General features: G+C 64.5%; 55 protein-coding genes and 1 tRNA gene (2 of these 56 running past the window's edge). 23 read left to right on the top strand and 33 right to left on the bottom strand.

Annotated features, from left to right (window positions below):
• Nucleotides 1–515: the 3' portion of an undecaprenyl-diphosphate phosphatase gene (locus LDZ21_RS10060; protein ID WP_035960639.1), read on the top strand. The gene continues 319 nt to the left of window position 1, outside the view; the window shows 515 of its 834 coding nt (coding positions 320–834); its start codon lies off the left edge, out of view; it ends in the stop codon at nucleotides 513–515.
• Nucleotides 516–581: 66 nt separating this feature from the next.
• Here LDZ21_RS10060 and trmB read toward each other — a convergent pair whose 3' ends face one another.
• The 3 genes from trmB to LDZ21_RS10045 all read right to left on the bottom strand — a co-directional run bounded on the left by trmB (nucleotide 582) and on the right by LDZ21_RS10045 (nucleotide 2,097).
• Nucleotides 582–1,316, bottom strand: coding sequence for a tRNA (guanosine(46)-N7)-methyltransferase TrmB (gene trmB, locus LDZ21_RS10055; RefSeq protein WP_244793148.1), 735 nt, complete (start codon nucleotides 1,314–1,316; stop codon nucleotides 582–584).
• 85 nt (nucleotides 1,317–1,401) lie between these two features.
• Nucleotides 1,402–1,476: transfer RNA gene (locus tag LDZ21_RS10050), tRNA-Gly, on the bottom strand.
• A 60-nt stretch (nucleotides 1,477–1,536) separates the two neighbouring features.
• Nucleotides 1,537–2,097 carry a YggT family protein gene (locus LDZ21_RS10045; protein ID WP_035960642.1) on the bottom strand — a complete coding sequence of 187 codons (561 nt, stop codon included), beginning with the start codon at nucleotides 2,095–2,097 and terminating at the stop codon, nucleotides 1,537–1,539.
• Between the two features lie 492 nt (nucleotides 2,098–2,589).
• Between LDZ21_RS10045 and LDZ21_RS10040 the strand changes: the two genes are divergently transcribed.
• From LDZ21_RS10040 to LDZ21_RS10030, 3 genes are all read left to right on the top strand, one after another.
• Nucleotides 2,590–2,916 carry a hypothetical protein gene (locus LDZ21_RS10040; RefSeq protein ID WP_244794865.1) on the top strand — a complete coding sequence of 109 codons (327 nt, stop codon included), beginning with the start codon at nucleotides 2,590–2,592 and terminating at the stop codon, nucleotides 2,914–2,916.
• A 346-nt stretch (nucleotides 2,917–3,262) separates the two neighbouring features.
• Nucleotides 3,263–3,598, top strand: coding sequence for a hypothetical protein (locus LDZ21_RS10035; protein WP_244793146.1), 336 nt, complete (start codon nucleotides 3,263–3,265; stop codon nucleotides 3,596–3,598).
• A 131-nt stretch (nucleotides 3,599–3,729) separates the two neighbouring features.
• Nucleotides 3,730–4,695 (top strand): threo-3-hydroxy-L-aspartate ammonia-lyase, encoded by a 966-nt coding sequence (locus tag LDZ21_RS10030; protein ID WP_244793144.1) that lies wholly within the window; start codon nucleotides 3,730–3,732, stop codon nucleotides 4,693–4,695.
• A 9-nt stretch (nucleotides 4,696–4,704) separates the two neighbouring features.
• On the opposite strand, the gene LDZ21_RS10025 is transcribed toward LDZ21_RS10030, so the two are convergent.
• From LDZ21_RS10025 to LDZ21_RS10010, 4 genes are all read right to left on the bottom strand, one after another.
• The gene (locus LDZ21_RS10025; RefSeq protein WP_035961135.1) at nucleotides 4,705–5,373 is read right to left on the bottom strand and encodes a LysE family translocator; all 669 of its coding nucleotides are present in this window, start codon (nucleotides 5,371–5,373) and stop codon (nucleotides 4,705–4,707) included.
• A complete protein-coding gene (locus LDZ21_RS10020; RefSeq protein ID WP_244793142.1) occupies nucleotides 5,373–6,368 on the bottom strand; it encodes an asparaginase in 996 nt (331 codons plus the stop codon). The genes LDZ21_RS10025 and LDZ21_RS10020 overlap by 1 nt, the downstream gene beginning before the upstream one ends.
• Nucleotides 6,365–7,975, bottom strand: a complete 1,611-nt coding sequence (locus LDZ21_RS10015) for a UbiD family decarboxylase (protein ID WP_244793140.1) — start codon at nucleotides 7,973–7,975, stop codon at nucleotides 6,365–6,367. The genes LDZ21_RS10020 and LDZ21_RS10015 overlap by 4 nt, the downstream gene beginning before the upstream one ends.
• A 282-nt stretch (nucleotides 7,976–8,257) precedes the next feature.
• The gene (locus LDZ21_RS10010) at nucleotides 8,258–8,443 is read right to left on the bottom strand and encodes a hypothetical protein (protein ID WP_152562524.1); all 186 of its coding nucleotides are present in this window, start codon (nucleotides 8,441–8,443) and stop codon (nucleotides 8,258–8,260) included.
• 116 nt (nucleotides 8,444–8,559) lie between these two features.
• Between LDZ21_RS10010 and LDZ21_RS10005 the strand changes: the two genes are divergently transcribed.
• On the top strand, nucleotides 8,560–9,717 hold the full coding sequence (locus LDZ21_RS10005) for a transglycosylase SLT domain-containing protein (RefSeq protein WP_244793139.1): 1,158 nt from the start codon (nucleotides 8,560–8,562) through the stop codon (nucleotides 9,715–9,717).
• 75 nt (nucleotides 9,718–9,792) lie between these two features.
• On the opposite strand, the gene LDZ21_RS10000 is transcribed toward LDZ21_RS10005, so the two are convergent.
• The 8 genes from LDZ21_RS10000 to LDZ21_RS09965 all read right to left on the bottom strand — a co-directional run bounded on the left by LDZ21_RS10000 (nucleotide 9,793) and on the right by LDZ21_RS09965 (nucleotide 17,738).
• Nucleotides 9,793–10,986 carry a pyridoxal phosphate-dependent aminotransferase gene (locus LDZ21_RS10000; protein WP_244793137.1) on the bottom strand — a complete coding sequence of 398 codons (1,194 nt, stop codon included), beginning with the start codon at nucleotides 10,984–10,986 and terminating at the stop codon, nucleotides 9,793–9,795.
• Entirely contained in the window at nucleotides 10,983–11,411 is a 429-nt protein-coding gene (nusB, locus tag LDZ21_RS09995) for a transcription antitermination factor NusB (RefSeq protein ID WP_035960659.1), read from the bottom strand. The genes LDZ21_RS10000 and nusB overlap by 4 nt, the downstream gene beginning before the upstream one ends.
• Nucleotides 11,408–11,923 carry a 6,7-dimethyl-8-ribityllumazine synthase gene (ribH, locus tag LDZ21_RS09990; protein ID WP_244793135.1) on the bottom strand — a complete coding sequence of 172 codons (516 nt, stop codon included), beginning with the start codon at nucleotides 11,921–11,923 and terminating at the stop codon, nucleotides 11,408–11,410. The genes nusB and ribH overlap by 4 nt, the downstream gene beginning before the upstream one ends.
• Before the next feature lie 34 nt (nucleotides 11,924–11,957).
• A complete protein-coding gene (ribBA, locus tag LDZ21_RS09985) occupies nucleotides 11,958–13,133 on the bottom strand; it encodes a bifunctional 3,4-dihydroxy-2-butanone-4-phosphate synthase/GTP cyclohydrolase II (RefSeq protein ID WP_035960663.1) in 1,176 nt (391 codons plus the stop codon).
• 901 nt (nucleotides 13,134–14,034) lie between these two features.
• A complete protein-coding gene (locus LDZ21_RS09980; protein ID WP_244793133.1) occupies nucleotides 14,035–14,649 on the bottom strand; it encodes a riboflavin synthase in 615 nt (204 codons plus the stop codon).
• A gap of 27 nt (nucleotides 14,650–14,676) precedes the next feature.
• Complete coding sequence (gene ribD, locus LDZ21_RS09975) at nucleotides 14,677–15,798, bottom strand: bifunctional diaminohydroxyphosphoribosylaminopyrimidine deaminase/5-amino-6-(5-phosphoribosylamino)uracil reductase RibD (protein ID WP_244793131.1); 1,122 nt, start codon at nucleotides 15,796–15,798, stop codon at nucleotides 14,677–14,679.
• A gap of 22 nt (nucleotides 15,799–15,820) precedes the next feature.
• Entirely contained in the window at nucleotides 15,821–17,104 is a 1,284-nt protein-coding gene (hemL, locus tag LDZ21_RS09970; RefSeq protein ID WP_035960671.1) for a glutamate-1-semialdehyde 2,1-aminomutase, read from the bottom strand.
• A 148-nt stretch (nucleotides 17,105–17,252) separates the two neighbouring features.
• Nucleotides 17,253–17,738, bottom strand: coding sequence for a hypothetical protein (locus tag LDZ21_RS09965; protein WP_244793130.1), 486 nt, complete (start codon nucleotides 17,736–17,738; stop codon nucleotides 17,253–17,255).
• A gap of 103 nt (nucleotides 17,739–17,841) precedes the next feature.
• On the opposite strand from LDZ21_RS09965, the gene LDZ21_RS09960 reads away from it, so the two are divergent.
• Nucleotides 17,842–19,053, top strand: a complete 1,212-nt coding sequence (locus LDZ21_RS09960; RefSeq protein ID WP_244793128.1) for a Bcr/CflA family multidrug efflux MFS transporter — start codon at nucleotides 17,842–17,844, stop codon at nucleotides 19,051–19,053.
• A 424-nt stretch (nucleotides 19,054–19,477) separates the two neighbouring features.
• Here LDZ21_RS09960 and LDZ21_RS09955 read toward each other — a convergent pair whose 3' ends face one another.
• The 6 genes from LDZ21_RS09955 to LDZ21_RS09930 form a co-directional block, all read right to left on the bottom strand.
• Nucleotides 19,478–21,610: a prolyl oligopeptidase family serine peptidase gene (locus tag LDZ21_RS09955; protein WP_244793126.1), complete on the bottom strand. Its 2,133-nt coding sequence runs from the start codon at nucleotides 21,608–21,610 to the stop codon at nucleotides 19,478–19,480.
• 134 nt (nucleotides 21,611–21,744) lie between these two features.
• A complete protein-coding gene (locus tag LDZ21_RS09950) occupies nucleotides 21,745–22,863 on the bottom strand; it encodes an ABC transporter ATP-binding protein (protein ID WP_035960678.1) in 1,119 nt (372 codons plus the stop codon).
• A gap of 52 nt (nucleotides 22,864–22,915) precedes the next feature.
• Nucleotides 22,916–23,773 carry a carbohydrate ABC transporter permease gene (locus tag LDZ21_RS09945; RefSeq protein ID WP_035960679.1) on the bottom strand — a complete coding sequence of 286 codons (858 nt, stop codon included), beginning with the start codon at nucleotides 23,771–23,773 and terminating at the stop codon, nucleotides 22,916–22,918.
• A complete protein-coding gene (locus LDZ21_RS09940) occupies nucleotides 23,763–24,704 on the bottom strand; it encodes a carbohydrate ABC transporter permease (RefSeq protein WP_035960680.1) in 942 nt (313 codons plus the stop codon). Before LDZ21_RS09940 ends, LDZ21_RS09945 begins: the two co-directional genes overlap by 11 nt.
• Before the next feature lie 202 nt (nucleotides 24,705–24,906).
• Nucleotides 24,907–26,160 carry an ABC transporter substrate-binding protein gene (locus LDZ21_RS09935; RefSeq protein ID WP_035960681.1) on the bottom strand — a complete coding sequence of 418 codons (1,254 nt, stop codon included), beginning with the start codon at nucleotides 26,158–26,160 and terminating at the stop codon, nucleotides 24,907–24,909.
• On the bottom strand, nucleotides 26,157–26,570 hold the full coding sequence (locus LDZ21_RS09930) for a hypothetical protein (protein ID WP_244793124.1): 414 nt from the start codon (nucleotides 26,568–26,570) through the stop codon (nucleotides 26,157–26,159). The genes LDZ21_RS09935 and LDZ21_RS09930 overlap by 4 nt, the downstream gene beginning before the upstream one ends.
• Before the next feature lie 186 nt (nucleotides 26,571–26,756).
• Between LDZ21_RS09930 and zwf the strand changes: the two genes are divergently transcribed.
• From zwf to LDZ21_RS09915, 3 genes are all read left to right on the top strand, one after another.
• A complete protein-coding gene (zwf, locus tag LDZ21_RS09925; RefSeq protein WP_244793122.1) occupies nucleotides 26,757–28,217 on the top strand; it encodes a glucose-6-phosphate dehydrogenase in 1,461 nt (486 codons plus the stop codon).
• Nucleotides 28,218–28,346: 129 nt separating this feature from the next.
• Nucleotides 28,347–29,069, top strand: coding sequence for a 6-phosphogluconolactonase (gene pgl / locus LDZ21_RS09920; protein WP_244793120.1), 723 nt, complete (start codon nucleotides 28,347–28,349; stop codon nucleotides 29,067–29,069).
• Nucleotides 29,050–30,966: a bifunctional transcriptional regulator/glucokinase gene (locus LDZ21_RS09915; protein WP_244793117.1), complete on the top strand. Its 1,917-nt coding sequence runs from the start codon at nucleotides 29,050–29,052 to the stop codon at nucleotides 30,964–30,966. Before pgl ends, LDZ21_RS09915 begins: the two co-directional genes overlap by 20 nt.
• A 131-nt stretch (nucleotides 30,967–31,097) precedes the next feature.
• Here the strand turns inward: LDZ21_RS09915 and LDZ21_RS09910 are convergent, their stop codons facing one another.
• The 5 genes from LDZ21_RS09910 to LDZ21_RS09890 all read right to left on the bottom strand — a co-directional run bounded on the left by LDZ21_RS09910 (nucleotide 31,098) and on the right by LDZ21_RS09890 (nucleotide 36,467).
• The gene (locus LDZ21_RS09910; protein ID WP_244793115.1) at nucleotides 31,098–32,219 is read right to left on the bottom strand and encodes a porin; all 1,122 of its coding nucleotides are present in this window, start codon (nucleotides 32,217–32,219) and stop codon (nucleotides 31,098–31,100) included.
• Nucleotides 32,220–32,535: 316 nt separating this feature from the next.
• Nucleotides 32,536–33,684: a porin gene (locus LDZ21_RS09905; protein WP_035961139.1), complete on the bottom strand. Its 1,149-nt coding sequence runs from the start codon at nucleotides 33,682–33,684 to the stop codon at nucleotides 32,536–32,538.
• Nucleotides 33,685–34,199: 515 nt separating this feature from the next.
• Entirely contained in the window at nucleotides 34,200–34,979 is a 780-nt protein-coding gene (locus tag LDZ21_RS09900) for an ABC transporter ATP-binding protein (protein WP_035960688.1), read from the bottom strand.
• Nucleotides 34,980–35,008: 29 nt separating this feature from the next.
• Nucleotides 35,009–35,722: an ABC transporter permease gene (locus LDZ21_RS09895; RefSeq protein WP_035960689.1), complete on the bottom strand. Its 714-nt coding sequence runs from the start codon at nucleotides 35,720–35,722 to the stop codon at nucleotides 35,009–35,011.
• A gap of 58 nt (nucleotides 35,723–35,780) precedes the next feature.
• Nucleotides 35,781–36,467: an ABC transporter permease gene (locus LDZ21_RS09890; RefSeq protein WP_035960691.1), complete on the bottom strand. Its 687-nt coding sequence runs from the start codon at nucleotides 36,465–36,467 to the stop codon at nucleotides 35,781–35,783.
• Nucleotides 36,468–36,880: 413 nt separating this feature from the next.
• On the opposite strand from LDZ21_RS09890, the gene LDZ21_RS09885 reads away from it, so the two are divergent.
• Complete coding sequence (locus LDZ21_RS09885; RefSeq protein ID WP_244793113.1) at nucleotides 36,881–37,579, top strand: pirin family protein; 699 nt, start codon at nucleotides 36,881–36,883, stop codon at nucleotides 37,577–37,579.
• Between the two features lie 139 nt (nucleotides 37,580–37,718).
• Here the strand turns inward: LDZ21_RS09885 and LDZ21_RS09880 are convergent, their stop codons facing one another.
• Complete coding sequence (locus tag LDZ21_RS09880) at nucleotides 37,719–38,303, bottom strand: Spy/CpxP family protein refolding chaperone (RefSeq protein WP_244793111.1); 585 nt, start codon at nucleotides 38,301–38,303, stop codon at nucleotides 37,719–37,721.
• 223 nt (nucleotides 38,304–38,526) lie between these two features.
• Here LDZ21_RS09880 and LDZ21_RS09875 point away from each other — a divergent pair, with 223 nt between their 5' ends.
• Nucleotides 38,527–39,249: a response regulator gene (locus tag LDZ21_RS09875; protein ID WP_035960694.1), complete on the top strand. Its 723-nt coding sequence runs from the start codon at nucleotides 38,527–38,529 to the stop codon at nucleotides 39,247–39,249.
• Nucleotides 39,233–40,582, top strand: coding sequence for an ATP-binding protein (locus LDZ21_RS09870; protein ID WP_244793109.1), 1,350 nt, complete (start codon nucleotides 39,233–39,235; stop codon nucleotides 40,580–40,582). The genes LDZ21_RS09875 and LDZ21_RS09870 overlap by 17 nt, the downstream gene beginning before the upstream one ends.
• A gap of 12 nt (nucleotides 40,583–40,594) precedes the next feature.
• On the opposite strand, the gene LDZ21_RS09865 is transcribed toward LDZ21_RS09870, so the two are convergent.
• From LDZ21_RS09865 to LDZ21_RS09855, 3 genes are all read right to left on the bottom strand, one after another.
• Nucleotides 40,595–40,858 carry a double-stranded DNA-specific endonuclease gene (locus tag LDZ21_RS09865; protein ID WP_035960696.1) on the bottom strand — a complete coding sequence of 88 codons (264 nt, stop codon included), beginning with the start codon at nucleotides 40,856–40,858 and terminating at the stop codon, nucleotides 40,595–40,597.
• 105 nt (nucleotides 40,859–40,963) lie between these two features.
• Nucleotides 40,964–42,649: a GGDEF domain-containing protein gene (locus tag LDZ21_RS09860; protein ID WP_035961141.1), complete on the bottom strand. Its 1,686-nt coding sequence runs from the start codon at nucleotides 42,647–42,649 to the stop codon at nucleotides 40,964–40,966.
• A 20-nt stretch (nucleotides 42,650–42,669) separates the two neighbouring features.
• Complete coding sequence (locus tag LDZ21_RS09855) at nucleotides 42,670–42,945, bottom strand: hypothetical protein (RefSeq protein WP_244793107.1); 276 nt, start codon at nucleotides 42,943–42,945, stop codon at nucleotides 42,670–42,672.
• 497 nt (nucleotides 42,946–43,442) lie between these two features.
• On the opposite strand from LDZ21_RS09855, the gene LDZ21_RS09850 reads away from it, so the two are divergent.
• The 4 genes from LDZ21_RS09850 to LDZ21_RS09835 all read left to right on the top strand — a co-directional run bounded on the left by LDZ21_RS09850 (nucleotide 43,443) and on the right by LDZ21_RS09835 (nucleotide 47,365).
• A complete protein-coding gene (locus LDZ21_RS09850) occupies nucleotides 43,443–45,194 on the top strand; it encodes an ABC transporter permease (protein WP_244793104.1) in 1,752 nt (583 codons plus the stop codon).
• Nucleotides 45,195–45,206: 12 nt separating this feature from the next.
• Complete coding sequence (locus tag LDZ21_RS09845) at nucleotides 45,207–46,577, top strand: ABC transporter ATP-binding protein (protein ID WP_035960701.1); 1,371 nt, start codon at nucleotides 45,207–45,209, stop codon at nucleotides 46,575–46,577.
• Nucleotides 46,578–46,748: 171 nt separating this feature from the next.
• A complete protein-coding gene (locus tag LDZ21_RS09840) occupies nucleotides 46,749–46,949 on the top strand; it encodes a type II toxin-antitoxin system HicA family toxin (RefSeq protein WP_244793102.1) in 201 nt (66 codons plus the stop codon).
• 14 nt (nucleotides 46,950–46,963) lie between these two features.
• Nucleotides 46,964–47,365 carry a type II toxin-antitoxin system HicB family antitoxin gene (locus tag LDZ21_RS09835; protein WP_244793100.1) on the top strand — a complete coding sequence of 134 codons (402 nt, stop codon included), beginning with the start codon at nucleotides 46,964–46,966 and terminating at the stop codon, nucleotides 47,363–47,365.
• 65 nt (nucleotides 47,366–47,430) lie between these two features.
• On the opposite strand, the gene LDZ21_RS09830 is transcribed toward LDZ21_RS09835, so the two are convergent.
• The 3 genes from LDZ21_RS09830 to LDZ21_RS09820 form a co-directional block, all read right to left on the bottom strand.
• Entirely contained in the window at nucleotides 47,431–47,955 is a 525-nt protein-coding gene (locus LDZ21_RS09830; protein WP_404980560.1) for a hypothetical protein, read from the bottom strand.
• The gene (locus LDZ21_RS09825; RefSeq protein WP_035960705.1) at nucleotides 47,952–48,506 is read right to left on the bottom strand and encodes a hypothetical protein; all 555 of its coding nucleotides are present in this window, start codon (nucleotides 48,504–48,506) and stop codon (nucleotides 47,952–47,954) included. Before LDZ21_RS09825 ends, LDZ21_RS09830 begins: the two co-directional genes overlap by 4 nt.
• A 265-nt stretch (nucleotides 48,507–48,771) precedes the next feature.
• Nucleotides 48,772–49,839 carry a sigma-54 interaction domain-containing protein gene (locus LDZ21_RS09820; protein WP_244793098.1) on the bottom strand — a complete coding sequence of 356 codons (1,068 nt, stop codon included), beginning with the start codon at nucleotides 49,837–49,839 and terminating at the stop codon, nucleotides 48,772–48,774.
• 618 nt (nucleotides 49,840–50,457) lie between these two features.
• On the opposite strand from LDZ21_RS09820, the gene LDZ21_RS09815 reads away from it, so the two are divergent.
• From LDZ21_RS09815 to otsA, 7 genes are all read left to right on the top strand, one after another.
• Nucleotides 50,458–50,829, top strand: a complete 372-nt coding sequence (locus LDZ21_RS09815) for a hypothetical protein (protein ID WP_244793096.1) — start codon at nucleotides 50,458–50,460, stop codon at nucleotides 50,827–50,829.
• A 56-nt stretch (nucleotides 50,830–50,885) separates the two neighbouring features.
• Nucleotides 50,886–51,203, top strand: a complete 318-nt coding sequence (locus tag LDZ21_RS09810) for an ElaB/YgaM/YqjD family protein (protein ID WP_035960707.1) — start codon at nucleotides 50,886–50,888, stop codon at nucleotides 51,201–51,203.
• A 40-nt stretch (nucleotides 51,204–51,243) separates the two neighbouring features.
• A complete protein-coding gene (locus tag LDZ21_RS09805) occupies nucleotides 51,244–51,453 on the top strand; it encodes a hypothetical protein (protein WP_035960708.1) in 210 nt (69 codons plus the stop codon).
• Nucleotides 51,454–51,786: 333 nt separating this feature from the next.
• Nucleotides 51,787–53,190: a sigma-54-dependent transcriptional regulator gene (locus LDZ21_RS09800; protein ID WP_035960709.1), complete on the top strand. Its 1,404-nt coding sequence runs from the start codon at nucleotides 51,787–51,789 to the stop codon at nucleotides 53,188–53,190.
• A gap of 201 nt (nucleotides 53,191–53,391) precedes the next feature.
• A complete protein-coding gene (locus tag LDZ21_RS09795) occupies nucleotides 53,392–53,592 on the top strand; it encodes a hypothetical protein (protein WP_244793094.1) in 201 nt (66 codons plus the stop codon).
• 233 nt (nucleotides 53,593–53,825) lie between these two features.
• Nucleotides 53,826–54,062, top strand: a complete 237-nt coding sequence (locus LDZ21_RS09790; protein ID WP_244793092.1) for a hypothetical protein — start codon at nucleotides 53,826–53,828, stop codon at nucleotides 54,060–54,062.
• A 192-nt stretch (nucleotides 54,063–54,254) separates the two neighbouring features.
• Nucleotides 54,255–54,870: the beginning of an alpha,alpha-trehalose-phosphate synthase (UDP-forming) gene (gene otsA / locus LDZ21_RS09785; RefSeq protein ID WP_035960714.1), read on the top strand. 833 nt of this gene lie beyond the right edge of the window; the window shows 616 of its 1,449 coding nt (coding positions 1–616); it begins with the start codon at nucleotides 54,255–54,257; the stop codon falls past the right edge of the window.

Genomic DNA, 54,870 nt, shown 5'->3' with positions numbered 1-54,870 from the left:
CGGTGTTGTTCTCGCCGGTGCCGGTGTCGGTGGCGCTGATCATCGGCGGTATCGTCATTCTGTGGGCGGAAGCGCGCCAGCGAGACCGCGCGGTGCCGCCGCGCGTGCATTCCGTCGACGACCTCACTTACGCCGACGCCTTCAAGGTCGGCCTGGCGCAATGCTTCGCGCTGATTCCGGGCACGTCGCGTTCCGGTGCGACGATCATCGGCGGGATGCTGTTCGGTCTCGACCGGCGCGCGGCGACGGAGTTTTCGTTCTTCCTCGCCATTCCGATCATCTTCGGCGCGACGCTCTATGAGATGGCGAAGTACTGGCGCACGCTGACCGTCGACGATCTCGGGCTGTTCGCAATCGGCCTCGTGTCGGCGTTCGTGAGCGCGTTCATCTGCGTGCGGTGGCTGCTGCGCTACGTCGCGTCGCACGATTTCACGGCGTTCGCGTGGTATCGGATCGGCTTCGGGCTGCTGATTCTGATCGTCGGATATAGCGGCGGGCTGAGCTGGGCGGACTGATTCGCCGCCAGGTTCGCGCATGTGAAAACGCCACGGCTTGCCGTGGCGTTTTCGTTGATGCAAGCGTTACTTGCGCCGGAACAGCAGGTCCCAGACGCCATGTCCGAGACGCAATCCGCGCTGCTCGAACTTCGTCACCGGGCGATAGTCGGGCCGCGGCGCATAACCGTCGGCGGTATTTTCGAGCGCCGGCTCGGCCGACAGCACTTCCAGCATCTGCTCGGCGTAGTTTTGCCAGTCCGTCGCGAGATGCAGATACCCGCCCGGCTTTATCCGCGAGACGAGCTGCGATACGAATTTCGGCTGAATCAGGCGGCGCTTGTGATGACGCGCCTTGTGCCACGGATCGGGAAAATAGATGTGCACGCCGTCGAGGCTCTCGGGCGCGATCATGTGTTCCAGCACCTCGACGGCATCGTGCTGAAGGATGCGGATGTTGCCGAGTTGCTGCTCGCCGATCAGCTTCAGCAGCGCGCCGACGCCCGGCTCATGCACTTCGACGCCGATGAAGTCGTCGCCCGGACGCGCGGCGGCGATTTCCGCCGTCGTCGCGCCCATCCCGAAGCCGATTTCCAGCACGCGCGGCGCGTGGCGGCCGAAGACGGCGTCCCAATCGGCGAGTTCGGGCGTGTACGGCACGACGAAGCGCGGACTGAGCTCGTCGATCGCCCGTTGCTGACCCGGCGACACGCGGCCCGCACGCGTGACGAAGCTGCGAATGCGGCGATGATGCAGCGTCGATTCAACGCTCTCTGCGGGTTGACCGGCGGCGTTGTCGTCGTCCTGGGAATCGTGATTCATGGCGAGATTGAATGCGGATGCGGGAATGCTGCGCGGGAAACTAAAAAGCCGCCTCGATGACGAAAGGCGGCTTTCACTGTGATGCTGGAGCGGGCGATGGGAATCGAACCCACGTCAGTAGCTTGGGAAGCTACGGTAATAGCCATTATACGACGCCCGCGTGAGTCGGCTATTGTAAGCGCAAGCACCGCCGCCGCGCAATTGCAGCGGCGCGGCGGACTCAGATGCCGAAGAGCGTCATCGAGACGGCGAGGCGCGTCACCACCATCAGCAACACCTGCACGATCACGAACAGCAGGATCGGCGACAGGTCAATGCCGCCGAGGCGCGGCAGGATGCGCCGCAGCGGATCCAGAAACGGCGCGGTGATCTGAAAGAGCAGGGGCATCGCCGGCGATTGCGGATTGAGCCACGAGAGCAGCGCCATCAGAATCGTCATCCAGATGATGAGGTTCAGCGCCCACTTGACGACGGTGAGCACCGCGACGAGCAAGAGCATGGGCGCCATGAGCGTCGGATCGACGCCCGCCAGCACGACCATCAGCGTCACATAGACCGCCGCTGCGATAAACGCCGCGACGATGCTCGCCCAGTCGATCTTCCCGCCCGGCAGAATCTTGCGCAGCGGCAGCACGATCCAGTTGGTCGCCTGCATCACGGCATTCGATACCGGGTTGTATGGCGGCATGCGCACGACTTGCATCCAGGCCCGCAGCAAAAGCGCCGCGCCGAAGAGGGTGAAAACGGTGTTGAGCAGAAAACGGGCGATATCGCCGAACATCTCGGGTCCTCTTGGAAACATGCGCGGCATACGCGCCGCGCCGGGGTCGGAAAAGCAAAAGAAAGCCAGAAAGAAGCGAAAGGGCGATGCCGCTAGCGGGGCGCGCGAAGCCGATGTGCTCGGGCGATGCGATGTGCGAGACCGTGCGAGTCGTGAAGGCTGACCTTGTTCATTGTTCGTTCTCTGAGCTGAATGTCATGCCGAAGTCCTCGCCGGCCGGCGGCTTGCGTTCCCCGCCCACCGTCAATGCCGGTGGGGCGCCGGACGTCACCTTAACATGGCTTGCGCGCCGCTTGGGGAGCGTTCGCGAACAGGCGGCAGCGATTGTGCCATGAGTCGGTGAAAGCTGACTGCAAGCACGCGCGTGGGGCGCTGGCATCATCGGAAAACCCTGATGTTGTCAAAGCGATACTGTCTCGAAAAGCGAAAAGTGCCACGATACGATGACAGCAAACGACACGAGACCCGCCCCGCAATTAGAAATCGATTTTAATGATCGGCATGGTTACTGCTGAAATGTGGTTCAGCACACGTCGATCGCGGGTTTTGGTTCCCTTGCGTACATTGATGGACGAACAGGACGCGAAATACTTAAGAGAAGACGGAATTCAACGGGAAACCATCGCAGGTCATAAATGGATGCGTTTCCTCAAGATTTTTATTCGCTACGTTCGGAGGTCGCATGAGCATTTTCGCTTATCGAAAGCATCTGCGGTTCTTGAGTCAGGCTCAACGCCGCCGCTGGTGGGATCAAAAGAAGCGCTTGACGCCGCGTGTCGTCATTGGCGGGGCTTACGTTCCGCCGAACGTATCGCGTGAATTCGCTTATGTGAAAGTCGGCTGAGACCGATAATCGAGTTAGCGTAAAACATTAAAAGCCCTGTCGAACCTCACGTTCGGCGGGGCTTTTCAATTACCGAACGCTGATTTGTAATGAGACGTTACCCGCTGCGGAAGCACACCGGATCGACAAAAGGGGCGAGCGCCCGGCCAGGGCGTGCGCATCGGCGAAGCGCGCTCGCATACCGGTTGGCGCTCAACCGGAGTGCGCGTAAGAACTTGCAATTTGCAACACATGGTTCAAGCACCGTCCCGGTTTTTTCGTAAAATTGATCCTGTGACGTCGCGCGCCGGATGGCCGGTGAAAGCGGCGAGGAGAAAGAAAGTGAAAAAGCTCAGTGGTCTTCTGGTCGTTGGTGCAATCGCGCTCGGCGCGGCAGGTGCGGCGCAAGCGGGCGGAGTATCGATTGGCGTCGGCATCGGGGTGCCGGCGTATCCGGTTTATCAGGCACCGCCTGCGCCGGTCTATGTCGCCCCGGCCGCGCCCGTTTATATGGCGCCCCCGCCGCCGGTCGTGTACGGGCCGCCGCCTGCCGTCGTCGTTGGCGGCTATCCGTATGGATACTACGGCCGCCCTTATGGCCGTCCCTATTGGCGTCAGCACGGCTATTACCGCCACGGCTATGGCGGCTATGGTGGTTATGGCGGCTATCACAGGTAATCGCCGCCGCGCGAACCGATAACGCAAGTCCGTCCGGAACTTGCGTTTTTTTATGGGCGGCGCGGCCAGCCTATTCCGGTTCGCACCGGAACTGCGGAGAATGGTGGATCCTTCACATCACGCTCCGTCCGATGCCCACTCTTTCTTCTCCGACTTTCGACGATGTCGCCGATGCCGCCCGCCGCATCGAGGGTTTCGCGCATCGCACGCCTGTCCTCACGTCCCGCACAGCGGACGAAATCGCGGGCGCGTCCTTGTTCTTCAAGTGCGAGAACTTCCAGCGCATGGGCGCGTTCAAGTTCCGCGGCGCATACAACTCCATCTCTCATTTCAACAACGCGCAGCGCGCGGCCGGCGTGATCACGTACTCGTCGGGCAATCATGCGCAGGCCATCGCGCTGTCGGCGAAGCTGGCGGGCATCCGGGCGACGATCGTCATGCCGGAAGACGCACCCGCCGCCAAGATGGAAGCAACGCGCGGCTACGGCGGCGAAGTCATCACGTACGACCGCTACACGCAGAATCGCGAGGAAATCGGCCGCGCGCTCGCCGAGGAGCGGGGCATGACGCTGATTCCGCCGTACGACCATCCGCACGTGATCGCTGGGCAGGGCACGGCCGCCAAGGAACTGATCGAGGAAACCGGGCCGCTCGATTACCTCTTCGTGTGTCTCGGCGGCGGCGGGCTGATCGCCGGTTGCGCGCTCGCGGCGGCGGCCTTGTCGCCGTCGTGCAAGGTGATCGGCGTGGAGCCCGAAGCGGGCAACGACGCACAGCAGTCGCTCGCGCGCGGCGAGATCGTGCATATCGACGTGCCGCGCACCATCGCCGATGGCGCGGCGTCGACGCATGTCGGCGAATACAACTTTCCGATCATCCAGAAGCATGTCGACCGCATCGTCACCGTGAGCGATGCGCAGCTCATCGACACACTGCGCTTCTTCGCGCAGCGCATGAAGATGGTCGTCGAGCCGACCGGCTGCCTTGCGGCGGCGGCGGTGCTGCAAAAGATCGTGCCGGTGGAGGGCAAGCGCGTCGGCGTGATCGTGAGCGGCGGCAACGTCGATCTGGCGCGGCTCGCGCAGTTCATCGCGTAAGCGCGATCGTCACGATGCCGCGTGGACGATGAGATCGCGATAGCCGTCGACGATCACGCTATACGAGAAGTAAGCGAAGAGCACCGCCGACAGCACGTGGCACGCGCGCAGCAGGCGCGTGCCGGCGCGCTTGCGGCCGTGGCTCGCGAGCGTGCAGATGAAGATGGTCCAGCCGAGCCCGCCGCAGAAGAAGCCGAGCAGGAAGACGGATGCACTTACCGTGCTCGTCGCGCCAGCCTTCGCGATCAGCGCGCCGCCGACCGCCGCAAACCAGAGAATCGCGCTCGGCGACGATACCGCGAGCAGGCATCCGCGCAGGAAGCTCTTCAGGTGGCTCTGACGCGGCGCGTGCGGGTCGGCTTCGCCGGCGACGGGGGGCGCGGTCTCCGGCTTCAGCGCCTCGCGCGCCATCTTCCAGGTGAGCATCAGCAGTACGATGCCGCCGCCGATCCACACGACCCATCGCACGGCTTCGAACTGCAGCAGCGCCGACATGCCGGCGAGCGCGAGCGCCGCATAGAGCAGATCGCCGAAGCAGGTGCCGAGTCCGAGCACGAGTCCCGGCTTGAAGCCGTGCGACAGCGCGAGCGAGATGATCGCAACGTTCGCGATACCGATATCCAGACACAGCGACAGCGACAGGAAGAACCCGTCCGACATCAACGACCAGGAATGCATCATCGCTGCCCGGTCAGTGTCAGGGTCACGTCGAGCCGTCCGGTTTCGACGCCCATCGTGTTGCGCATCGCCGGATGACGGAAGTCGTCGAGCGCCGCGCGTTGTTCCGGCGTGCCGATGCCGAGCAGATGCAGCACGTGCGCGACGATCGCGTGCATGACGGCGAGGTTGCCGTCCTCCACCTTCACCGCGATACCGAGCGCGCCTTCCGCACGCTTAACGCCGATCGCATAGCTCGCATCCGCGCCGGTCTTGCCGACGACCGCGCCGCCGAACGCGCGCATGAGCCGCTCGCAAAAGCGGCCCTCGCCGGAGACGAGTTCGGGATACGTCGTCATTGCACGATGGATGCGCCCGAGCGGCGAATCGTCGGGCGCAGCGGCGAGCTTCATGTACAGCCGCGCCAGCCGGTCGAGCGGGAAGGCGGGCGTCGGCAGGTTGCAGCCGTCGATGGCCCATTGCACTTCATCGGAGGGCAAATCGACCGCCTGCGCCACCGTCTGCTTTACGTGGGCTTGCAGCGGGTGCGCGCTCAAGTGGTAGCCGTCGAGCGGCGCGTTCATCGCGCGGGCGGCGGCGAGCATGCCGGCGTGCTTGCCCGAGCAGTTGCTGCACACGGGCGTCGGCGTGAAGTCGCGACGAATCCAGTCCTTATAGACGGCGTCGGAAATCGGCGGATGGCCGCCGCAGCGCAGATCGCTTTCGTGCGCGTCGGCCTTGGTGAGCATCGCGCGGGCGCGGTCGATGTGGCGCGGCTCGCTGCTGTGCGAGCCGCACATCAACGCGAGATCGGCGTCGTCGAAAGCGAAGCGCTCGAGCGCGCCCGTCTCCATGATCGCAAGCGCCTGCGCCGGTTTGGCGGCCGAGCGCGGCAGCGTCACGCGATGCGGATCGCCGAACGCGTGCAGCACGTCGCCATTTGCATCGACGACGGCGACGTGCGCCCGATGCGTGTTCTCGATGGCGCTTCCACGATGGAGCGTCGCCGCGATCATGCGTTGCTCCCCGCATCGTCGAGACCGATTTCGGTCCACAGCGCATCGACGCGCCGCTTGACGGCGGCATCCATCACGATCGGCCGCCCCCATTCGCGATGTGTTTCGCCGGGCCACTTGTTGGTGGCGTCGAGTCCCATCTTCGACCCGAGGCCCGCCACCGGCGATGCGAAGTCGAGATAGTCGATCGGCGTGTTGTCGACCATGACCGTGTCGCGCGTGGGATCGACGCGCGTGGTGATCGCCCAGATGACTTCCTTCCAGTCGCGCACGTTGACGTCTTCATCCACCACGACGATGAACTTCGTATACATGAACTGTCGCAGGAAGCTCCAGACGCCCAGCATCACGCGCTTCGCATGGCCGGCGTAGCTCTTCCTCATCTGCACGATGGCCATGCGATAGCTGCAGCCTTCGGGCGGCAAGTAGAAGTCGGTGATTTCGGGAAACTGCTTTTGCAGCAGCGGCACGAAGACTTCGTTCAGCGCGACGCCGAGCACGGCCGGTTCGTCGGGCGGCTTGCCGGTGTACGTCGAATGAAAGAGCGCGTCGCGCCGCATCGTGATCTTCTCGACCGTGAAGACCGGAAACCACTCCTGCTCGTTGTAGTAGCCGGTGTGATCGCCATACGGCCCTTCGAGCGCGTGCTCGTAGCGCGCGGCGGCGCCGGTCGCCGGACGCGGCGGTGCGCCTTCCGGCGCCGGAGGCAATGCGCCTTCCTGCGGATAGATGAAGCCTTCCAGCACGATTTCCGCGCGCGCCGGCACCTGCAAGGTGTCGACGCCCGGCGTCAGGCACTTCGCCAGTTCGGTGCGCGAGCCGCGCAGCAGACCGGCGAACTGGTATTCGGAGAGCGTATCGGGCACGGGCGTGACCGCGCCGAGGATCGTCGCGGGATCGGCGCCGAGCACGACCGCCACCGGGTACGGCTTGCCCGGATTGGCGAGCGCGAACTCGCGGAAGTCGAGCGCGCCGCCGCGATGTGCGAGCCATCGCATGATCAGCTTGTTGCGCCCGATTAGCTGCTGACGGTAGATGCCGAGATTCTGACGCGGCTTGTTCGGCCCGCGCGTCACCGTGAGGCCCCAGGTGAGCAGCGGTCCCGCGTCGCCAGGCCAGCAGGTCTGGATCGGCAGGCGCGCCAGATCGACGTCGTTGCCTTCCCACACGATTTCCTGGCAAGGCGGCGAACTCACGGATTTCGGCGCCATGTCCCACACGGCTTTCGCGAGCGACAGCAGCTTGCGGGCGTCCTTCAGGCCGCGCGGCGGCTCCGGCTCCTTGAGCGCGGACAGCAGACGGCCGACGTCGCGCAGGGAATCGAGCGCGGCGGTATCGCTGCCGAGTTCCGCGTTCGCGCCTGCCGTCGTCTGCGTTTCGATACCCATGCCGAGCGCCACGCGCCGCGTCGTGCCGAACAGATTGGCGAGCACCGGCATGGTGTGACCAGTCGGCGCTTCGAACAGCAAGGCCGGGCCGCCCGAGCGGAGAACGCGATCGGAAAGTTCGGTGATTTCGAGGATGGGGGAGACGGGCTGGCGGATGCGGCGCAGTTCACCGAGCGCTTCGAGGCGGGCGGTGAAGTCGCGCAGATCTTTATATTTCATCGATGGTCGATTGAAGACTCGAGGCCGCTACCAGAGAAGCCGGGGAGCGGGACGGCTGCGCGCTTGGCGATTGTCGATTTTACCTGCGCGTGCGTCCGTGCGCTGGGAGACATTCAGCGAATTCCCCTCGAAACCGCCCGGCAGATGTGCGTTGCCGCTCCTAAACAGTGTTCATCATAACTGTAAGTAATTGAAACGCAAAGCTATAGCATTGACGGATCATTAAACCCTGCTAGAATCGCTTCGCATCAGTTGCAGGTTTTGAAACTTTTTACCTCTGCCTCAGGTTTTCTTCAGACGCTGTGCGTCGCCTGCGCCGTACCTGCCCGGCGATTCGTGGCTGTTGGTTGTCACTGCCGGCGTTTTTGCGCCGGTTTTCGCGTGGAAAGCCACCTGCGCACCAAGGGCACGCTGTTCGTGCCGCGCAACCCGGCGTCGCTTGCCGGATCGGTTTTCCAGACGGCGCATGCCGTTTCCCCGATGCCGCTTATGCCTTGCCAAGAGCGAGCGGTGTCTGATTTACGCTTCGATTTCCTGGCTTGCCGGCAATCATCAGCGTAAATCATGCAACATTGGGAGCATCGATGAACGCTTGGTTGACATGGCGTCCCGACACTCGCGCCGCGCAGTTGATGCGCGCCGCGCTGCGTCGTGGCAGCCGAATGAGTCACTATCTTTTCAGTCTGGTCGGCTGCGCGGCCGTCGTCACGGCGCTCGCGCTCTGGCTGCTGCCATCGTGGCGCACGACCTTTGCCGCACGGATCATGCCTTTCGTGTCCGCAGCGGTCCAGGCGGGACCCGCGCGTCTGCTCGCCGGTCAGCCCTTGCCGCCGTTCGCGGCGGTGCATCGACCGCCGGGCGGTGATGGCTCGTCCATCCGGATCGCTGCGAATGCCGGCGCGCCCGCTGCACCGTCGCCGCTCACGCCGTCGCTCGGCGCGGCTGCGACCGACGACGAAAGCACGCGCCAGTTGACCGGCGGCATCAGCCTCGCCGTGTCCCCGAACGGACTCGATCCGCGCACGATGCCTTCGGTCGCCGTGCTGGCCAACGCCATCCCGGCGCAGCGCGTCGTCGCCGATGCGCGCGACGATCGGGCGCTCGTCTCGACGCGCGAGCAGAAGCTCGTCGCCACCTTCATCGCGCGCCGGTATCGCGTGGCGCAGGAGCCGGTGAGCGAACTCGTGCGCGCGGCGTTCGATACGGGCCGCGAAGTCGGTCTCGATCCGCTGCTGCTGCTGTCGGTGATGGCGATCGAATCGGGCTTCAATCCGTACGCCGAAAGCGGCGTCGGCGCTCAGGGCCTGATGCAGGTCATGTCGAAGGTGCATTCCGACAAGTTCCAGTACTTCGGCGGCTCGCACGCGGCGCTCGATCCGCTCGCGAACATCAAGGTCGGCGCGCTGGTGCTGAAGGATTGCATCGCGCGCGGCGGTTCGGTGGCGGGCGGCTTGCGTTACTACGTCGGTTCGACGTCGCAGGACGACGGCGGTTACGGCGCGAAGGTTCTGGCCGAGCGTTCGCGTCTGCGCGATGTCGCGCGTGGCCGCAACGTGCCGGTCAACGGGCCTCAGGCGCCCGTCCAGGCCGCGCCGAAGCAGGTGCTGGCGTCGGCATCGGCGACGGATGATGCGGCCAAGCGCGTCCACATGACGATGGATGCACCGAAGAAGGCGGACGCTCAGGACGGCGGCGACATCGGCGAAGCGAAGCACGTTCCGTCGGCGGAATACGGCGCCTGATCGGCAGATCGTATAGCCAGAACGAAGAAAGGGCGCCCGAGGGCGCCCTTTTTCATGGTCCCGCGACAGCCGCCATCAGCGTCTGAACAGGTCGCCGAGCCGCGCCACGGCTTCTTCGAGCTTCGCGTACGCCGTCGCATACGACAGCCGGATGTAGCGTTCCGGCGCATGAACGCCGAAATCCGCGCCCGGCACGAGCACGACGCCCGCGTCGTGCAGCATCGACCGGGTGAGGGCACCGCTGTCGCCGGCGGCGGGGTGATGCACGCCGTTGGTGTCGGCATAGACGTAGAACGCGCCGTCGGGCACCACCGGCACGCCGAAGCCGAGCGAGCGCAACGCCGGCACGATGTAGTCGCGCCGCCGCTTGAACTCGAGCCGCCGCGCCTCGTAGATCGCGATTGTCTCCGGCTCGAAGCACGCGAGCGCGGCATGCTGCGCCAACGCCGACGCGCAGATGAACAGGTTCTGCGATAGCTTCTCGACGGCGCCGATCATCGCGTGCGGCACGACGAGCCAGCCGAGCCGCCAGCCGGTCATGCTGAAATACTTGGAGAAGCTGTTGACGGTGACGACGTCATCGCCGAACGAGAGCGCCGACACCGGTTTCGCGTCGTAGCTCAGGCCTTGATAGATCTCGTCGACGATCGTGAAGCCGCCGCGTTCGCGCACCGTATCGACGATACGGCTCAGTTCGCCCGGCTCGATCGACGTCCCGGTCGGATTCGACGGCGACGCCAGCAGCACGCCGCGCGTCCTGTCGCTCCAGTTCGCGCGAACCTGCTCGGCCGTCAACTGGAAGCGCTCGGCCGGGCCGCTCGGGATCAGCACCGGCTTGCCATCCGCCGCCGACACGAAATGGCGGTTGCACGGATAGCAGGGATCGGGCATCAGCACTTCGTCGCCGTGATCGACGAGCGCCATGCACGCGAGCAGCAGCGCCGCCGACGCGCCCGCCGTCACCACGATGCGCGCGGGATCGACCGTCAGGCCGAACGCATCACGATAATGCGCGGCGATGGCTTCCCGCAGCGCCGTGACGCCGAGCGCGTTCGTGTACTGCGTGACGCCGCGGTGCAGCGCATCGGCGGCGGCGCGCGTGACGGGTTCGGGCGCCGTGAAATCCGGCTCGCCTATGCCCATATGGATGATGTCGCGCCCGGTGCGTTCCAGCGCCTGCGCGTCCTTCATCAGTTCCATCACGTAGAACGGCTCGATCGCGTCGACGCGCGACGCGAGCCGCACGAGCGGCTCGGACACGTTGTTCATCGGCGCGCCTGCGCTTCGGCCGGGCGCATCGCGACGGCGAGCTTGTCCAGCACGCCGTTCACGTACTTGTAGCCGTCCGAGCCGCCGAAGGTCTTCGTCAGTTCGACCGCCTCGTTGATCACCACGCGATACGGAATGTCGATGTGATGCTTGAACTCGAAAGCGGCGACGAGCAGCACCGCGCGCTCCACCGGCGACAACTGTTCGATAGGCCGGTCGAGACACGGCTGCAACTGCGCGGAGAGCGCGTCGGCTTCCTTGATCACGCCGTGCAGGATGGCGTCGAGGTGCGCGTGGTCAGCCTTGTCGAAGCCCTGCGCGTTGCGCAACTGCGCGTCGATTTCGCCGCCGGGCGCGCCCGACAGCAGCCACTGGTAAAGCCCTTGCGTCGCGAGTTCACGCGAGCGGCGTCGTGCGCTCTTCATGCGCGGTCCTCGTCTTCGTCTTCATCTTCGTCGTCTTCATCGTCGCCGCCGAGCTGTTCGAGCGCGACCGACAGATTCGCCATCTCGACCGCGACGCGCGCCGCATCGCGGCCCTTCTCGGTCATGCGGGCGACGGCTTGCTCGTCGTCTTCGGTCGTCAGCACGGCGTTCGCCACCGGAATGCCGAAGTCGAGCGCGATGCGCGAAATGCCCGAGCCGCTTTCATTCGATACGAGCTCGAAGTGATATGTCTCGCCGCGCACGACCGCGCCGAGCGCGATCAGCGCGTCGAACTGGCCGGATTCAGCGAGCTTTTGCAGCGCGAGCGGAATTTCGAGCGCGCCGGGAACGGTGACGAGCAGCACGTCCTGGCCGATCACGCCGAGGCGTTCGAGTTCTTCGATGCACGCATCGGCGAGGCCGTTGCACACCGGTTCGTTGAAGCGCGACTGGACGATGCCGATGCGCAGGCCGTCGCCGTCGAGATTCGGCTGATATTGTCCGATTTCCATATAGAGATCCGTTGGTTTGGAATGGGGTGGGCGTTCAGGCCGAGCGAAGATGCGGGACAGCCGCATCGGCTGCACCGGCGGCGTTCGCTGCCGTGGCGGGCGATCCGGGCATCGGAACGAAGCCCGTTACTTCGAGCCCGTAACCCGACATGCTGCCGAGCTTGCGCGGCGTTGCGAGCACCTGCATCTTGCCGACGCCTAGGTCGCGCAGAATCTGCGCGCCGATGCCGTAGGTCTTGAAGTCGATCGGGCGGCGCGCCTGCTTCGCGGCCTTGTCGCTCTCGTCGAGTGCGCGGAAGGCGTCGACGAGATGATCTTTCGTGTCGCCGCAATTCAGCATGACGATCGCGCCCAGATCGCGGGCGGCGATTTCGCGCATGGCGGCGTCGATGGTCCACGAGTGCGTGGACGCGTCGATTTCGAGCAGGTCGAGCACGGACAGCGGTTCGTGCACGCGCACGGGCGTTTCCGTATCGGGCGACGGCGTGCCGCGCACCAGCGCGATATGCGGCGAACCGCTCGGCTCGTCGCGATACAGCACCGCGCGAAATGGGCCGTGCGCGGTCTGCATGGTGCGCTCGCTGACTTTCTCGACGATCGATTCGGTGCGGCTGCGATAGTGGATCAGGTCCGCGATGGTGCCGATCTTGATGCCGTGCTGTTCGCCGAATTCGATCAGGTCGGGCAGGCGCGCCATTTCGCCGTCGTCGCGAATGACTTCGCAAATGACCGACGCCGGCGACAGCCCCGCGAGCGACGCGAGGTCGCAGCCCGCTTCCGTGTGTCCGGCGCGCACGAGCACGCCGCCCGGCTGCGCCATGATCGGGAACACGTGACCCGGCTGAACGATGTGATCGGCGCGGGCATCCGGCGCGCAGGCTGCTGCGATGGTGCGCGCCCGGTCGGCCGCCGAAATGCCGGTGGTCACGCCTTCGGCGGCTTCGATGCTGACCGTGAAAGCGGTGCCGTATTGGGTGCCGTTGCGCTGCGTCATCAGCGGCAGGTTCAGCTGCTTGCAGCGTTCCTGCGTGAGCGTCAGGCAGATGAGGCCGCGGCCGTAGCGGGCCATGAAATTGATGGCTTCGGGCGTGATGAAGTCTGCGGCCACGATCAGATCGCCTTCGTTCTCGCGGTCTTCTTCGTCGACGAGGATCACCATGCGCCCGGCTTTCAGCTCGGCGATGATTTCTGGAGTGGAGGCGATCGACATGGTGCGTCCCGATGGGTGCGTTTGGGAAAGGGCGTATTTTACGCCACGGCCGATGGACAGGCGGTGAAATCGCCGCGGGCGGGGTGGGGGAGTTGGCTTATGACGGTTGGCCGACTGTTGCGCTGGCGGGATGTTTGCGACGATCCGAATTCCTGCCGATTTCGAAGCCTGCGCACAGTACACACTGTTGAGCGGAAACGGCTTTCATGCAGAAGAAGTCATTTCCCCTATGCAGGCGCGAGAAACTGTCGGAACTCATCGATGAAGTGCGGAAGGGCGCGGACGAGGTGATCGCGAAGAACGCCGGGTGAGTCTCGCGCTGATCAGTACCGAAAGCTGGAAGACTGCCACCGCGGGGAGCGGGCGCGTGTTCATTCGCTATCGTCCGGGGAACGTCAAGGAGGCCGTGGGAGCGCGGAAAGCGCGTGACCACACACAAGACGCCGGTAAATTGCCCGGACGTCTGCGTGCACGACGCGAAGCGCGCGAGGAAAACCGGCCGCAGAAGAGACGCGCGGGCGACGAATGATGCACTCAAGCTCGCGACTGTCCGATTCTTGATGGCATTCAAGGCCGAACGTGAATCCCGAGCGTGGCTGGCGGCGGCAAAACCTGAGCGCACGGGCGACGCATTCCACACGAAACCCCGGCCTCTGCTCCAGCGATTTCCAGCGATTGTGGCCGCCTGTTCGTGAACATTGCTGGCACACGTAGGCCGCTTTGCGGGCCTGCGACGAACTGAGCGAAGGAACAGAACGCGCGACGCAGCGGGTCGAACGGCGCAAGCTCGTGTTCGTGACTACGTGCGCTCTATCGACTCCTGAGCGACACGCTGCTGCGCGCGTCGATCCGGCACACCAAAGAACTTCGCAACCCCAAACGCCGAGCCATATGGCCGCCGTCACGCCCCGCTCATCATCCGCTCGACATACCGCGCGATCAGATCGATCTCCAGATTGACCTTCGCTCCGGCGTGCAGCGCCTTGAGCGTCGTAACTTCCACGGTATGCGGGATCAGGTTGATCGAGAACTCGCAGCCGTCTGCCTGATCGCTGACCGAGTTGACCGTGAGACTGACGCCGTTCACCGTCACCGAGCCCTTATAGGCCAGATACTTGCCGATGTCCTTCGGCGCGACGACGCGCAACTCGTGCGATTCGCCCACACGCTCGAAGCGCGACACGACACCGAGCCCGTCGACGTGACCCGACACGAGATGGCCGCCGAGCCGGTCATGCGCGCGCAACGCCTTCTCCAGATTCACTTCCGCGCCGGCGTTCCCGAGCCCAACGGTCTTGTTCAGACTTTCACGCGACACATCGACGTCGAACGAATCCGGCGCTTTCTCGATCACCGTCATGCATGCGCCCTGAATGGCGATGCTGTCGCCCAGCTCGACGTCCGCGAGATCGAGCCCGCCTGCAGCGACCGTCAGGCGGACGCCCGCTTCCGGCTCCGTTCCGAGCGGCGTGACTTTCTCGATGCGGCCCACCGCCGAGACGATTCCTGTAAACATGAAGTGCGTTCCTTTGTTCGGTCAGATTCAGCGCGTTTCGCTCGCGGCATGCGCCCCGGCGAACCGCGCGAGAATGCGCAGATCATCGCCGAGCCGGTCGATGCGATGAAACTTCAGATGCGGCCGCGCATCGAGCGTGTCGGGCGGCGCAAAGTCGAACATGCCGGGCGCGCTGCCGAGCAGACTCGGCGCGAGATAGATCAGCAGTTCGTCGACGCAGCCCTCGCGCAGCAGCGAGCCGTTCAGCTTGTGCCCCGCTTCCACATGCAACTCGTTGATGCCGCGATCGGCGAGCGCGGTGAGCATGGCGGGAAGATCGACCTTGCCGTGCTCGTTCGACAATTCGGTGAGTTCCGCGCCTCGCTCGCGCAGCACATCGGCGCGGGCTGGATCGGCATCGGCGGCATGGAAAATCCACGGCGGCGCGCCTTCGAGGATGCGCGCCTCGAGCGGCACGTCGAGCCGGCTGTCGATCAGGACGCGCTGCGGCTGGCGCGGCGTGTCGACCGCGCGCACGGTGAGTTGCGGATCGTCCTCGCGCACCGTGCCGATGCCCGTCAGGATCGCGCAGGCGCGGGCACGCCAGGCGTGGCCATCGGCGCGCGCGTCCTCGCCCGTGATCCACTGGCTTTCGCCCGATGGCAGACCGGTGCGTCCGTCGAGCGTCGCCGCAGCCTTCATGCGCACCCACGGACGGCGCCGCGTCATCCGCGAGACGAAGCCGATGTTCATCTCGTAGGCCTCGTTGGCAAGCAGCCCGCAGCGCACGTCGATGCCCGCCTCGCGCAGCATCGTGAGACCGCGTCCGGAGACGGCCGGGTTCGGATCTTCCATCGCCGCGATCACTTTCTCGACGCGCGCGTCGATCAGCGCATGCGCGCACGGCGGCGTGCGGCCGAAATGGCTGCACGGTTCGAGCGTCACGTAGGCGGTTGCGCCGCGCGGGTCCTTGCCGCGCGAGCGGGCGTCTTTCAGCGCGCGCACTTCGGCGTGGTCCTGGCCGGCCGGCTGCGTGAAGCCCATGCCGATCACTTCGCCGTTCTTGACGAGCACGCAGCCGACGCGCGGATTCGGCGTCGTCGTGTACATGCCGCGCGACGCGAGCGCTAGCGCGCGTTCCATGTAGGTGAAGTCGGATTGCGAGAACATCGCGCCGGTCCGTGCGGCGGGGCTAGGCCGCGACCGACGCGAACGCGCCGCTCGCGGCGTCGATCGTCGCGGCGATCACGGCGTCGTCGTGGGCGCTCGACACGAAGCCCGCTTCGAACGCGGACGGCGCAAAGTACACGCCGGCATCGAGCATCGCGTGGAAGAACGCGTTGAAGCGCTTCGTGTCGCCGTGCGCGATCTCCGCGAAGCTGCCCGGCACCTTGTCCATGAAGTAAAGGCCGAACATGCCGCCGATCGAATCGGCGGAGAAGGGCACGTTCGCGTTGCGCGCGGCGGCGGCGAGGCCGTCGACGAGCTTGCGCGTCTGCTTTGCGAGGTCGTCGTAGAAGCCGGGGCGCTGGATCAGCTGCAGCGTCTTGAGGCCGGCCGCCACGGCGATCGGGTTGCCCGACAGCGTGCCCGCCTGATAGACGCCGCCCAGCGGCGCGAGATGGGCCATGATGTCGCGCCGCCCCCCGAAGGCCGCCGCCGGCATGCCGCCGCCGATGACCTTGCCGAGGCACGTGAGGTCCGGCTGGATGCCGTAGACCTGCTGCGCACCGCCGAGCGCGACGCGAAAGCCGCACATCACTTCGTCGAAGATCAGCACCGCGCCGTACTCATTGCAGCGCTCGCGCAGCGCGTTCAGGAACTCGGGCGTCGCGCGCACGAGGTTCATGTTCCCCGCGACCGGCTCGACGATGACCGACGCGATCTCCGCGCCGAACGCCGCGAACGCTTCGTTGAGCTGCTCGACGTTGTTGTATTCGAGCACCGTCGTGTGCTTCGCGATGTCGGCGGGCACGCCGGCCGAAGTCGGATTGCCGAACGTCAGCAGGCCCGAGCCGGCCTTCACGAGCAGGCTGTCCGCGTGGCCGTGATAGCAGCCCTCGAACTTGACGATGCGGCTGCGGTTCGTGAAACCGCGCGCAAGGCGCAGCGCGCTCATCGTCGCTTCGGTGCCGGAGGACACCATCCGCACCTGTTCGATCGACGGCACCAGCTTGCAGATTTCCTCCGCGATCTCGATTTCCGCCTCGGTCGGTGCGCCGAACGAGAAGCCGTCGGCAAGCACGCGCTGCACCGCTTCGAGCACTTCGGGATGAACGTGGCCGAGGATCATCGGGCCCCAGGAGCCGATGTAGTCGATATAGCGCTTGCCGTCCGCGTCCCAGAAATACGGGCCCTGCGCGCGCTCGATGAAGCGCGGCGTGCCGCCGACCGACCGGAACGCCCGCACCGGCGAATTAACGCCGCCGGGGATGGTTCGCTGGGCCCGTTCGAAGAGAGCTTGATTCTTGGACATGGATGAAGGCCTGCTGAAAGTGGATGCGAGCCGCGCGGAACCGGGCGTTCGCCCGTGGCCGATGCCCGGCGTCCGGCGCGACGATTGTTGCTGAAATTGTACCGGAGTCGTTGCAAGCGGGCGGGGTCGGGCGTGGCGGCGGCGTCCGTCATCGGCCCGCGTCGCCGGAGGGAAGCGGTGCCGCATGAGGATGCCCGCGCCGGCCCGTGCGCGCGGTCCAGAGCTTTTCGAGCGCGCCTTCGGCCATCGGCTTGATGAGGGTGCCCGAGCTTTGCGCATCCCACGTCTGCACGGAGAAGGGATGCGCGCGCAACTCGTCGCGCGTGACGACGACATGCTCGCGCGCATCGACGAGCCAGTCGTACACGAAGTCGATGCACAGCCGGTAGCCGCGCTTCGACTGCGCATCGGGGACTTCATAGGGCGCGCGCGTCACATAGCCGGACGCGAACACGCCCTTCGGCTCCTGCGCCACGCGATGCACGAACACGCGGTCGCCCGGCAGGAGGCCGCGTGCGGTGCCGCAGCCCCACACATCGGCGACCGCTTCGCCCGCTGCGACGCGGCGCGCGACATCGGGCAACTCGGGCCACGGCCATTTGCGCGGGCTCCAGATCAGAAGGAAGGCGGTCATGCGCCGAGCTTAGCGCAACGCCGAAAAAGAGGTCGCGTACAATGGGCCGCTCGCCTTCGAGGCTAGAAGCCGCGAAGCGCTCCGTCCTTTTCCAGCGCACCCGATGTCAGACACCACTCGTCGCCGGCCCGATCGCCGGCTGATTCTGTTGCTCGGCGCGCTTGCAGCGTGCGGCCCGCTGTCCATCGACATGTACCTGCCGAGCCTGCCGTCGCTCGCCGCCGCGTTCGGCACGAGCCCGGCCGCCGCGCAAAGCACGCTGACGAGCTTCATGTTCGGCTTCTCGTTCGGCATGCTGCTCTACGGTCCGCTGTCCGATGCCTATGGCCGGCGGCCCGTTCTGCTCGGCGGGATCGCGCTTTACGCGCTGGCAAGCGTCGGCTGTGCAGCGGCATTCTCCATCGACGCGCTCGTCTTCGTGCGCTTCCTGCAGGCGCTCGGTGCGGGCGCGGCGTCGGTGCTGGCGCGCGCCATCGCCCGTGACGCGCATCAGCCGACCGATGCAGCCCGCGTGCTGTCGATGCTCTCCATCGTCACGTCGATCGGACCGCTGCTTGCGCCGCTCATCGGCGGGCAATTGCTGCTGCTCGGCGGCTGGCGCGTCGTGTTCGTCGCGTTGACGCTGTTCGGCGCGGTCTGCGCCGTGACCGCGTTCCTGCGCGTGCCCGAAACCTGGCCGAAGGAAAAGCGCGCGAACGCGGCGCTCGGCAAGTCGTTCGCCGCCTACGGACATCTGCTGACCGATCCCGTCACCTGGGGCCATGTGCTGTGCGGCGGCATGGCGTTCGCGTCGATGTTCGCGTATATCACCGCGACGCCGTTCGTCTATATCGATTACTTTCACGTCAAGCCGCAGCATTACGGGCTGCTGTTCGGACTGAATATCGTCGGCATCATCGCCGGCAATGTGCTGAATACGAAGCTCGTCGGGCGCGTCGGTCCGATCCGGATGATTTCGGGCGCGGCGATCGTCAGCGTCGCGGCGGCGCTCGTGGTGGCGCTCGTCGCGCTGACGGGGTGGGGCGGGCTGTGGTCGATCGTCGCTAGCCTGTTTTTCGTGGTCGGCGTCGTGGGGTTGCTGTCGGCGAACTGCACGACCGAACTCATGCATCGCTATCCGCGCAACGCGGGCGCGGCGGCGGCCGTCTTCGGCGCGATGCAGCTCGCACTCGGCGCGCTGGCGAGTCTCGCGGTCGGCCTCTTTCACGATGTCTCGCCGCACGGCATGGGCATCGTCATCGGCGTGTGCGGGGTGCTGACGTTCGCGGGACGCACGCTCGTGATGCGTTCGCACGCTACGCCGGTACGCGTCTGACCATCGTTGCGACGTGCGCGGGCGAAAAAAAACCTCGCGCGATGGCGAGGTCTAAGAGGTCAGGTGTTGCATTCGGTCTATATTCAGTCATTCATCTGGGTCAGAGGTGAATTCTTGGTCGCTTCGGTGTGGGCAATAGGCGTCTGTTCCTGTATTGGATCGGTACTTGCTGGGTCAGAGGTGTTTCCGATCGGTTTGCTTCGGTCGAATAAGTCAGTACTTCGTATCACTCCCGGCTGGACGAACTGGTGCTGTGCACGTACCGGTTCCCTGGCTCGCCGCTTCTCTGTGGGAGGCGACTCGCCGATGCAGCAAGGAGTGTTTGAACTATAAGCCGCCTGCCCGGCCGCCTATATCGAACGATTTCGAATTGCAAGGATTCGACGCTATCCGTGAGCGATACCCTTGTTTTAGTTGGCGTAACTCAATTGCCAGACGGCAACGGCCCAATCGCCGACGCGAGGAAAGCGAACGCCGCCGCCTCGGCCTGCGCGACCGCTTCAGGCTCGACGCCCGCGCCGTGTCCGCCTTCACCCGTTTCCTGATACCAGACGCGCTCGTGTCCCTGCGCCTGCATCTTCGCCGCCATCTTGCGGGCGTGGCCGGGATGCACGCGGTCATCGCTTTTCGATGACGTGAAGAGCGCCGGCGGATACCCCGCATTCGCGCTGACGTTGTGATACGGCGAATACGCGACGAGATGACGGAGGTCGGCGGCATCGTCGGGATCGCCGTATTCGTCGATCCACGATGCGCCCTGAAGCAGCGTATGAAAGCGCGTCATGTCGAGCAGCGGCACTTCCGACAGCACCGCGCCGAAGCATTCCGGGCGCTGCACCATGCAGACGCCCGTCAACAGCCCGCCGTTGCTCGCGCCGCGTATGCCAAGCTGCTTCGCGCTCGTGAAGCCGCTCTCGACGAGCGCCTGCGCGACCGCGATGAAATCGTCGAACGACACCTGCCGGTTCTCGCGCAGCGCAGCCTGATGCCATTGCGGTCCGAACTCGCCGCCGCCGCGAATGTTCGCCACCGCGTACAGGCCGCCGCGTTCCAGCCACGCGATGCCGGTCGTCGCGTCGTAGCTCGGATCGAGCGCGACTTCGAAGCCGCCGTAACCGTAAAGCAAACAGGGGCGCGGCTGCGATGACCGCTCTCCGTCGACATCGCGGCCGATCAGCCAGTAAGGAATGCGCTCGCCGTCGGGCGCGATCGCGTGACGGCGCACGGCCGACAGCCCGGAGGCGTCGAATTGCGCGGGCAGGCGCGCGAGCAGCGTCCACGGCGCGTCGGTGGCGAGGTCGGCGTGATAGAGCGACGGCGGCGTCAGAAAATGCTCGACGTGGATCAGTACCGTGTCGTCCTGCTCGCTATCGATGGAATCGACATACGACTGGCTCGCCTCCGGCAACGCGAATTCGCGCGATGTCCATTCGGCGCCCGGCACGGCATCGGCGGGCGGGCGCCAGAGCGTGACGCGCGGAGCGCCGTCGTCCATCTGCGAGGCGATCAGCCAGTGCTTCGTGAAGTCGATGCCCGCCAGCACGCGCCGCGCGCCCGGCACGAAAAGCGCGGTGAAATCGCGCGCACCGTCGAGAAACGCATCGCGCCGGATGACGAGCAGCGAACCCGCCGCATGCCGCCGTCCGCCCGTCGTCCACATCTTGCGCGGCGTGACGAACAGCCAGCCTTCCCAATGCTCGATTTCCGCGTGCGCCGGGAGGTCGTACTGACGCCATTCGTTCGCGCTTTCGTCGAGCCAGTAATGCAGCGTGTCCCAGAACGTGACGGCGCGCGAGGCGAGATGCAGCTTTTCGAGCGGATCGTAGTCCGCGCCCGCCGATACGTCGCGCCGCTTGCCTTCGAACACGACCGGCGCATCGGCGAGCGGCGTGCCGCGCGCCCAGCGCCGCGCCTGACGCGGAAAGCCGGACGTGGTCAGCGCGGGGCGCGCGTTGGTCCGGCTGTCGTCCCAGCCGACGTAGACCGTATCGCGATCGATCCACGATACGTCGTGCTTGCCGACATCCGGCAGCACGAAGCCATCGTCGATGAAGCGGCGCGCGGCGATATCGAATTCCCGCACGATGCACGCGTCCGAGCCGCCCGGCGACAGGCTCACGAGCGCGCGATCGTAGGTCGGGTAGAGCATGTCGAAGTCGGCGAGCGCCCAGCGCGTGCCGTCGGCTTCGTTCGTGTTGAGATCGAGCGCGTCGACATCCAGCACGATGTCCCAGTCGGGCGTTCCGGCAAGCCACGCGCTCCACGGCGTGCGGCGCACGATGCCGAGCGGATGCGCGTCGTCCTGCCACGTGTTGTAGGCCCAGTCGCCGTAGCGCGAGCAAGTCACGATCCGGTCCTGCGACGTGTACGCCGCTTCGAGCCGCGCGGCCAGGGCGCGCGCTTCGGGCGTTTCGCCGAAGGCGGCTTCGGTGCGGCGGTTCTGGGCGTCGATCCAGTCCTGCACGGCGGGATCGTCGAGCGATTCGAGGCCGATGAAAGGATCAGGGCCGTCGGAAAGCGGCCAGGCGGGAGCGGGATACGTGGGAAGCAAGGTCATGAACGATGGCTGCGCGTGGAGCTTCAGGCGAATGTCGAAGCGGTGATTGTGCCGCACGCGGCGAAAAACCGACGCGCAAAGAAAAAGCCGCGCGATGAGCGCGGCTTCGGAAGCGATGCAGTTAGCGCGAACGTTCAGGCAAGACGCTCTTCCGTCTGCGGGTCGAACAGCACGGCCTTCGAGACGTCGAACAGCAGCGTCGTGTTCGACATCGGCTGCGGGTTCGACGCCGGGTGCACGCGCGACACGATGCGCTTGCCGTTCACCTGCGCGAACACCAGCGTGTCCGGGCCGGTCGGCTCGATGACGTCCACCCGCACGTCGATCGGTTGCAGGGCCGCGTCCGACACGTCGTGGGCGCTGCGCGCATCGGTGATGCGTTCCGGGCGCAGGCCGAGCACCACGTCCTGGCCGATCTTGCCGCGCAGGCGCGATGCATCGAACGGCAGGTTCAGCGTTTTCTGCGTGACGCCCGTATCGATCTGCAGGCCGACGCCCGAGCCGGACTCGACCAGCTTGCCGGTGATGAAGTTCATCGGCGGCGCGCCGATGAAGCCCGCGACGAACAGGTTCGACGGCGAATCGTAGATTTCCTGCGGCGCGCCGAACTGCTGCACGACGCCATCCTTCATCACGGCGATGCGGTCGCCGAGCGTCATCGCTTCGATCTGGTCGTGCGTCACGTACACGATGGTCGTGCCGAGACGCTGATGCAGCAGCTTGATTTCCGAACGCATCTCGATGCGCAGTTTCGCGTCGAGGTTGGAGAGCGGTTCGTCGAACAGGAACATGACGGGATCGCGGGCGAGCGCGCGGCCCATCGCGACGCGCTGACGCTGGCCGCCCGACAACTGGCCGGGCTTGCGGTCGAGCAAATGGCCGATCTGCAGCGTCTCGGACACGCGATCGACGATCTTCTTCTGCTCGTCCTTCGGCACCTTGCGGATGTTGAGGCCGAACGAGATGTTGTCGCGCACGCTCATGGAAGGGTAGAGCGCATACGACTGGAACACCATCGCGATGTCGCGGTCCTTCGGCGAGAGGTTGTTGACCGTCTTGCCGTCGATCATGATGTCGCCCTTGGTCACGGTCTCGAGACCGGCGATCATGTTGAGCAGCGTGGACTTGCCGCAGCCCGAGCCGCCGACGAGGATCAGGAACTGACCGTCCTCGATGTCGATATTGACGCCCTTGAGAACCGGCACCCCGTTCGGGTAGGTCTTGTACACGTCACGGATGGAAAGGCTTGCCATGCTTGAATCCTCTATGTTGTCTGTTCAGCAGGGGACGCGCGCCGCTGCGCGCTCAACCCTTCACCGCGCCCGCCGTCAGGCCGCGCACGAAATAACGTCCCGCGATCATGTAGACGAGAATCGTCGGCAACGCAGCGATGATCGCGCCCGCCATGTCGACGTTGTATTCCTTCACACCCGTCGACGTATTGACGAGGTTGTTCAGCGCCACCGTGATCGGCATCGAATCGACGCCCGAAAACACGATGCCGAACAGGAAGTCGTTCCAGATTTGCGTGAACTGCCAGATCAGGCAGACCATGAAAATCGGCAGCGAGACGGGCAGCAGGATCTTCGTGAAGATCGTGAAGAAGCCCGCGCCGTCGATGCGCGCCGCCTTCACGAGCTCAGCCGGAATGCTCACGTAAAAGTTGCGGAAGAACATCGTCGTGAAGGCGATGCCGTAGATCACGTGGACGAGCACGAGACCGCTCGTCGTGTTCGACAGGCCGAGGAAGCCCTGCAGACGCGCCATCGGCAGCAGAATGGCCTGGAACGGGATGAAGCAGCCGACGAGCAGCATCGTGAAGAACGCATCCGCGCCGCGAAAGCGCCAGTGCGTGAGCACATAGCCGTTGAACGCGCCGACGATCGACGAGATCAGCACGGCCGGAATCACCATGCGCACCGAGTTCATGAAGAACGGCTGCATGCCGTCGCAACGCACGCCGGTACACGCTTCCTGCCACGCCTTCACCCACGGCGCAAACGTGAAGTGCGTGGGCGGCGTAAGCAGGTTGCCCGTGCGAAGCTGGTCAAGATCCTTGAACGACGTGGACAGCATCACGTAGATCGGGAACAGGAAGTAAAGCGCGAACAATATGAGCACCGCGTAAATGACGGCGCGGCTGATCGTCATCTTAGGCTGCATTGCGGGTGCTCCTCGATTCGAGATACATCAGCGGTACAAGCACCGCGACGACGGTGGCGAGCATCATCATCGACGAAGCGGCGCCCACACCCAGTTGTCCCCGGTTGAACGAGAACGTGTACATGAAGATGGCCGGCAGCGACGACGACGTGCCTGGACCGCCCGCGGTCAGCGCGACGACGAGGTCGAACGTCTTGATCGTGATGTGGCAGAGAATCAGCAGCACGGAGAAGAACACCGGCCGCATGCTCGGAATCACGATCTTGCGATAGATGGTCGGCAGCGTCGCGCCATCCACTTGCGCGGCCTTGAAGATCTCGCTGTCGACGCCGCGCAGGCCTGCGAGGAAGAGCGCCATCACGAAGCCGGTCGATTGCCAGACCGCCGCGATCACGACGCAGAAAATGGCCTTGTCGGGATCGTTGAGCCAGTTGAACGAGAAGCTCGTCCAGCCCCAGTCGTGGAACACCTTTTCGATGCCGAGGCCGGGATTCAGAATCCACTGCCACGCGGTGCCGGTCACGATGAACGAGAGCGCCATCGGATAGAGAAAGATCGCGCGCAGTGCGCCTTCGTTGCGGATCCTCTGATCGAGCAGGATCGCGAGGAACAGGCCGAGGCCCACGCAGATACCGATGAACGGAATGCCGAACCAGCCGAGGTTGGCGGCGGAAGTCCACCAGACGTCGTTGTCGAAAAGTTGTCGATAGCGGTCGAGGCCCGAGAACTCGTAGCGGGGCATCAGGCGCGAATTCGTCAGCGACAGATAGCCCGTGATGAGGATGAAGCCGTACACGAACACGAGCGCGATCAGGATGCTGGGAGCGAGCACCAGCTTGGGAATCCAGCGATCGGCGAGCGCCGCCGTGGGCGAGGCGCGGCGAGGCTGGTGCGGACTCTTTTCCGCGGTACCGCTGAGGGAGGCAGTCACAACTCGACTCCTGGAAGATGCGCCGGCGCTTGTTGGCGCTCTTGCGCGCTGATGAACACTGAATCGCGCGCTTGTGGCGACAGGTGGTGCTTTCGGATTGGGCTGGCTTGGAGCGTCAACGGACGCTCGATGCGGCGTATCGCCGGTCGGGCGGCGCACGGCGATGATCCGCCGCGCGCTGCCCGTCCATCAGGCTTCGTGCTTACTTCGTCTTGGCGGCGTTCGCGAGCGCAGCGACGGCGCTCTTGGAATCCTGTGACGAATTCATGAACTTCGTCACGACGTCGGTCATCGCGCCAGCGGTCGCGTCGCCCTGAGCCATGCCGTGAGCGAGCGACGGAACATAGCCGCCCGATTTGATCGCCGTCTGTTCATCAGAGTAGGACTTCTTCGCGCAGTCGTCGAACTTGTCCATCTTCACGCCCAGACGAACCGGGATCGAGCCTTTGTTCAGGCTGAACTGCTCCTGGAATTCCGGCGACATGATGGTCTTCGCGAGCGCGAGCTGGCCCGGCGTGGCGGCTTTCTGGCCCTTCTGCTGGAAGAACACGAACGAGTCGACGTTGAACGTGTACGACTTCTCCGTGCCCGGCACCGCGGCGCAGATGTAGTCCGTGCCGGCCTTCTTGTTCGCGCCGGCGAATTCGCCCTTCGCCCAGTCGCCCATGAACTGCATGCCGGCCTTGCCGTTGATGACCATGGCGGTTGCGAGGTTCCAGTCACGGCCGGTGCGGCCGTTGTCGAAGTAACCCTGGATCTTGCGGACCGTGTCGAACACCTGAACCATCTTGTCCGAGGTCAGCGTTTTCTGATCGAGATCGACGATTGCCTTCTTGTAGAAGTCCGCGCCCTCCGACAGCACGACGTCTTCCCACAGCGTCAGGTCTTGCCACGGCTGGCCGCCCATCGCGACCGGCTGGATGCCCGCGGCCTTCATCTTGTCGGCCACCTGGAAGAACTCGGCCCAGGTCGTCGGCACCTTGCCGCCTGCCTTGTCGAGCGCGGCCTTGTTGATGTACAGCCAGTTCACGCGATGCACCGAGAACGGCGCCGCGACGTACTTGCCGTCCGCGTGAATGATCTTGTCGATTTCAGGCGGCAGGTTCTTCTTCCAGTCGCCGGCGACGGAATCGATCGGCACGAGCACGCCTTGCTCCGCCCATTCCTGGATCAGCGGACCCTTGATCTGGGCCGCCGTCGGCGCATTGCCCGAGATGACCTGCGTCTTCAGCGCGGTCATTGCAGCAGCGCCCGCGCCGCCTGCAACGGCGAAGTCCTTCCAGGTGTAACCCTGCTTGGTCATGTCGTCCTTGAGCACGCCGACCGCCTTCGATTCACCGCCCGAGGTCCACCAGTGCAGCACGGACACGGCTTCGGCAGCCTGCACCGCCGACGCCGTCGCGCCGCACAGAAGACCTGCGGCGCAGAGCGCGCCCATGAGCTTACGGACTTTCATTGTTTATCTCCTCCAGACACCTGAACAAAAAACGATTGGCTCCTGATGTCGCCAGAAGCGTCGAAAAAAGAAGGGTGAAACGGTGCAGCGGTGGCCGGGGAATCGGCGGTGTCGGCGGGAGAGCGTGCGGCGCGCATGATGATTCGCGCACGCGCGGGCAGGGCCGGCAGACCGATGTTCGGCCGCACGGCTCTCAAGGAATGAGTGAGTTGGATCGCAACGACTGTCTCCTCTCGACGGAAGCCGGCGGTTTCGCGCCTGTTCCGGTTCCATGCAAAGTAATTGCTTTTGGTTTTTGCCGGCGCCAGCGGCCGCGATGCATTGCGGGCGAAGGCGTACAGGCGCGAGGCTGGTTTGCACGCGAAGCCCGAAGGTGCTTGAAAGCAGCGATGTCCGGACTCCGTTAACATGCGTTCAGAACAATGTCCTAGGGAAAACACTCAGCTTCTGATTGACAAGCCATTTTTTTCCCGGATGACATTTCCTCTTGATTTGGATTGTAGTTAAACTACAATTCAGTGTCAAAAAAAATTTTGTCGAACTACGCTAGCTCTCTGTTCGACGTCCCACCGACTACATACGCGGCCTTCAGACCCATGCAAACCGACTCGAATTTCATCTTCGTGCTGTTCGGCGGGACCGGCGACCTGTCGATGCGCAAGATTCTTCCCGCGCTGTTCGAGGCCCATCGCGCGGGCATGCTGGCGCCGTCGGGCAAGATCGTCGCGGTCGCGCGGGGCGCACAGGCGCCGGGCGAATACCTCGCGTGGGTCGAAGAGCACGTGAAACCGCACGTGTCGAAGAAGGGGATCGACGAATCGGCGTGGCGCAGCTTTCTCGAGCGCATTCAGTACGTGCAGCTCGACCTGGGCCGCGCCGAAGACTTCGTCGTGCTGCGCGACGCGCTGTTGCAGCATGACGGCACGCGCGTCTTCTATCTGGCGACCGGGCCGTCGCTCTTCGTGCCCATCTGCCGGGCGCTGGCGCAAGTGGGGCTGAACGAGAACGCGCGCATCGTGCTCGAAAAGCCGCTCGGTTACGACCTGGAATCGTCGAACGCCATTAACGACGCCGTCGGCGAGATCTTCCAGGAAGAGCAGATCTACCGGATCGACCATTACCTCGGCAAGGAGCCGGTGCAGAACCTGCTCGCGCTGCGCTTCGGCAATGCGCTGTTCGAGCCGCTATGGCGGCGCGAATGGGTCGAGAGCATTCAGATCACCATCGCCGAGGAGCTGGGCGTCGAAGCGCGCGGCGACTTCTACGACAACACCGGCGCGCTGCGCGACATGGTGCAGAACCACTTGCTGCAACTGCTTTCCATCGTGACGATGGAACCGCCGCACTCGATGGATTCCGACTCCGTGCGCGACGAAAAGCTGCGCGTGCTGCGCGCGCTGAAGCCCATCGACGAGCGCGAGATCAGCCGCGTCGCGGTGCGCGGTCAGTATCATGCGGGCGTGATTCGCGGCGCAGCCGTGCCGGCGTATGTCACCGAGCCGGGCGTGCGTCCGGACAGCAATACCGAAACCTTCGTCGCGCTGAAGGTCGAAATCGAAAACTGGCGCTGGGCCGGCGTGCCGTTCTTCCTGCGTACCGGCAAGCGGCTCGCCGACCGGGTCGCGGAAATCGTCGTCAATTTCCGGCCGGTGCCGCACTCGGCGCTCGGTGCGAACGCGTTGCGCGCGGGCGCGAACCGGCTCGTGATCCGCTTGCAGCCGAACGAAACCATCCGCCTGTATTGCCTCGCCAAGCAGCCGGGCGAGGGCATGAATCTGGCAAGCGTCCATCTGGACCTCGCGTTCGACCAATTTTTCAAGGAAGGGCAGATGGAGGCGTATCAGCGGCTCTTGCTGGACGTCATCCGCGGCCGGCTGGCCCTCTTCGTGCGGCGCGACGAGCAGGAAGCCGCGTGGCGCTGGGTAGAACCGATCCTCAACGCATGGGCCACGTCCACCAACAAGCCGAAGCCGTATGCGGCGGGCACGTGGGGGCCGGCGGCGTCGAGCGCCATGCTCGCGCAACACGGCACGTGCTGGCTGGAAGAAGAGAATTAAGGGCGTCGCGCCGACGGTCTCCCACAGAGGGACGCGGCGCGAACGTCAGCACCCACACCGCTTCGCGGACCGTTCGCGGCTTCGCGGCAAAAGCGGGTCGATAAACCAGACAAGCAGGATGGAGGAGCAGTGATCGAGCTTCGCACTTTCGACGACCCGCGCGCCCACTCGGACGCGCTGGCGAAAGCCGTCAGCGACGCGCTTGCCGCGTCGCTCGCGGCACGAGGCGCCGCATCGGCCGATGCCAGCGCGCAGCCCACCGGACAGCCGGCGCACGCCACGCTCGCGGTATCGGGCGGCACGAGTCCGCGCCCGTTCTTGCAGACGCTGTCGCAAGAGCCGCTCGACTGGGCCCATATCGACGTCACGCTCGTCGACGATCGCTGGGTGCCCGAATCGGATCCCGCCAGCAACGCGCAGCTCGTGCGCGCGACGCTGCTGCAGAACGCTGCGGCGGCGGCGTACTTCCTGCCGCTCGTCGATACCTCGGCCACGCTGGAAGCGCACGTCGCGGCCTTGAACGCCGACCCGCGCCGCCGCCTGCCCGATGTCGCCGTGCTCGGCATGGGCGAGGACGGCCATACGGCGTCCATCTTCGCGGACGCGCCCGAATGGGACTTCGCGATTTCCACGCAGGACCGCTTCGTCGCCGTGCATCCGGGCAGCGCGCCGCATGCGCGCGTCAGCCTGTCGATGTCCGCGCTGAAACAGGTCAGCCAGCTTTTTCTCTTCATCTCCGGCCAGAAGAAGCTCGACGTACTCAATGCGGCGCTCGCCGCCCGCCAAAAGAACGCCATCTCGACGCTGGCCAACGATGAAGGAGTGAAGCTCGATGTCTACTGGTGTGCATAAGGTCGCGCAGGCCGCGAGCCACGCCGATGGACCGAGGCTGCTCGCCGACATCGGCGGCACGAACGCGCGCTTCGCGCTGGAGACGGCGCCGGGCGAAATCGGGCAAATCCGCGTTTATCCGGGCGCCGATTACCCCGGCATCGCGGAAGTGATGCAGCAGTATCTGAAGGACACGAAGGTCGGCCGCGTGAACCATGCGGCCATCGCGATCGCGAATCCGGTGGATGGCGATCACGTGAAGATGACCAATCACGACTGGAGCTTCTCGATCGAAGCGACGCGACGCGCGCTCGGCTTCGATACGCTGCTCGTCGTCAACGACTTCACCGCCTTGGCGATGGCGCTGCCCGGCCTCACCGATGCGCAGCGCGTGCAGATCGGCGGCGGCGCGCGCCGGCAGAACAGCGTGATTGGCTTGCTCGGCCCCGGCACCGGCCTCGGCGTGTCGGGCCTCATTCCCGCCGACGACCGCTGGATTGCGCTCGGCAGCGAAGGCGGCCACGCGACCTTCTCGCCGTTCGACGAAGACGAAGACCTGGTCATGCGATACGCGCGCCGCAAGTGGCCGCATGTGTCGTTCGAACGCGTGTGCGCGGGTCCGGGCCTCGAGCTGATTTATCGCGCGTTCGCGGAACGTGATGGCGTCGCGGTCGCGGACGATTTCAGCAGCGCCGACGTCACCCGCCGCGCCCACGAAGGCGAAGCGCTCGCGCTTCAGGCGGTGAACTGCTTCTGCGGCATCCTCGGCACGTTCTCGGGGAATATCGCGGTGACGCTGGGCGCGCTGGGCGGCATTTATATCGGCGGCGGCGTGGTGCTGAAGCTGGGCGAACTGTTCCACGCGTCGCCTTTTCGCGAACGATTCGAGGCGAAAGGGCGCTTCCAGCAATATCTGTCCGGCATCCCGACTTACGTCATCACCGCTGAGTATCCGGCGTTTCTCGGCGTGTCCGCGATTCTCGCGGAGCAACTGTCGAATCGCGCGAATAGCGGCTCGTCGGCGGTGTTCGAGCGCATCCGCCAGATGCGCGACGCGCTCACGCCCGCCGAGCGGCGCGTGGCGGACCTCGCGCTGAATCATCCGCGTTCGATCATCAACGATCCGATCATCGACATCGCGCGCAAGGCCGACGTGAGCCAGCCGACCGTGATCCGCTTCTGCCGCTCGCTCGGCTGCCAGGGTCTGTCCGACTTCAAGCTGAAGCTCGCGACGGGCCTGACAGGGACCATTCCCGTCAGCCACAGCCAGGTGCATCTGGGCGACACCGCCACCGATTTCGGCGCGAAGGTGCTCGACAACACCGTGTCCGCCATCCTGCAACTGCGCGAGCATCTCAACTTCGACAACGTCGAGCGCGCGATCGACATTCTTAACGGCGCGCGTCGCATCGAGTTTTACGGGCTCGGCAACTCGAATATCGTCGCGCAGGACGCGCACTACAAGTTCTTCCGCTTCGGCATCCCGACGATCGCGTACGGCGATCTCTACATGCAGGCGGCGTCGGCGGCGCTGCTCGGCAAGGGCGATGTGATCGTCGCGGTGTCGAAGTCGGGCCGCGCGCCCGAACTGTTGCGCGTGCTCGAAGTGGCGATGCAGCAGGGCGCGACCGTGATCGCGATCACATCGAGCAACACGCCGCTCGCCAAGCGCGCGACCGTGGCGCTTGAGACCGATCACATCGAGATCCGCGAGTCGCAACTGTCGATGATCTCGCGCATCCTGCATCTGGTCATCATCGACATTCTCGCGGTCGGCGTGGCGATCCGGCGTGCCGCACCGAAGCCGGGCGCGACGCTCAGCGAGACGGTCGCGAAGACGCGTCAATCGGGCGACGATGACGCCGCCGCCGTGCTCGACTGGCTCAGTCACGGCGCATCGGGCGTGGCGCGGGATTAGCGTCCGGCTGGATTGCGTGCAATGAAAAAGGGGCCGCCGATGTGAATCGGCAGCCCCTTTTCTCATGCGCGTGTCGCGGAACAAACAGTACGGCATCCGAAAGATGCCGCACCGTCATGCCCGAACGCCGCTCAGAACGAGTGCTGGATGCCCGCGTACACGCCCGTCTGGCTGCGGCCAGGGAACGGATTGTCGGTCGCCGGACCCGTGCCGACGCCGTTGGCGTTCAGACCATAGTTCGCCGTCTTGCTGTTTTGCACCGTCGCGACCTGGAGGTCGAACAGCGTGCGCTTCGACAGGTTGTACGAGCCGCCGAGTGTGTACATCGTCGCATTGCCCGCGCCGTTGTTGCCGTTCACGTGGTAGACCGCAGCCGTCAGCGCGGCTGCCGGCGTGGCTTGCCACGTCACGCCGCCCCATTCGTGATCGAGCGTGGTCGGCTGGCCGGGCAACTGGCCCGTCATGCCGGACGAACGGACGGCCTGATAGCCGGCTTGCAGCTTGAACTGGCCGAGGAACACGTTGGCCATCGCCGAGTATTCGCGGGAGTAGTCGTAGACGCCGTTGTTGCCGTTGTAATCGCCGCCGAGGGTGCCGTTGCTTTGGTTGCGGATTTCATCGTACATGCCGCGAAGCTGGAAGTAGGGCGACGTGTACGTGACGTACGCGCCGGCTTCGCGGCCCTGCGGCGTCGTGCCGTTGCCGTTCCACCTCGTCGCGTTCGACAGCGCATATTGGCCGTAGAAGTCGAAGCCCGCGAACTTCGGCGACTGATACGAGATGTTGTTGCTCGATTGCGGCCAGTTGCGGCCACGCACCAGCGATGCCGACGACCAGTTCGACTGGCCGAACGGATCGAAGTCCCACACGCCGTTCGACACGAACAGTTCGCGGCCAAGCAGGACGGTGCCGAGGCGGTCGCTTGCGATACCGACCGTGGCCCAGCGATTGAAAATGCGGTTGTTGTCCGGACCCTGGCCGTTCATCGTGTTGAAGCTGCCTTCCAACTGGAACACGGCGCGGTAGCCGCCGCCCAGGTCTTCAGCGCCCTTCAGGCCCCACAGGCTCGTGCCCCAGTCGCCGCTTTCCGCGCGAATGCGGCTCGCGGTTGCGTTCGCCGGGTTGCCGGTCGGCACGCCGTTCATGTATTCGAGACCCGCGTCGAGCCGGCCGTACAGCGTCACGCTGCTCTGGGCATGCGCCGCGGCGCCGAACGTCAACAGCGCTGCCGCTGCAAGCAAAGCCTTCTTCATATCTCCTCCAACTCCGTCAAAGTGAACTCACTACTGCTGCACGGTTCGATGCCGCTGCATCGACCGGAACTCGTTCGACGGGAAGCCCGCGCTGCGCAAAAGCAAGCGGACACAGCCCGTTTTTTTGGACGGAATTTTGAAGGAAAACTACTTTTTAGAAGGGGTCGAACCTGTACTTTTGATTCAATATGACAGATGCGGTCACAAATAAAAAACGGTGCGATACCCTTTCGGGCATCGCACCGATACGCGCCTCTCGCAGCAGCGTGAAAACTCTATAAAACTATTCTTGATTCAGCCTCGTCGATTTAAACGATCAGAACGAGTGCTGGATGCCTGCATAAACGCCCGTCTGGCTGTGGCCGGGGAACGGGTTGTCCGTCGATGCCGCCGAACCGTAGTTGTTGGCGTTCAGGCCGTAGTTTGCGGTCTTGCTGTTCTGCACCGTTGCAACTTGCAGGTCCAGCAGCGTGCGCTTCGACAGGTTGTACGAGCCGCCGACCGTGTAGATGGTCGCGTTACCCGCGCCGTTGTTGCCGTTTACGTGGTAGACGGCCGCGATCAGCGCGGCTGCCGGCGTCGCTTGCCACGTCACGCCGCCCCATTCGTGATCGAGCGTGGTCGGCTGGCCGGGCAACTGGCCCGTCATGCCGGACGAGCGGATCGCCTGGTATGCGCCCTGAACCTTGAACTGGCCGAGGAACACGTTGAACATCGCCGTGTACTCACGCGAGTACGCGTAGGCGCCGTTGCCGCCCGCGCCGCCGTCGATGGCGTTGTACACGCCGCCCAGCGTACCGTTGGCCGGATTGCGGATTTCATCGTACATGCCGCGAATCTGGAAGAGCGGCGTGGTGTACGTGATGTACGCGCCGGCTTCACGGCCTTGCGGCGTGGTGCCGTTACCGTTCCAGTTCGTCGCGTTCGACAGCGAGTACTGGCCGTAGAAGTCGAAGCCCGCGAACTTCGGCGACTGGTACGAAATGTTGTTGCTCGATTGCGGCCAGTTGCGGCCACGAACCAGCGATGCCGACGACCAGTTCGACTGGCCGAACGGATCGAAGTCCCACACACCGTTTGCGATGAAGAGTTCACGGCCCAGCAACAGCGTACCGAACTGGTTGTTCGCGATACCGACCGTCGCCCAGCGATTGAAGATGCCGTTATTGCCCGGGCCCTGGCCCGTCATGGTGTTGAAGCTGCCTTCCAACTGGAACACGGCGCGATAGCCGCCGCCCAGATCTTCGACGCCCTTCAAACCCCACAGGCTCGTACCCCAGTCACCGCTTTCCGCGCGGAAGCGGTGCGACGAACCGGTGGCGGGTGCGCCGGCGGGGCCGGTCGGCACGCCGTTCATGTACTCGAGCCCCGCGTCCAGGCGACCGTAAAGCGTCACGCTGCTTTGAGCATGAGCCACCGCGCTGAACGTCAGCAGTGCTGCTGCCGCGAGCAAAGCTTTCTTCATCATCTCCTCCAACCCTGTCAAGAAATAGAACCCAAAGTGCTGCCGTGTGCGGTTCGATGCGAGGGCACCCAACCGAAAATTGTTTTCAGAGAAAGACACACGCGCGGGCAGTAGTGCTCATGGCGATCACGCGTCGGCCGCGCGAACGTGACGCCGACCCGTCGATCGGTGTCTCCTCACTTTGTTTTGAAGTAAAACTACTTTTTGGGTACTTCGTTTTGGTACTTTAGTTACCAATTTAACAAAATACATCACAGACGCCAAAAGAAATTGACGTTTGAGCGGACTGTGTATCGAAAACGCAATGCTAGTGTGGTGGGTGCGCTACCCACAGCTTGGGAAACGGTCCGGAAATCCTTGCCACACAAGGCTTCTGGACCTACAGCTTTTCGGAGTCGGGTATGACGCCTATTGACGTGGAAACGCGGTGGCGCTAGTCCGCGCAAGTGCCTCGTTCGCGGCTCACAGGCGTAAAAAAAGCGCCTTTCGGCGCTTTTTGACTGCGTTTCGTCTGCTCATTTGAGACTGCCCGAAAGGAACTGCTTCAGGCGCTCGCTCTTCGGGCTGCCGAAGAGCGCATCGGGATGACCTTCTTCTTCGATGCGTCCCTGATGCAGAAACACCACGTGATTCGACACGTTGCGCGCGAACGCCATTTCATGCGTGACGACGACCATCGTGCGGCCTTCTTCGGCGAGCGTCTGCATCACCTTCAGGACTTCACCGACGAGTTCGGGATCGAGTGCGGACGTGGGCTCGTCGAAGAGCATGACGTCGGGATGCATGGCGAGCGCCCGCGCGATGGCCACGCGCTGCTGCTGTCCGCCCGACAGATGCGACGGATACTGCTTCTCGAGCCGCGGAGCGAGGCCCACTTTCTCGAGATAGGTGCGCGCCCGGTCCTCGGCTTCCTTCTTCGGCAGGCCGAGCACGTTGACGGGCGCTTCCATCACGTTCTCCAGCACGTTCATGTGCGACCAGAGATTGAAGTGCTGGAACACCATCGACAACTTCGAGCGGACCTGACGCAACTGCTTCGGATCAGCGACCTTCAGTGCGCCGCTCTTGTCCATCATCGTGCGGACTTCGGCGCCATCGACGAAGATGCGCCCGCGATTCGGCTGTTCGAGAAAGTTGATACAACGCAGCATCGTGCTCTTGCCCGAGCCCGACGAGCCGATGATGCTGATCACATCGCCGGCGTTCGCCTTCAGCGATACGCCTTTCAGCACTTCATTGCTGCCGTACTGCTTGTGGATGTCGTCGACGAAAAGCTTGTGCTTCTGGGAATTCATGAACGGTCCTGGGGCGACTATTGCCTGACTTATTTGCCTTGAGGCCGCAGGTACGCGAGCCAGCGGTGCTCGGCGCGGCGGAAGAGCCACACGAGCGCGAACGAAATGACGAGGTAGAGCAGGGCGGCGATGCCGAACGCCTGAAACGACTGATACGTCGCCGAGTTCACGTCGCGAGCGATTTTCAGAATGTCCGGCACGGTCGCGGTGAACGCGACGGTCGTCGCGTGCAGCATCAGGATGACTTCGTTGCTGTAGTACGGCAGCGCGCGGCGCAGCGCGGACGGCAGAATCACCCGGCGATACAGCGTGAAGCTCGACATGCCATAGGCGCGCGCCGCTTCGATTTCGCCATAGGGCGTCGCCTTGATCGCGCCGGCGAAGATTTCCGTCGTATAGGCACAGGTGTTCAGCGTGAACGCGAGCAGCGTGCAGTTCATCCCGCTGCGGAAGAATTCGCCGAGCACCTGATGATCGCGCACGACCTGCAGGCTGTAGAGGCCCGTATAGCAGAGCAGCAACTGCACGTAGAGCGGCGTGCCGCGAAAGACATACGTGTAGAGCCACACCGAGCGCGACAGCAGCTTGTTCTTCGAGACGCGCGCCACCGCGAGCGGCACGGACAGGCAAAAGCCCAAGCCGATTGACACGACCAGCAGCCACATCGTGATGGCGAGACCGGTGGTGCGGTAGCCGTCGGTGAAAAGGTAGTTCTTCCAGAATTCCTGGATGATTTCGATCATGAAGTCCGCCGCTCTTGTTCGCTGGAGATGGCTGATTGCAGGGCTGATTAAGGGCCGGTCAGAGATCCGCTTTGCGCACGCCGATGGAATAGCGCCGCTCGAGCCAGATCAGCACGAAGTTCGAGATCGTGGTGATCGCGAGATAGATCACACCCGCGAGCAGCGTAAAGAAGAAGAACCGCTGCGTGCCCTTGCCGGCGTCCTGCGCGGCTTTCACGACATCCGCGAGGCCGATGATCGACACCAGCGCTGTCGCCTTGACCATCACCTGCCAGTTATTCCCGATGCCCGGCAGCGCGAAACGCATCATCTGCGGAAACATGATGCGCGAGAAGGTCTGCCAGGGCGTCATGCCATAGGCCGCGCCCGCTTCAAGCTGGCCGCGCGGCACCGAGAGGAACGCGCCGCGAAACGTCTCGGTGAAATACGCGCCGTAGATGAAGCCGAGCACGAGAATGCCCGCGAGGAACGGATCGATGTCGATCTGGTCCCAGCCGAGCTGATCGGTCAGAAGGTTCAGCCAGATCTGGATGCTGTAGAAGAGCAGCAGCATCAGCACGAGATCGGGCACGCCGCGAATCAGCGTCGTGTAGACGGTGCCGATGCCCGACGCAATCCGGTTCCTGGACAGCTTCGCCGCCGCGCCGATCAGTCCGATCACGAAGGCGAACCCGAGCGACAGCACCGCCAGCTTGACGGTCTGCCAGGTGCCCGCGAGGATCAGCGGACCGTAGCCTTGCAACATGGTGATTCCTTCGTAAGGTGCGCCACATATGACCGGCGCGCACTGGACCGCGCCGGGACGGCCTCCGTTTCGCAAGCGTCGTGCTCGGCGACCGGCTGTTCGGGCTTCAGCGCCGGCGGTGCGTATTCTAGGTGGCCAAAATTGGCGAGCGTCCCGCCGTGCGCCGGTCCGCTGCGCGCCAACACCTGCAACGATGACCGCCCCGCAGGCTTTCCGCAGCGATACAACGACGCCGCCGGCCGAAAAGCGCGGTATTTTACCCGAACCGAGATCGCGCGCGGCGCGATGTCAGGACGTTTGCGATTACCTCCACCGGCGGGACGGTGTAGTGCCGGCGCGCTCGTTGTTCCAGGCGGCCGCCGCCCTTACATTCTGTCCATCGCAGTTCAACGTCTTTACCGGGAGCAATCATCATGTTCGAGATTCGCCGCAGCAACGAACGCGGTCATGCCAACCACGGCTGGCTCGACTCGTATCACAGCTTCTCGTTCGCCGATTATCACGATCCGGAGCATGTCCACTTCGGCGCGCTGCGCGTGATCAACGAAGACCGCGTCGCGGGCGGGCAGGGCTTCGGCACGCACGGCCATCGCGACATGGAAATCGTGAGCTATGTGCTCGAAGGCGCGCTCGCGCACCGCGACAGCATGGGCAACGGCTCGACGATCCGTCCCGGCGACGTGCAGCGCATGAGCGCCGGCACCGGCGTGCGTCATAGCGAGTTCAACGGCTCGCCGAGCGAGACTGCGCACTTCCTGCAAATCTGGATCATTCCGGATGCACCGGGCGGCGCGCCCGGCTACGAGGAAAAGCGTTTCGCCGACGATGAAAAGCGTGGCCGCCTGCGCGTGATTGCATCGCCGGGAGGGGTGGAGGGGTCGGTCAGAATCGGCGCGGACGCCCGCATCTTCGCGGGACTCTTCAGCGGCGACGAACGCGCCGACTTCGACGTGCCGGCGGGGCGTCGCGTGTATGTGCACGTGGCTCGCGGCAATGTCTCGGTGAACGGCGAGCCGCTCCGTGCGGGCGATGCCGCGAAGATCGAGGATGTCGCGAAGGTCACGCTCGATGCCGGCGATAACGCCGAAGTGCTGCTGTTCGACCTCGCGTGAGCTTGCCTTAAGCTGCGCTAGTGTTGCCACAGTCGTGATGAAGCCGCGGAGCGCGCAAGCGCCCGCGGCTTTTTTTGCGTCGCAGGAATCCATCACGCCGGAGACGGCGCCGAGACGCCGCTTCCGGCCGGCAGAGCGCTTAAGGCTTTGCCGTAGCCGATGCACCGGCAGCCGCACCCGGCGCGCCGCGATGCTTACCCCAGCGCTCGTGCATGTTGTGCTCGTGCTCGCGCATCTTCGCGAAGTGCTTCTTGAGCGCGGTGCTGACGGTCGTCTTTTGCTGATCGTTCAGCGAGTTATAGAAGTTGAGCCACGCGGTCGCCGTCTCTTCGCGCAGTTGCGCCTGCTGCTGCTCCAGCTTCTGATGCGCCGCGTGCATCGCGTTCAGGTCGAGAATCGGCTGGTTCGCCATCGACTCGAACTGCTGATGCATCTGACGATGGCTGTCGCGCATCGTGTCGCGGTTGTGCTTCATCGTGTCGATCGCGGTTTGCCAGAGCTTGTCCTGCTGCGCGTCGAGCTTCAACTGGCCGTGCAACTGCTCCAGTTGCTTCTGCATGCGCATTTCCATGCGATGACCGCCCGGGCCGCCGGGAGCGCCCATCACGGCCGGGCCGCCGGCGGGCGGCGCGCTGGGCGCGTCGTTCGTGGCGGCATAGGCCGAGCCGAAGGTCAAGGCGAGTGCGGTAGCGGCGGCGGTGAGGATGCGATATTGCTTGCCCATCGTGAGACTCCCTTTCTTTGTTGTCGGAGCCGAATTGCGAGGCCTCGTCGAGGTCTTGCGCTTCCGGTGAGACACAGCGTAGAGGCTCGCGGCGGCTCGCGTGTTACGGCCACGACGTTTCTTATTACGCTGGTTTACGCGCTCCTTTCGCGGTAACACCCCGTAACCCTTTGTGGCGGAAGCACCGTCAAACCGTCCCGGCTCACGCGCTAAACTTCTTCACATGACTACACAAATCCTTGTCGTCGACGACGACGCCGAACTGCGCGACCTTCTGCGCGACTATCTGGTCCGGCAGGGCATCGAAGTCTCGGTGCTGCACGACGCCGGCTCGCTCGAACGCCGTCTGGAGCGGGAACGCCCCGATCTCATCGTGCTCGACCTGATGATGCCCGGCGTCGATGGCCTCACCGCGCTGAGAAAGCTGCGCGCATCCGGCGACGACATCCCGGTCATCATGCTCACCGCGCGCGCGGACGACGTGGACCGCATCGTCGGCCTGGAACTCGGCGCGGACGATTACCTCGGCAAGCCGTTCAACCCGCGCGAACTGCTGGCTCGCGTGCAGGCGGTGCTGCGCCGCCGCCGCACGATTCCATCCGCCGCGCCCGAGCAGCGCGAGCCGTATTCGTTCGGCCGCTTCCGGCTGGATTTCCAGTCGCGCACGCTTCAGCACGACGAGAAGCCCATCACGCTGTCCGGCAGCGAGTTCGCGCTCCTGAAGATCTTCGTCAACAATCCGATGCGCACGCTCACGCGCGAACGCCTGCTCGAACTGCTCCACGGCCCCGAATACGACGGCACGGACCGCGGCATCGACGTGCAGGTGTGGCGTCTGCGCCGCATCCTGGAAACCGATCCTTCCGCGCCGCGCTTCATTCAGACGGTGCGAGGGCGCGGCTACGTCTTCGTTCCTGACGGCGAGCATAATGCGCCGGCCCATTGATTCGCTGTTCGGGCGGCTCGTCGTCCTCGTGATCGGCGTGCTGGTGCTGTCGCACCTCGCGTGGTTCGCGGTCATCCGCGTCGAGCGCGACAACTCGCAGACGCGCTATGCGGTCGAAGAGGCGGCGTTTCTCGTCGAGGCCGTGCGCCAGCACATCGCCAACAATCCGGATCAGCCGCTGCCGTCGCGGGTGCGCGTGGTGCCGCTGAACGCATCCGACGTGCCCCAGCCCGCTGCGGAAGACATTCCGCGGCCGCTGTCGCGTTTTCTCGAAGACATGAAGGACCGTCTGCCCGACAACACCGATGTGCGTCCCGGCGAACCCGGCGCGCCGCCGAGCGTATGGGTGCACGGCGTGAAAGACGCGGGCTGGATCGTCGTGCCGGTGCAGCCGCTGCGTCCGCCTCGCTCGCGCGACCGCATGCTGGTCTGGCTCGCGATCATCTTTTCGACGGCGGTGCTCGCCGCGCTGTTCGCCGCGTGGCAACTGCAATCGCCGCTGCGCTCGCTCGCGCAGGCGGTCGGCCGCTTCGGACGTGGCCAGCCGACGCCGCCCGTGCCCGAACGCGGGCCCCGCGAACTGCGTCAGCTGACGCATGGCTTCAATCAGATGGTGCGCGAGGTCTCGCAGACGGAAAGCGATCGCGCCGTGATGCTCGCGGGCGTCGCGCATGACTTGAAGACGCCGCTCGCTCGCCTGCGTCTGCGCGCCGAGATGATGGACGACGAAAAAGCGCGCGACGGCGTCGTGCGCGACGTCGATTCGATGGCGCATATCGTCGATCAGTTTCTGGTGTTCGCGCACGACCGCCCGGACGGCAGCGAGCCGGTGCCGGTGGACGAGCACTGCGAGCGCATCGCGCGGGCGTATCGGGCGTACCGGCAGACGCCGCCGGGAACCGAGTCGATCCGCCTCGCGCTCGAAGCGGGTCCGAGCTTCGTGCTTCCAGCGGCGACGCTCGATCGCCTGTTATCGAATCTGCTCGACAACGCGCATGCGTACGGCGCGCCGCCGATCGTCATCGAGACGCGGCGCGGGCCGAATGGCTGGAGTTTGAGCGTCGCGGATCACGGCAAGGGCATCGCGCCGGCCGATCTCATCAAGGCGAGCCGGCCGTTCGTGCGGCTCGATCCGGCGCGCGGCGGCAGCGGGCATAGCGGACTGGGCCTCGCCATCGTCGAGCGGCTGGCGCGGCGCGCGGGCGGCGAATGCGAGATCGGCAATCATGAGCAGGGCGGCTTGCAGGTGCGGATGAGCTTTCCCTTCGATGTCGCGACGCAACCGGTCACGGAACGCCGCGCCGGATCGCAACACGAGGAACGCGCGCTGTAGCGCGGGGCGGCGTCAGTCGAACAGCGTTTCCAGCGCGGAAGCCGCCTCGCTGTCGACCGTGTTGTACGTCACCGTCGACGCTTCGAAGATGTAGTGCGTCGTGTACTTGCCGAGCCGCGCGAGTATTTCTTCCTGAATCACTTCGGGCGCGAGGTTGATCTTCAGATACCACGCGGTGGAAGAGAGCCGCGTCTGGAACGACCCGTACTCGGCAAGCAGTTGGTCGAACGTTTCAGCGTCCTGATCGCGGCACACGATGACCAGATTTCCCTTCATGCAATCCTCCCGGTGACGGCAAGCAATCGATATCCACATCGATGATACCTGCCCGCACGCGCACGCGCCCGGTTCACCGGCGAGCAGACGGCGCGACCGAAACGCCTATTTGCCGGCGAGCCAGTTCTCGGGATGACGCGCCGGCGGGACCGGATCGGCAGGGCGCACTTCACTGCGGTCACGCCCGCGCGACTTCGCTTCGTAAAGCGCGAGATCGGCGCGAGAAAGAATCCATTCGAGCGCGTCGCCGCCAGCCAGCTCCGTAATGCCGATGCTCACCGACAACTCCGCGTCGTCGGGCAGATGCGCGCAGTGCTCGTGATGGAAGCGCTTGCGCAGCCGCTCGAGCACGGCTTGCGCGTCCGCGAGCGAAGTCTGCGGCAGGATGATGCCGAACTCCTCGCCGCCGAGGCGGCCGACGGCATCGCTCGGACGAAGCTGCGCCCGGCACACTTCCGCGAAATGCTCGAGCGCGCGGTCGCCGGAAGCATGGCCGTAGCGGTCGTTGATCTGCTTGAAGTGATCGAGATCGGCGATCGCCACCGATAGCGGGGCGCCCGCCGAACGCGCCAGCTCGACCTCGTGACGCAGCGTATCGAGAAAATAGCGACGCGAAAGCGCGCCGGTCAGTGCATCGTGGCGGGCCTCGGCGGACAGCAGCGTATTGGCCGCCTGCAACTGCTCGGCGAGATCGCGGGTCGCGCGATGCAGCCGGCGCTCGCGCGAATACGACGTCGCGATCACCACGGCCAGCGTCACCACGCCGAGCATCGTCAGAAAGACGAGCAGGCGGTCGCGATCATGGTTGCGGCTGATCTCCGGCCAGCTCGTGAGCGGATGGATGATATGCGCCGACAGTCCGGAATTGAGTCCGGTGCGCTCGTCGTAGAGCGAGGGCGACGCGTCGCCGTTGGCGGTGTAGAAGCCCTGCGCGAGCGTCGGGGCAAGCCACGGCGCGGCTTCGCGCATCCGCTCGCCGACCGGTGCGACGCGCAACGGCGGAAACGCGTCGCGGCGGTAATGCTCGAAGCGCTCGCCCGGCGTCATGCGGGCGACCGGCGCATCGGGCATTGCCTGATATTCGAGACGGCCGTCGTGGGCCATCACGACGACGCCGTTTTCATCGGTGACGAAGGTGCCCGCCCGCGATACCCAATGCCGCAACCGGTCGATGCTCACCTTCGCGATGACCGCGCCGACCAGCAGTCCGTCCTCGTACACCGGCGCGGCGATGAAGATGCCCGGCTCGCCGGACAGCCTGCCGACGCCGTACATTTCCGCGAAACCGCCGAGCAGCGCGCGTCCGACGTAGGCGCGTGCGCTCATGTCATAGCCGATGAAGCTGTTCGGATCGGCCGCGTTGCTCGACGCGATGCAGTATCCCCGGTCGTTGACGAGCCAGATCGAGTCGAGGCCGGAGAAGCCCTGGGCATCGTGCAGGAAGGCATCGACCTTGGCGAGGCTGGGCAAGGCCATCCATTGGGCGCGGCGGGCGGTTTCCGTCGCATTCGCGTTCAAGGCATAATGCCGCGATTCCGCGAGGGCGCGCTGCATCAGATCCATCTGCGCGAGCGTGGCGGGAATGGCGCGGGACATCGCCAGATCGCTCGCGATGATCTGCGCCATGTTGTCGACGATCGAAGCGGCCATCTGCCGCTCGGTGCGCACCGTCCCGGTCATCTCCTGTTGTACCATTCGGTCCGACAGCAGGCCGGCAGCGATCCAGCACGCGAGCACGATCAGCGCGAGGCCGAGCGTCGCGATCACGCGGTGCAGGTTGAGCCTGTTCATCATGCGGCGGGTGCGAACGGTCACGCCGCACGCATCGGGCGCGAGTGAAGCGCGCCGCTCGCGGCGAACATGCCGGTCGCACGTCCGGACGCGCGCCGGCGCGCGCCGCCGTCAGTCGATAACCGGCTGATCGCCGGCATGGCCGCGCCGGGCGGCAGCGTGCGGCGGGCGCGTTCATTGCGTCGCGTCAGGGCTGCGGCCGCGGTCTGTGCATGCGCACCGGGCCGGGCGATGCGGCAGAAGCAGTCTCTCGAGTCTGTCGGACGGCCTTCCGACTTGATTTTGGCGTCACGCATTGCATCGGCGCTCAATTTATTGTTTGTGGTAAGCCAAGATTGGACGATGTTTTTAGTCGTCTATCAAGCGCCTTCTCGTCATGCGCGACGTCTGTCCAACACAACGCCATGCCGCGCCGCCGTGCTTGCGCGGAGCTTGCGCCGCGCTTGCCGCCGTGGCTGGCGGGCTTGGAGCGCGCCGGAATGCCGTTGCGCCACGCCGACGCTCAGGGGAACCGCGCCTTGATTTTTGCCTTCGTCGTGCCGAAGAGCAACAGAAGCATCGCATGAATGGGCGAAGTACGGGAGAGGAGGTTGTGCCCGTCATCGTGCATGGTGTAGTGTCGCTCGGTTCGGCGGGCCGCACCTGTAGTCGATTCGGCGGGCAGCCGCGTTGAATGCCGGGGCGCCGCGCAGCGGCCAACGGGAGGCCTCTGACCCGCGCGACGGCGCTGGCTGTCTCGAGCATTACCCGCGCCTCGCGCGGTCGGAACAAAGCCTTACGGGGAGGGCCTTGAATGGAATTTGGTTTCAATCTGAATCGCACGGCGAATGCGTCGGCGTGGCGGCTCCTGCCCAACCGGTGGGACTTCGTCGCGTTCCCGATGATCATCTGCATCATCGCGCTCGCCGCCGTCGGCTTTCACGAGACCCTCGCGCCGATCTCGACGCTGCAGACGCAGGCCATCTCCCTCGACCCCGCGAATCTCCCCGAATACGCGCTGCGCACGACGCTGCGCATGCTCGCGGCGATGGTTGCGTCGCTGATCTTCACGCTCGTCTATGGCACGCTGGCGGCCAAGAGCCGGCGGGCGTCGATCGTGCTCGTGCCGATCCTCGACATCCTCCAGTCGGTGCCGGTGCTCGGCTACATTTCCTTTACCGTCACGTTCTTTCTTGCGCTGTTCCCCGGGCGCGTGATCGGCGCGGAATGCGCGGCGATCTTCGCGATCTTCACGAGCCAGGCGTGGAACATGACGTTCAGCTTCTATCAGTCGCTGCGCACGGTGCCGCGCGACCTGGACGAAGTATCGCGCGGCTTTCATCTCACCAACTGGCAGCGCTTCTGGAAGCTCGAAGTGCCGTTCTCGATGCCCGGCCTCATCTGGAACATGATGATGTCGATGTCGGGCGGCTGGTTTTTCGTGGTCGCATCCGAGGCGATCACGGTCGGCAACCGCACCGTGGTGCTGCCGGGCATCGGCGCGTATCTGGCAGCCGCTATCGGCGAACGCAATCTCGGGGCGATCGGCTGGGTGATTCTCACGATGACCGTCGTGATCCTTGCATACGACCAGTTGATGTTCCGCCCGCTCGTCGCGTGGGCGGACAAGTTCCGCATGGAAAACACGAGTTCGGGCAATGCACCCGGATCGTGGCTGCTCGACCTCATTCGCCGCACGCGCCTGATTCACCGGCTGCTCGTGCCGGCCGGATGGATTCTCTCGAAGGCGGCGCGCGTGCCGATCCGCCTGCCGTCGATTCAACGCGTGCGCCTGCCGTTGCGCGCGCCGCTGCAGTCGACCCGCGCAGGCGATATCGCATGGGGCGCGGTCGTGCTCGTGCTGACGGTGTTCGTCGTGTGGAAAGTGGTGTCGTTCGTCGCGACGGGCGTCACGTGGGGCGAAGTGGGCCACGTGTTCGTGCTCGGCTTCATCACGCTGATTCGCGTGGTGGTGCTGATCGCGATTGCATCGGTCGTGTGGGTGCCGGTCGGCGTGCTGATCGGGCTGCGTCCCGCGCTCGCCGAAAAATTCCAGCCGCTCGCGCAGTTCCTCGCGGCGTTTCCAGCGAACCTGCTGTTTCCCGTGTTCGTCGTGGCGATCGTGCGCTGGCATCTGAACCCGGACATCTGGCTTTCGCCGCTCATTGTGCTCGGGACGCAGTGGTATATCCTGTTCAACGTGATCGCGGGCGCGTCGGCCTATCCGAACGATTATCGAGAAGCCGCGACCAACTTTCAGATTCGCGGGTGGCAGTGGTGGAAGAAGGTCATGCTGCCCGGCATCTTCCCTTACTACATCACCGGCGCGATCACTGCGTCGGGCGGCGCGTGGAACGCGAGCATCGTCGCGGAAGCGGTGTCGTGGGGCGATACGAAGGTCGTCGCGCACGGCCTCGGCGCGTATATCGCGCAGACCACCGCCAATGGCGACTATCCGAAGATCATTCTCGGCATCGCCGTGATGTCGCTCTTCGTGACGTTGTTCAACCGATTGTTGTGGCGTCCGCTGTACGCCTACGCCGAAGCCAGGCTTCGACTGGATTAAGGACGAGTTCCGATGCAGAACCTCAAGAACACGCAGACGCCCGGCGCGCAGACCGCTCCGCGCACGGGCGCGGCCGCAACGCCGGCCAAGCCGCCGCATCCGGGCGCCGAAATCCTGCGCGTGCAGAACGTCAGCCGCGGCTTTAACAAGACGCAGGGCGAACTGCTCGTGCTCGACGACGCGAATCTCTCCTTGCGTCAGGGCGAAATCGTCGGCCTGCTGGGGCGCTCGGGATCGGGCAAGTCGACGCTGCTGCGCATCATCGCTGGCTTGATCGAACCGACCGCCGGCGAAGTCACGTATCTCAACGAGCCGTTGCGCGGCCCGGCGAAGGGCGTCGCGATGGTGTTTCAGACCTTCGCGCTGTTCCCGTGGCTGACCGTGTTGCAGAACGTGGAAGCGGGCCTCGAAGCGCAGGGAGTCGGCGCGCGGGAGCGTCGTGAACGGGCGCTGGCTGCGATCGATCTGATCGGCCTCGACGGTTTCGAGAACGCCTATCCGCGCGAGCTTTCCGGCGGCATGCGCCAGCGCGTGGGCTTTGCGCGCGCGCTCGTCGTCGATCCGACGCTGCTGCTGATGGACGAACCGTTTTCCGCGCTCGACGTGCTGACCGCCGAAAACCTGCGCACGGACCTGCTGGACTTGTGGACGCAGGGGCGGCTGCCGATCAAGTCGGTGTTGATCGTCACGCACAACATCGAGGAAGCGGTGTTCATGTGCGACCGGATTCTGGTGCTGTCGTCGAATCCGGGGCGCGTGATGGCCGAAATCAAGGTGCCGTTCAAGCATCCGCGCAACCGGCTTGATCCGGCGTTCCGCCGCCTCGTCGACGACATCTACGCGAAGATGACCGCGCGCCAGCTCGATGAATCGAAGAAGAAGGGGCTGGAGCTCGGAAGCTGGCTGCCGTCGGTGTCGACGAACCTGATGGCCGGGCTCATCGAAACGCTGGCTGCGGAGCCGTATCACGGGCGCGCAGACATGCCGGAAATTGCGCGGTCGCTGCATCTCGAAGTGGACGACCTCTTTCCGATCGCGGAGGTGCTCCAGCATCTCGGCTTCGCGGACGTGCGCGAGGGCGACATCTATCTGACGCCGCAGGCGCGCGTGTTCGCGGAATTCGGCACGCAGGAACGCAAGATGATGTTCGCGGAACATCTTTTGAGGCACGTGCCGCTTGCCGCGCGGATCAAGAAGGTGCTCAACGAGCGGCCGGGGCATCGCGCGCCGCGCGTGCGCTTCGAACAGGAACTGGAGGACTTTCTCTCCGATAAGGCCGCGCAGGAGACGCTGGATGCGGTCATCGACTGGGGACGGTACGGGGAAATCTTCTCGTACAACGACCAGACGGAGATGCTCAGTCTGGAGGATGTGGAAGGTTAGTGGTTCTGTTTGATTCGATGGAAAAGCGCGGTGGCCGGGGACGGCGCCGCGCTTTTTTGCGTTGGGATTGGCCGATTGGCTGAGTGTAAGAATTAAGCGCGGCCCCGTAAATTCTCGTCTTCGACAATTCGCTTCGTGTGTAGAATTGCACACGAAGTATTCGGAGGCGGGATGGATTCCTCGCGCTTGATACGAATGCTTCTGGATGACGGCTGGCACCTGGTGCGCATCAAAGGCAGTCATCACCACTTCAAACACGGAACCCGGCAAGGCCGCTTGACTGTGGTTCATCCGAAGAAAGATCTGCCTGTCGGGACCGTCAGAGCGGTTCTGAAAGGCGCCGGATTGCTGAACCGGCTGTACTCGTCGTAAAGGAACGATCCGACATGGAATTCGCCATCGCCATTCATAAAGAGCCGGAAAGCTGTTACGGCGTCATCGTGCCGAACGTGCCTGGTGTCTTCTCCGCCGGAGATACGATCGATGAAGCGCTTCGCAACGCGAGGGAAGCGATCGTTGCTCATGTGCAGACGATCATCGAGGAAGGGGAAAAGGTGGAAATCAACTCGACCAGCATCGAGGAACTGATTACCGACCCCGACTACGAAGGCGCCATCTGGGCCTTCGTCGAAGTCGATCTCTCGAAGCTCGACTCGAAGCCCGAGCGCATCAACATCAGCTTGCCGCGCTTCGTCCTGCACAAGATCGACAGTTACGTCGAAGCCCGGCACGAGACGCGCAGCGGCTTTCTCGCGCGTGCCGCGCTGGAAGCGATCGCGCACGGCTGACCCATGCGAGAAAGCGCGGTCTCGATGGCCGGAACCGCGCTTTCGTCTTCACACCCGAGCAGTCATTACTGCAGCGTGCCCCAGCGCTCGACGGCGGGCTCGGCCGACGCCCATCTCCATCCCTCGCTCTGCTTGCATGTGGTCGCGAGGAACCAGTCCGCATGCGCATTGGGCTCGTCGCCGTCTGCCACGGAGAACGCGAACTCCTTGCAACTCGCCAGCGCGTTGTCGAACACGCGCAGCACGCGGACGTCGCCGTGGCCGTTCTCGATCGGCAGCGTGTGCTTGACCTTCCACGGGCGCGTTTCGCCGACCGCCAAGTCGCCCGCCGTCGCCGCGATCGCCACTTGCTGATCGGTATGGAGCGACTTGGAGATGCGCTTGACGGCTTCGTCCGTGGCGGCCTGCACCGCGATACCCACGCCGATACCGATTGCCGGATTGGTCGTGACCGCGCCCGTCGCCACGCCCGCGACCGCACCGGTCGCCGCGCCGATCGACGCACATCCGCTCATGGCCGCGCACGCCGCTGCAACGGCGGCCAGCAGCGCGAGGCGCAGCGCCGCCGGATTCATCAGCCGCACCGTCATTGCAACGAACCCCAGCGCGGCGTGGCAGGTTCCGCCGACGCCCACTTCCACTTGTTGCCATCACGGCAGACGGACGCGACGTAAAACGCGCTGTCGGCGGCGCGATCCGTGGTGGCGTCGCGATCGACGGAGAACACAATTTCCTTGCAATCCAGCGTGCCGCTGCTGATCGCGCGGCTGACGGTGACGCGGCCTTTCTCGTCTGCTTCGAGCGGGATCGAGTGGACCGACACCCACGGCGCGACCGCCCCGACGCCGAGCGGGCCCGCAGCCGCGGCGATCTTGTCCTGCGTATCGGTGTGAATGACACGTTGCGTGTACTGCACGCCTGCGCGTGCCGCCGCGACTGCGCCCAGACCGATGCCGGTGGCGACCGCCGCGTTGTCCGTCACCTTCGCGGCGATGGCCGCGCCCGCGATACCCGCGCCCGCCGTCGCGCCTTCACTGTAAAGAGAGTTGCACCCGCTCAAGGTCAGGCACGCGATGGCGCCGGAGACGATCGCGGTGAGCGCGGCGACGCGACGGCCGCGCCGGGGGACACAGATCTGCATGTTGCTTTTCCTTCGTCTGCCGTTTTTCTAACGATGCGATCGAACGCACGCGGCTAAAGTCTTGTTCCGAACGGTTGCCCGCGAGGAGCGAACAGGCGCGATGCATCGCGGGCTTCGCGCATTTTGAAGCAAGCCTCTAATTACCGGTGCGGGAAAATTGCAAGAAATTGCAAGCGCGGGGAACGCGTTGCGCGGCGCGTAACACTGAAATCGCCGCCTAGGACCGGATGCCGATAACGCCTCCGGTCCGATCCGCTGGTGCGGATCAGCTTTCGCCGGCCGACGAAGCCGCGTCGCCGCCTTCGGTGTCCTCGTTCTCGTAAGCACCGAGGCGGTTATACAAGGTCTTCAGGCTCACGCCGAGCGCTTTCGCCGCGCGCCGCTTGTCGCCGCCGCAATGCTTGAGCGTGCCGAGAATGATCTGCTTTTGCGCATCGGCGAGCGGCGTGCCGACCCAGACGTTCATCGCATCGCCCTGAGTGATCGGCTTCTTCACACGCGACGCCAGATGCGGATGCGCGATCTCCACCGTCTTCTCCGCCAGAATGAACGCGCGATACACCGTGTTCTTCAGCTCACGGACGTTGCCCGGCCACGAATAGGTACGCAGCACGTCGAGCGCGCGCTTGCTGAACGCCTTGTTCGTACCTTCCTGCGCGTTCATCTCGGACAGGAAATACTGCGCGAGCAGTTCGCGGTCCGAATCGCGCTCGCGCAACGGCGGCGCGCGCAGCGGAAAGACGGCAAGGCGATACATCAGGTCTTCGCGCAGCCCGTTCTCTTTCACGGCGGCGATGGGATCGCGGTTGGTCGCGGCAATGACGCGCACGTCCGACCGGATGAGATCGTTGCCACCGACCCGAAAGAACGTGCCGGTCTCGAGCGCGCGCAGCAACTTCACTTGCCGGACCGGCGACATTTCCGTCACTTCGTCCAGAAACAGCGTGCCGCCATTGGCATGTTCGAAGTAGCCGACGCGCCCCTGCACCGCGCCCGTGAAGCTGCCTTTCTCGTGGCCGAAAAGCTCGGCTTCGATCAGATTGTCGGGAATCGCGCCGCAGTTCACGGCGATGAACGGCGCGTCCTTGCGCGCGCTCTGGTCGTGAATGGTCCGCGCGACGAGTTCCTTGCCGGTGCCGGACTCGCCGATGATGAGCGCCGTCGCATCCGTTCCGGCGACGCGCTCGATCTGTGAATACAGCTCGAGCATCACGGGCGACGAGCCGTACAGCAGTCCGTAAGACTTCAAACCCGGCACATCGCCCGCATTGCGCTTCTTCTGCGCGGGTGTATCGCCTGCGACGAGCGGCGGGTCAAGATCGGTTGACGCCATAGGTCCTGGTGGTTCCTGAGTATTGCGAATGTGGTTGGGCGGGCGGCGTCGCAGCAGTCGATGCAGGCGCCGCCGAAGCGGGCAGGGGCGCGATCGCAGTCGCGCGCGAGCCTCGGCCACGTTCGTGCGTTGGATTTCCTCGCGCGCATGGCGCACGCGCCATGGTGACCGTCCGCATCAGCGATAACGCGCTGGCGCTGCTGCCGTGCTCGCAGTGGCGATGAGCCGATTTCCTCTCTATGCGTCAGTCCGGAGTCGCGCGGCGTGCATCGCGCGCGAAATTGCCGCGTTCATCGCGCTTCGCCGCCGACGACTCCATCTCATAAACGCTATTTAACCATTCGCAACGATATTGCGGCAATGCGCTCTTGACGACGGGATGGCAATTTGTCTGATTGCGTTGAAGACGTTAGACGGTTCCGGAAAGGTTCGCCGCATGCGCCGCGAATTTACACGCCGACGGCGTAAGACTTACCCGCCGGCGCGCCGCTCGAGCGCCTCACGCCCGCATGTGCCGCTTGGCACGAATGCTGCTCTTCGCTGTGCATCCTTATTCGAATGCCCGATCACACGCCGAAGCGCGGGGCAGTGCAGGGCAGTGCGAGGGGCCGAGACATCATGGAAGACATTTTCGATTTCGATATTGCCGCCGGGGAGCGCCGGTCTTCACCGGGCGTTGCGCGGTCCACCCGGGGCGCGCGGAGCGTGCGAAGTGACTCATCGAGCGATGGTCAGGAACTCGCGGCGGGCGAGGCGATCGACATCTATCACTGGGCGGCGGTCGCGCTGGTGACGGCGCTGATGTGCGCGGTGCTCGGCTACGCGGCCGGCACGCCTGCGCTTTCGCGTGCCGCGAACATGACGAGCCTCGTGTTCGGCGTCGCGGGCGGCATGCTGACTGCAAGCGGCATCGTGCGGCGGCTGCGCGCCCGGCTGACGGCGAACGGGCCGGGCAAACCGTTGGCGGTGACGGTTGCCGAATCGCAGTAACGACTGCATCAACGTAGCAATCACTGATAGCAAACCCAATGTGGAGGACTGATTCCATGAGTCAAACGACTGTCCAGCTTGCGTTGGGCAAGCAGAAGATCATCGAAGACATCAAGGTGCTGCTGAACGACTCGGAAGAGTTGCTGCGGCTGTCGGCGACGCTGCCGGGCGAAGGCGTCGAGGCGCTGCGCTCCCGCCTGCGCGATCACACCGATACGGCCCGCGCCGCGCTCGAAGACGCGCAGGCCAACGCGCAAAGCCGCTATCGGGCGGGCATCGACTGCACGGAGAAATACGTGCGCGACAACCCGTGGAATTCGCTGGGGCTGGCTGCTGCTGCCGGCTTTCTGCTGGCGGTCCTGATCTCGCGCTGATCTGACATCGAAACTCATTAACGGCAGGAGAGAATACGAAATGGCACGTTCTTCGATTGGAGTGTTCGGGGCGCTGTTCGCTGTCGGCAGCGTCCTTGCGTGGAAGTGGATGCAGTCGCAGGACGGGACCGCGCGCCGCTTCGGACGCGACGCCCGGCGCACGGTATCGTCTTCGCGGCGGCGCTCGGCGGTGAAGGGCGACGAGATCGTCGGCGGCACCGCCGACGCGTGGCATTTCCCGCGAAGCTGACTGCGGGTCGAGCCGGCAACCCGGCTCGAATCGGACGATTTACCGCATCCCCAATGCAGACGCACGCCACCCTGGCGTGCGTTTTTATCTTAATAAACCCTTATAATTGAGAAACCTCTGCCATAAGTGGCCTAATTGGCAATACTTACGGCGGCAGCCCCAAGCGTGCGGAAGTTTCGGAAATTATTTTATTTTCTGCGCCTGAACCGGCTCGTCACTTCCTGACGCCCGGCCGCAAGACGCACCGGCCCGGATGGCGCCCCGCCGCCCGGAGACGACCACGCCGCCACGCGGTGTGTGACCCTGAAACGCTTTGGAAGAATTCGAGACGCAATGCCACACGTATTGATTGTCGATGACGATCCCAGTACCCGCGAGGCGCTAGCCGCGATCATCGGCGAAGATGGACTGACGACAGCGACCGCCAGCGATTTGCGCGAGGCGCGCATTCAGCTCGTGAGGCAGACGCCGGACGTCGTGTTCACGGACCTCAAGTTGCCCGACGGTACGGGCGTCGACCTTTTCGAGGATCTCGATCCGCGTTCGGGCGTGGAGGTGATCGTCATCACCGGACATGCGACCGTCGAATCGGCCGTGAGCGCGCTCAAGATGGGCGCGACCGACTATCTCGTCAAGCCGATCAACATGCAGCGCGTCAAGGCGATTCTTTCGCGCCTGCCGCGCCCCGGCGACCTCAAGGCGGAAATCGGCACGCTGCGCGGCGAATTGCGCCGCATGGGCCGCTTCGGCCTGATGCTCGGCAATTCCCCCGCGATGCAGACGGTCTACGACCAGGTTGGCCGCGTCGCGCCGACGGCGGCGTCGGTGCTGCTGATCGGCGAATCGGGAACCGGCAAGGAAGTCGCCGCGCAGACGCTGCACGAGCTGAGCCTGCGCCGCAAGCACTCGTTCATCGCGGTGAACTGCGGTGCGATCTCGCCGAATCTGATTGAGTCCGAAATGTTCGGGCACGAGCGCGGGTCGTTCACCGGCGCGGATCGTCAGCACAAAGGCTATTTCGAGCGCGCGAACGGCGGCACGCTGTTCCTCGACGAAATCACCGAGATGCCGATCGAGCTTCAGGTCAAGCTGCTGCGTGTGCTGGAAACCGGCATGTTCATGCGCGTCGGCACGACGAAGGAACTCGAGACGGACGTGCGTTTGATCGCCGCGACCAACCGCGATCCCGAGCAGGCCGTGCTCGAAGGCAAGCTGCGCCTCGACCTCTATCACCGGCTGAACGTGTTCCCGATCAACTTGCCGCCGCTGCGTGAGCGCGGCAAGGACGTCGAACTGCTGGCGCAGGCGTTCCTCGACGAGCTGAACTCCCGCTACAACACGCGCAAGGATTTCCCGCCAGCCGTGCGCGACATGCTCGCGTCGTATAACTGGCCGGGCAACGTGCGCGAGCTGAAGAACTACGTTCAGCGCGCGTACATCATGTCAGGGGCGGATTCGGACAGCACGGCCACGGTGCCGCTGCAGATTTCGCTGTCGAAGCCGTCGGCGGGCACGGCGGTGACGATTCCGTTCGGCACGTCGCTCGCGCAGGCCGACCGGCAACTGATCCTGGCGACGCTCGAGCAATGCGGCGGCGTGAAGACGCGGGCTGCGGAAATTCTGGGCATCAGCCTCAAGACGCTCTATAACCGGCTCGTGGAATACGGCGAGGATGCGAACAAGGCGGCTGTCGGCGAAGGCGCCGATGCGAACGACGCCGATAGCGAAAATCCCTGATCGTCGGTTATCTTCACACGAAAAACACGCCCGCTGCTTGCAAAAGCGCGGGCGTTTTTGTTGGCAGGCGCGATTTCAGCCACCATAATGGGGTCGATGGACGCGACCGTGTCGAACAAAAGGGAACACGCCTTGCGTGACGGTGACTGCCTGCGTCGATGACGCACGCATCCATGATCACAAGACCGCAAGGAGCCCGCTATGTCCGATTCCGAACGCGCGCCCATCAGTGCGCAGACGCCTCAGCCGCCGGACCCGCCGGTGACGCCGCCCGATCAACCGCCGCCGACTACGATTCCGCCGGACACGAATCCGGACCCGACGAGCGATCCCCCCGAGCAGCCGATGCAGCCCATCGGCGACCCGCCACCGGGACCGGGCGACGCTCCTCCCGTAGCCTGACCGGCCGACGGCGTCTCTAGGACCGATTCACCGAATTCGTGCAAAGCCTGAATAAGTTTTCAACTTGAAGGTAGGGATTACAACGAATGACGCAAGGATGACCGGCCGCGTATCACGTGGCCGGTTTATTTTTCCGAGGACGCGCTGATCCGCCGCCATTGCACGCGACGGAAGAGTGCGTTGGTCCGACGCCGCCGAGGTCCATTCACGACGGCCTTCTTTCTGGAGGCACCATGAGACACCCCGCACTTCGACGCTCCGCGCGTCACTCTTCCAAACGCGAAGCACGCGCTGAGGCAGCCAAGAACGGCACGCCGCAAAGCGCGTCGCCGCCGGCCGCCGAACACGACCCGGCCGGTCAGAACCGCCCGGCACCTGACGCTCCGCCGGATGGCGAGCACAATCAGGGCGGCGTTCGTCGCGAGGGCATCGACTATCAGCGCGATCTCGGCTCCGAGCAGGACGCTTGATCGCCGCTTGCCAGCGCGTGACTCAACAAAGCATAAAAGTTCTACGCAGCGGCCTTGTGCCGCGCGTTTTTATTCGTCCGTAACATCTAGATACGAATTTATGAATCGGATAACGCACAGATCGGCATAGGATTTGCATCCCCTAAGGCGTCCTTTCGGGCATGCAACGACAACTGAAGAGGTGAGCCTGTAATGAGCAGATTGATCGTGGTATCGAATCGCGTCGCGCCGGTTCAGGAGGGTAAGCCCAGCGCGGGCGGTCTCGCTATCGGCGTGCTGGATGCGCTCAAGGAAACGGGCGGCGTGTGGTTTGGCTGGAGCGGCGAGATCGTCGGCGAATCGGCTGCACCGGTCGTCGAAAAGAACGGCAATGTGACTTACGCGACCGTCGGCCTGACCCGGCGCGACTACGACCAGTATTACCGCGGCTTCTCGAACGCGACGCTCTGGCCGACCTTCCACTATCGCAATGACCTGTCGCGGTTCGATCGCGAGGAATATGCGGGCTATATGCGCGTCAACGCGACACTCGCGGCCAAGCTCAAGACGCTTCTGCAACCCGACGACATCATCTGGGTTCACGACTATCACATGCTGCCGTTCGCGCAGGAACTGCGCAAAATCGGCGTGACGAACCCCATCGGCTTCTTCCTGCATATTCCGTTTCCGGTGCCCGAAGTCATGCGCACCGTGCCGCCGCACGAAGAACTGATGACAGCGATGTGCCAGTACGATGTCGTCGGCTTCCAGACGGACAACGACAAGCAGTCCTTTGTCGATTACATCGAGCGCAGCGGCCGCGGCCATT

Origin of the sequence: Caballeronia grimmiae (genome assembly GCF_022879615.1) — a bacterium.
Lineage (GTDB): Bacteria > Pseudomonadota > Gammaproteobacteria > Burkholderiales > Burkholderiaceae > Caballeronia > Caballeronia grimmiae.
This window is presented reverse-complemented; position numbering and strand designations above follow the sequence as displayed.

Excerpts from the sequence above, each read along its gene's own strand:
- LDZ21_RS10000 (WP_244793137.1), bottom strand. The coding sequence starts at position 10,986 with ATGAACAACGTGTCCGAGCCGCTCGTGCGGCTCGCGTCGCGCGTCGAC.
- hemL (WP_035960671.1), bottom strand. The coding sequence starts at position 17,104 with ATGTCCAAGAATCAAGCTCTCTTCGAACGGGCCCAGCGAACCATCCCC.
- LDZ21_RS09895 (WP_035960689.1), bottom strand. The coding sequence starts at position 35,722 with ATGATCGAAATCATCCAGGAATTCTGGAAGAACTACCTTTTCACCGAC.
- LDZ21_RS09790 (WP_244793092.1), top strand. The coding sequence starts at position 53,826 with ATGAGACACCCCGCACTTCGACGCTCCGCGCGTCACTCTTCCAAACGC.
- LDZ21_RS09850 (WP_244793104.1), top strand. The coding sequence starts at position 43,443 with ATGGAATTTGGTTTCAATCTGAATCGCACGGCGAATGCGTCGGCGTGG.
- LDZ21_RS10005 (WP_244793139.1), top strand. The coding sequence starts at position 8,560 with ATGAACGCTTGGTTGACATGGCGTCCCGACACTCGCGCCGCGCAGTTG.
- LDZ21_RS09930 (WP_244793124.1), bottom strand. The coding sequence starts at position 26,570 with ATGTTAACGGAGTCCGGACATCGCTGCTTTCAAGCACCTTCGGGCTTC.
- LDZ21_RS09950 (WP_035960678.1), bottom strand. The coding sequence starts at position 22,863 with ATGGCAAGCCTTTCCATCCGTGACGTGTACAAGACCTACCCGAACGGG.
- ribH (WP_244793135.1), bottom strand. The coding sequence starts at position 11,923 with ATGGAAATCGGACAATATCAGCCGAATCTCGACGGCGACGGCCTGCGC.
- ribD (WP_244793131.1), bottom strand. The coding sequence starts at position 15,798 with ATGTTCTCGCAATCCGACTTCACCTACATGGAACGCGCGCTAGCGCTC.
- ribBA (WP_035960663.1), bottom strand. The coding sequence starts at position 13,133 with ATGTCGATCGCCTCCACTCCAGAAATCATCGCCGAGCTGAAAGCCGGG.
- LDZ21_RS09810 (WP_035960707.1), top strand. The coding sequence starts at position 50,886 with ATGAGTCAAACGACTGTCCAGCTTGCGTTGGGCAAGCAGAAGATCATC.
- trmB (WP_244793148.1), bottom strand. The coding sequence starts at position 1,316 with ATGAATCACGATTCCCAGGACGACGACAACGCCGCCGGTCAACCCGCA.
- LDZ21_RS09835 (WP_244793100.1), top strand. The coding sequence starts at position 46,964 with ATGGAATTCGCCATCGCCATTCATAAAGAGCCGGAAAGCTGTTACGGC.
- LDZ21_RS09845 (WP_035960701.1), top strand. The coding sequence starts at position 45,207 with ATGCAGAACCTCAAGAACACGCAGACGCCCGGCGCGCAGACCGCTCCG.
- LDZ21_RS10015 (WP_244793140.1), bottom strand. The coding sequence starts at position 7,975 with ATGAAATATAAAGATCTGCGCGACTTCACCGCCCGCCTCGAAGCGCTC.
- LDZ21_RS09800 (WP_035960709.1), top strand. The coding sequence starts at position 51,787 with ATGCCACACGTATTGATTGTCGATGACGATCCCAGTACCCGCGAGGCG.
- LDZ21_RS09915 (WP_244793117.1), top strand. The coding sequence starts at position 29,050 with ATGTCTACTGGTGTGCATAAGGTCGCGCAGGCCGCGAGCCACGCCGAT.
- LDZ21_RS09805 (WP_035960708.1), top strand. The coding sequence starts at position 51,244 with ATGGCACGTTCTTCGATTGGAGTGTTCGGGGCGCTGTTCGCTGTCGGC.
- LDZ21_RS09965 (WP_244793130.1), bottom strand. The coding sequence starts at position 17,738 with ATGACCGCCTTCCTTCTGATCTGGAGCCCGCGCAAATGGCCGTGGCCC.
- LDZ21_RS09855 (WP_244793107.1), bottom strand. The coding sequence starts at position 42,945 with ATGCGTGACGCCAAAATCAAGTCGGAAGGCCGTCCGACAGACTCGAGA.
- nusB (WP_035960659.1), bottom strand. The coding sequence starts at position 11,411 with ATGAAGAGCGCACGACGCCGCTCGCGTGAACTCGCGACGCAAGGGCTT.
- LDZ21_RS09820 (WP_244793098.1), bottom strand. The coding sequence starts at position 49,839 with ATGGCGTCAACCGATCTTGACCCGCCGCTCGTCGCAGGCGATACACCC.
- LDZ21_RS09875 (WP_035960694.1), top strand. The coding sequence starts at position 38,527 with ATGACTACACAAATCCTTGTCGTCGACGACGACGCCGAACTGCGCGAC.
- zwf (WP_244793122.1), top strand. The coding sequence starts at position 26,757 with ATGCAAACCGACTCGAATTTCATCTTCGTGCTGTTCGGCGGGACCGGC.
- LDZ21_RS09825 (WP_035960705.1), bottom strand. The coding sequence starts at position 48,506 with ATGCAGATCTGTGTCCCCCGGCGCGGCCGTCGCGTCGCCGCGCTCACC.
- LDZ21_RS09880 (WP_244793111.1), bottom strand. The coding sequence starts at position 38,303 with ATGGGCAAGCAATATCGCATCCTCACCGCCGCCGCTACCGCACTCGCC.
- LDZ21_RS09840 (WP_244793102.1), top strand. The coding sequence starts at position 46,749 with ATGGATTCCTCGCGCTTGATACGAATGCTTCTGGATGACGGCTGGCAC.
- LDZ21_RS09905 (WP_035961139.1), bottom strand. The coding sequence starts at position 33,684 with ATGAAGAAAGCTTTGCTCGCGGCAGCAGCACTGCTGACGTTCAGCGCG.
- LDZ21_RS09815 (WP_244793096.1), top strand. The coding sequence starts at position 50,458 with ATGGAAGACATTTTCGATTTCGATATTGCCGCCGGGGAGCGCCGGTCT.
- LDZ21_RS10045 (WP_035960642.1), bottom strand. The coding sequence starts at position 2,097 with ATGTTCGGCGATATCGCCCGTTTTCTGCTCAACACCGTTTTCACCCTC.
- LDZ21_RS09955 (WP_244793126.1), bottom strand. The coding sequence starts at position 21,610 with ATGACCTTGCTTCCCACGTATCCCGCTCCCGCCTGGCCGCTTTCCGAC.
- LDZ21_RS09865 (WP_035960696.1), bottom strand. The coding sequence starts at position 40,858 with ATGAAGGGAAATCTGGTCATCGTGTGCCGCGATCAGGACGCTGAAACG.
- LDZ21_RS09860 (WP_035961141.1), bottom strand. The coding sequence starts at position 42,649 with ATGAACAGGCTCAACCTGCACCGCGTGATCGCGACGCTCGGCCTCGCG.
- LDZ21_RS09890 (WP_035960691.1), bottom strand. The coding sequence starts at position 36,467 with ATGTTGCAAGGCTACGGTCCGCTGATCCTCGCGGGCACCTGGCAGACC.
- LDZ21_RS09960 (WP_244793128.1), top strand. The coding sequence starts at position 17,842 with ATGTCAGACACCACTCGTCGCCGGCCCGATCGCCGGCTGATTCTGTTG.
- LDZ21_RS10010 (WP_152562524.1), bottom strand. The coding sequence starts at position 8,443 with ATGCGCCGTCTGGAAAACCGATCCGGCAAGCGACGCCGGGTTGCGCGG.
- LDZ21_RS09980 (WP_244793133.1), bottom strand. The coding sequence starts at position 14,649 with ATGTTTACAGGAATCGTCTCGGCGGTGGGCCGCATCGAGAAAGTCACG.
- LDZ21_RS09945 (WP_035960679.1), bottom strand. The coding sequence starts at position 23,773 with ATGCAGCCTAAGATGACGATCAGCCGCGCCGTCATTTACGCGGTGCTC.
- LDZ21_RS10030 (WP_244793144.1), top strand. The coding sequence starts at position 3,730 with ATGCCCACTCTTTCTTCTCCGACTTTCGACGATGTCGCCGATGCCGCC.
- LDZ21_RS09900 (WP_035960688.1), bottom strand. The coding sequence starts at position 34,979 with ATGAATTCCCAGAAGCACAAGCTTTTCGTCGACGACATCCACAAGCAG.
- LDZ21_RS09870 (WP_244793109.1), top strand. The coding sequence starts at position 39,233 with ATGCGCCGGCCCATTGATTCGCTGTTCGGGCGGCTCGTCGTCCTCGTG.
- LDZ21_RS09910 (WP_244793115.1), bottom strand. The coding sequence starts at position 32,219 with ATGAAGAAGGCTTTGCTTGCAGCGGCAGCGCTGTTGACGTTCGGCGCC.
- LDZ21_RS09935 (WP_035960681.1), bottom strand. The coding sequence starts at position 26,160 with ATGAAAGTCCGTAAGCTCATGGGCGCGCTCTGCGCCGCAGGTCTTCTG.
- LDZ21_RS09830 (WP_404980560.1), bottom strand. The coding sequence starts at position 47,955 with ATGACGGTGCGGCTGATGAATCCGGCGGCGCTGCGCCTCGCGCTGCTG.
- LDZ21_RS10025 (WP_035961135.1), bottom strand. The coding sequence starts at position 5,373 with ATGCATTCCTGGTCGTTGATGTCGGACGGGTTCTTCCTGTCGCTGTCG.
- LDZ21_RS09795 (WP_244793094.1), top strand. The coding sequence starts at position 53,392 with ATGTCCGATTCCGAACGCGCGCCCATCAGTGCGCAGACGCCTCAGCCG.
- LDZ21_RS10020 (WP_244793142.1), bottom strand. The coding sequence starts at position 6,368 with ATGATCGCGGCGACGCTCCATCGTGGAAGCGCCATCGAGAACACGCAT.
- LDZ21_RS09885 (WP_244793113.1), top strand. The coding sequence starts at position 36,881 with ATGTTCGAGATTCGCCGCAGCAACGAACGCGGTCATGCCAACCACGGC.
- LDZ21_RS10040 (WP_244794865.1), top strand. The coding sequence starts at position 2,590 with ATGATCGGCATGGTTACTGCTGAAATGTGGTTCAGCACACGTCGATCG.